We start from the raw sequence: 40,898 nt of genomic DNA on the forward strand, positions 1-40,898 counted from the left end.
CGCATGTCTGAGCCCGCAGGGCGAGTTTGCGAAGACCCCGCACGGCATCGCCGGAGGGAGGGAACCCCCGAAGGGGGCGCGGCAGCGGGGTACGTTTTCTTGCCTTCTTCTTTGTCGTACAACAAAGAAGAAGGTCGCCCGCCGGGGCGAGACCCGGCCGATGTAAGGTCATACACCGGAAAGCCGTCCAGTAAAGGCTCAACCCAGGAAGGTCTCAGGTTCGCGCCAGCAGGCCTGACCTTTCGCGGGGAAAACGCTTTCCACACTTAACGCGAACATAGCTTTTTCTGGCGGTGCGTTGCGCCTTTGTGGGAGCGACTTCAGTCGCCCTTGCCGCTCACAGATAGCGCAGCCGCCGGCTGCGCTCCAGGCGCTGCACGTATTTCGGATAGTCCAGCCCGGTGCGGGTGCGCAGGGCCTTGGCGGTGTTGCCGATCTCGCGCCAGCGGGGGTTGAAGGACGGGTTCCTGAAGGCCAGCACGATATCGTTGCCGTCGGACAGCATGATGCTGAGCACCCGGTCGTCGAACACTTCCGAGATCATCGCCAGGTGTTCGGTGCGATCGTCCTTTTCGCCGGCCAGGTTGGCGACCATGACGCCGCGGCCCGCCAGGGCGTCGTACACGCTCTGGTAAAAGGCGGTCGAACTCACCGAGCCCGACAGGCCGTGGCGGTCGAAGGCGTCCATCATGATCACATCGGGCTTCTCGTCCCATTCGCCGCTCTTGATCACCCAGTCGGCGCCATCGCCCTCGATCACGCTGAAGCGGGCGTCATCCCGCGGCACTTCGAATTCGTCGCGAAAGGCGATCACGCGGGGGTCGATCTCCACCACCGTGATGCGCGCCGAGCCCACGTGGCGATAGCAGAACTTGGCCAGCGACCCGCCGCCGAGGCCCAGCATCAGGATGTGCTGCGGGCGTTGCAAAAAGAGCTGGAAGCTCATCATCGCCTGGGTGTAGTCCAGCTCCAGCGCGAAGGGATCCTTGAGGCTCATGGTGCTCTGGATCAGCGACAGCGAGAAATGCAGCGTGCGCGTCGTGCCGTCGTCGATGACAAAGGGCTTGTCGTAGGCGCCCGACAGCACCTGGCGCAGCACCCACTGGGTGTCGCAATCCTCCGGCTCGAGGAGGCGGATGGTGTCGGTTTCGGTAAAGAAGGGGCTCGGCAGAACGAGGATGGAGGGGACTTCGGATCGGGACACGGGAATCGGTAGGCAGACGACAGGCCTCCATTGTACGGCGAGGCCGGGCAGGCTCCGCACCCGGCAGGCCATGCAGGTTGCCGGCACCTGCCGGCTAAAGTTTCCGTGGCACCTGCCGTTTCTGCTCGCACATCACACCCTGCCGCAGCCCACCTCTAACCCGCCTCAACCGAAACTGCCTGGTGAGCGGGTTGAAACCGCAAGAAGTCACTTTCAGGAAACGACCATGACAATCTCCCAACGCCTGATGCTCCTCGTCGGGGCTGCCATCACAAGCCTGCTGGCACTCACCGGCATCAATTACCAGCAGATGAACCGGGTTTACGATGCCACCAACTTCGCAAACATCAATGTCGTGCCAAGCATCGAGCTCCTCAACACGGTCGCCATAGAGTTTGGTCGGGCACGGGTCAGCGTACACCGGCACGTCCTTTCCACCGATCCGGCGGAAAAGGCCGATGCCGAAAAAGCGCTCGCGCAATCCCGGGTCATCATGAACAAGGCCTTCAAGGATTACGAAGAGTTCATCTCGGACCAGGAAGACAAGCGCCTGCTCGAGACCGAGATCAATTATCTGACCGACTACAAAAAATCGGTCGACAGCCTGCTTGAGCAGTCACGCGCCAACCGCACCGACGAGACGCGCACAGCCCTTACGCAACTTGGGCCACTTGCGGCAGGTTTTGTGGACCAGCTGAACGCGCACATGTCCTACAACAAGACCATGGGCAAAAAATCGGCCGACGAAGGCGTCTTGGCCAAGGGCCGTGCAACCTCGATCGCTCTTGCCGTACTCGGCATCGGCAGCGCTGTCATCGCCGTGCTGAGCTTCGCCATCATTCGCGGCATCACCTCGCGTATCGCCGAGGCCAATGCGGTGGCCACCCGCATCGCCTCCGGCGACCTGAGCCGGAACGCAGGCCAAAGCGCCAGTCACGACGAAATCGGCCAACTGCTCGGCTCCCTCGAAGCAATGCGGGCCGACCTTGCCAGCACCATCAGCGGCATCATCGCCAGCTCCGACAGCGTTGCCTACTCGGCCTCCCAGCTCTCCAGCACCGCCCAGCAGGTTTCGGTGAGCACCGCACAGCAATCCAGTTCAACCGCCTCTGCCGCCGCTGCTGTAGAGGAGTTGACGGTGAGCATCGACCACGTCGGCTCCAGCGCCGAGGACGCCAGCCACCGGGCCATCGAGGCCGGCCAACAGGCCATTGTCAGCGGCAAGGGCGTCGAGGCCGCCACCGACAAGATCGGCAAGGTGGCCGAGCAGGTCGAGAACACCGCCGGCCAGATCCAGACTCTCTCCGAGCAGGTCCAGCAGATCGACAAGATCACCGTGGTGATCCGCGAAGTGGCCGACCAGACCAACCTGCTGGCCCTCAACGCCGCCATCGAGGCAGCCCGCGCCGGCGAGCAGGGCCGCGGCTTCGCGGTGGTGGCCGACGAAGTGCGCAAGCTGGCCGAACGCACTACCAGCTCGGTGCGCGAGATCAGCAACGTCATCAACGTGATCCAGCAGGGCGCGGCCGGCGCCGTGACGAGCATGCAGTCCAGCCGCAACCTGGTGAGCGAAGTGGTTGAGGCGGCGAGCAAGGCCAGCGATTCGATGGGCGACATCCGCCACTCGGCCGGCACCGTGCAGGGCGCCATCGAGAGCATCAGCGACGCGCTCAGGGAGCAGCGCGGCGCCTCCACCGAACTGGCCCGCAACGTCGAGGCGATTGCCCAGATGTCGGAAGAAAACTCCGCCGCCGTCAGCTCGGTGGCCGACACCGCGCACCGCCTGGTGAGCGTATCCGACGAGCTCAAGGCCAGCGTTTCGCGCTTCCGCGTGTAATCGCGAAGCGCAGGGTGCGGGGGCTGCGCCCGCGCCCTGCGACACTATGACGCACCGTTTTGGTGCAAAACATTGCCTCACGTCATACCCGCGGCGATTCCCGTGTTTTAAGGTGCGCGCTCTTGCAAAACCGAGAGCACCACCATGAATCGCCCTACCCCGCTGCGCTACGCCCTGCTGCCCCTCGCCATCGCCTGCGCCTTTCCGGCCGCCGCCGAAGGCAGCACCACCCTGGGTCAGGTCGTTGTGACCGCCCCGGCCATGGAAGCCCCGCTCACCGTCACCACCGACCCGCGCGCGCCGCGCCAGCCGGTGCCCGCCCACGACGGCGCCGACTACCTGAAGAACATCACCGGTTTTTCGGTGATCAGGAAGGGCGGCACCGACGGCGATCCGGTGTTCCGCGGCATGGCCGCCTCGCGCCTGGGCATCCTGCTCGACGGCGAGATGATCCTCGGCGGCTGCGGCATGCGCATGGACCCGCCCACCGCCTACGTCTTCCCCGAAGCCTTCGACCGGATCACGGTGCTGAAGGGCCCGCAGACCGTCAAGTACGGCCCCGGCAACAGCGCCGGCGTGGTGCTCTTCGAGCGCGCACCCAAGGTGCGCACCGGCTTCTCGAGCTACCTGGACGCCAGCGCGCTCGTCGGCAACTTCGGCCGCAACGACCAGGTGCTGGAAGCCGGCGTCGGCAACGAGAAGTACTACGCCGAGATCACCGGCACCCACGCCCACGCCCAGGACTACCGCGACGGCTCGGGCCGCAAGGTGCACTCGGCCTACGACCGCTGGAGCACCAGCGGCGCCATCGGCCTGACCCCCGACAAGGACACCCGCCTCGAGCTCACGTTTGCCAAGAGCGACGGCCAGGCCGCCTACGCCGACCGCACGATGGACGGCGTCAAGTTCGACCGGAGCAACGTGGGCCTCAAGTTCGAGAAATCCCGCATCAGCCCGCTCATCGCCAAGCTGGAAGCGCAGGTCTACTACAACTACGTGGACCACGTGATGGACAACTACAGCCTGCGCCCTCAGCCGCCCACGAAGATGGTCAACAACCCCGACCGCGAGACCCGTGGCGGCCGCGTCGCCGCCACGCTCGATCTTTCGCCGCGCACCCGCCTCGAAACCGGCGTCGACTTCCAGACCAACGAACACACCCTGCGCAGCGCCAGCGGTGCCGCGGTCGCCAGCTATGACAGCAAGGCCCGGACGGCCGACATGCGCTTCTTCACCTGGGGCGTGTTCGGCGAGCTCAGCCACGAACTCGACGCCGCCAACCGCCTGATCGGCGGCCTGCGGGTCGACTTCACCAAGGCCCAGGACCAGCGCAGCGGCCGCACAACGTCTGGCGTCACCGACAACGACACCCTGAAGGCCGGCTTCCTGCGCTGGGAGAACGCCTTCGCGCCCACCACCACGCTCTACGCCGGCCTCGGCCACACCGAGCGCGCGCCCGATTACTGGGAGCGCGCCAAGTCGCCGGACACCTCAAGCCCGCTGGGCAGCACCTTCCTCATCAAACCCGAGAAGACCACCCAGCTCGACGCCGGGACGATCTACGCCGCCGGCCCGGTGCGCGCCTCGGCCTCGCTGTTCTACGCCAAACACAAGGATTTCATCCAGATCCACCAGCTCACCGCGACCACCGCCGAAGCCCTCAACGTCGACGCCACCACCTACGGCGCCGAAGCCGACCTGAGCTACGCCCTGGGCCGCTTCTGGAAGACCTACGGCACCCTGGCCTGGACCCACGGCGAGAACGACAGCACCAACAAACCGCTGTCGCAGATCGCCCCGCTGGAGGGCCGCCTCGGCGCCGGCTACGACGACAAGGTGTGGAGCGCCGGTGCCCTGCTGCGCCTCGTCCAGGGCCAGAAGCGCTTCGACAAGAACTACGGCAACATCGTCGGGCAGGATATCGGCGCATCCAGCGGCTTCGGCATCGTGTCGCTCAACGCCGCCTACAAGCCCGGCAAAGGCAGCCTGATCAGCGTCGGCGTGGATAACCTCTTCGACAAGACCTACGCCGAATTCATCAGCCGCGGCGGCGCCACCATCGGCGGCTTCACGCAAACCACCCGCGTGAACGAGCCGGGCCGCACCGTGTGGCTCAAGGCGAACATCGCGTTCAAGTAAACGTAACAGACCGCCCCGGGTGCGCAAGCGCCCGGGCAGCGTGCGGATTACGACGCCACCGGCCCCGCGCCCTTCAGCGGCAACCACAGCCGGAAAGTCGTGCCGCGGCCCGGCTCGCTGGTCACGTCGATGTGGCCGCCGTGCTTGCTGACGATGTCGTAGGAGATCGACAGCCCCAGCCCGGTGCCCTTGCCGGCCGGCTTGGTGGTGTAGAAGGGGTCGAAGATGCGCTTTTTAACCTCGGGCGACATGCCGCGACCGGTGTCCGCCACCTCGATCCAGGCCCAGCCTGCATCGTGGCCACTGCGCACGGTGATGATGCCCCGCTCGTCGATGGCGTGGGCGGCATTGACCAGCAGGTTCATCACCACCTGGTTGATCTGGGCCGGCAGGCACGGCACCCGCGGCAGTTCGGCGTCGTATTCGCGCACCACCTCGGCCTTGTACTTGATCTCGTTGCGCACCACGTTGAGGGTGCATTCGATGCCGGCGTTGAGGTCGGCCTCCTGCCACTCGGCCTGATCGAGCCGCGAAAAATCCTTGAGATCGGCAACGATCTTGCTCACCCGCTCCAGGCCGTCGCGGGATTCCCGGATCAGGTCGGAAATATCCGTCTTGAGGTAGTCGAAATCCGCCGCCACGAAATCGGCTTCGGTCGCCTTGCCTGCCCGGCAGGCGTCCAGCAAGGCCACCATCGTCTTGCTGTAATCCTTCAGCGCGCCCATGTTTGAACTCACGAAGCCCACCGGGTTGTTGATTTCGTGGGCCACGCCGGCCGCCAGCACACCAATCGAGGCCATCTTTTCGGACTGCAGCAACTGGCCGTGAGCCTCTTCCAGCTCGCCGATCTTTTCAGCCAGCTCCAGCCAGCGGCGGCGCAATATTTCCAGCAGCGCCCAGCCCAGCCCGAGCACCAGCACAAAGGCCGCCGCGTGGGCCAGGACGGTCTGCCGCACTCCGGCGCGGGTGGCCGCCTCGATGGGTGCGAGGCGCTGAGAAACACTGAGGCCACCCCGGATGTCGCCCACCTTGTAACCCTGCCTGGCGTGGCAGCTCATGCAGCTTTCCTGCACCTTCAGCGGCGCCATGTAGCGCAGCAGCTCGCCCTGCGGGCTGCTTTCGGTGCCCACCGTTTCGGTGGCGCCACGTTCAAAGGCTTCCAGCGAGCGGCTCTCCCACGCGTCCGCCAGATTGGCCGGACGGATCGGCTTGAGGCTGGTGAGGCGAAACACCACGCCCCCGTCCGACACCGCCATGCCGGCGATAAGACGAGTCATGTAGGCCGGGTTGACCATGGTCATGGCCACCCCGTCGCTGGTTTTCAAGTCCCGCCGGGGGTGATCCAGGTAAGGGTTGGGCTGGGTCTCCGGGGTGACCGGCACATAGACGCCGCCATGACTGGCGTTCCAGTTGCGGGTCAGCATCACCATGCGAAACATGTTGCGGGCGCCCTCGACGGCCACCAGCGTGGATTGCTCGCGGATCTTGTCGACCTGCAGCGTGAGGGACAAACCCACCGCTGCAGCCCACAGCACCAGCGGCAAAAGCCACCACACCCGCTCGCGGATGACCAGCGGTGTCGAACGGGCGTTGGCAGGCGTTTTCAGTGGATGGTCAGTCATGTCAGGCAAACGGGACGAACGGGGCAAACAAAACGTACCGGCGACACCGTGCCGCCCTGGCTGCGGTTAACGGCGTCGCCCGCCGCATCCTGAACGCCGGATGATGGAGCCCGTGCTCAGGCCACGCCGGGCGCCGACATGGCGGCCCGCAGGGCGCTGCGCCGCACATCGCGGAGATAGCCCGTGCTGCCCTCGGCCGGGTTGCGGACCAGCCGGGCCAGGCATTTCAGGTCGAGCACGCTCAGCATGCGCTCGGTCGGGCCCGAGCCGACCAGCGCCGGAGTCCAGTTGCTGGCTGCGCTGCCCGGCCCGCTGGCCTGCTCGTCGAGGGCCTTGAGCCGGTCGGTCGGCGCATCGTCGATGGCACGCAGACCCTGCACCGTGAAGCCCACATGGCTGTCGTCCGCAAGCTCGATAACGAGAATGCAGGCGGTTGGCGAACGCGGCCCTTCCGGCACGCCGATGAGCGCGGCGAGGCTGAATGTCGGGATGGCCCGCCCGCGGCTCATCACCAGCCCGGTGGCCCGCGCTTCGGTGGCAAAAATGGCCGTCTCGGGCACCCACGGCAGAATTTCGGCAATCTGCCCGATCGGCGTGGCCACCTCGAAACCCACGTCATAGGTGAGCACCCGGCAGCGCTCGGCATGGGCCGTTTCGATGCCGGGCAGGAGCGACGACGTGCTGAACGCATCACCGTCCACCGGGGTGTTCATCCGCGCCAGCCCTTCCAGCGCAGAAGCTCCCAGCAAGGCCTGCGGGTCGAGGACGAGGTAATAGCCGATGCCGCCCCGGCCAGACTGCTGCACCTCGCGCGGCATGGCATCGAGGGCCAGCACGCCGGCAAAAAACTCTTCGCGGGGTAGCGTATTGGCAGGGATGGGCACCGCCGCGCGGCTGTCGGCGCGCACCACGTCGATGATCTCCTCGACGATGAAGGCCACCAGCCCGCGGGCGTAGCGCACCAGGAAAGCCTGGGTCGCCCCTTCGTCGGGCAGGCTGCCCAGCCCGCACAGCGCGAGCAGATCCACCGCCGGCACCTTGGCGCCGGCAAATTCGATAACGCCGAGGCAATAGGCCGAGGTGAGCGGCGAGGCCAGGATTTCGGGATGCAAAACTGTGGTGTGCACCGCATCGGACGCCAGGGCCAGGGGCACCGGGCCGCTGCGCACGAGCATCAGGCAGGAGTCGGCTGCCACCGCGGCATTCCCGCCGTTGGCCTCGTGGGCGGCCAACACGCTCCGGCGGGCCGGCTCGGGGTCGGCCACCGTTGGCACGTCGGGCAGGCTGACCAGGCCGTCGGGAGACAGCACGCTGACCAGCGTGGCGTCGTCATTGCGTCTGAAGCTGGCGCCCAGCACCGGGGCTTCGGCATTGCGCGCGCCAATCTCGTTCCAGGCTCCGGGCGGACAGGCCAGAACACCGACCACCCCGCTGGCCAAAAGGCCCAGCAGGCGACCTTCATGGACCATGATGACGACGCTGCGGGGCACCTCCCCCGCGATCTCCAGCCCGAGGGCGCGGCGCAGATCCAGCACCGGCACCAACACCCCGCGCAGGTCGATGCCGCCGATCACGCTTGGCGCCGCGCAGGGCAGCGCGACCAGGCCTGTGCAGGGCAGCACCTCGCGCAGCGCATCCAGCGGCAGCGCCAGTTGCATGGAAGCCAGAAAGAAAACGCCGCACAGGTGCGGCTCGCCGGCCGTGCTCATCAGCGGCTCACGGTGCGCGCGAGTTCTTCGATCAGGTCGGAAACCTGGGCCGCCATGTCGCGCTGGGCCTCGGCCGCCGCGGCAATTTCGGCGGCGCTGCCGACGGTGCTCTCGACGCTGGACATGATGCCCTCGAAACTGCCCGCGGCCGACTTGCTCACTTCGGCCCCCTGGCGCACGTGCAGCGCCGATTCGTCGATGAGCTTGCCGATCTCCTGGGCCGCGGCCGAACTGCGCTCGGCGAGCTTGCGCACCTCGGCCGCCACCACCGAAAACCCCACCCCCTGCTGACCGGCCCGTGCCGCCTCGATGGCCGCGTTGAAGGCCAGCAGGTTGGTCTGGCTGGCGATCTCGCCGATCACCCGGACGATCTCAGAAACCCGCGTCGAACTCTCCTCGATGCGGTCGATGGCGGCGATGGATTTTTGCACCGCCTCGTGCCCCGTGTGGGCCGCCCGCGACGATTCATGGGCCATCTGGGAGGCCAGCCCCGAGTTGTCGGCAATCGCCTTGATGCTCGCCATCAGGCTGCGCACCCGCTCCGTCATCTCCACCGTCTTGGCGGAAATGCGCTTTTCGAGCATGACTTCCTTGGTCACGTCGTAGGCATACTTGACCACCTTGGCGACCTTGCCGTTGAGGTCGAAGATCGGGTTGTAGCTGGCCTGGATCCACACGTCGCGGTTGAATTTGCCGACCCGGTGAAAGCGCCCGCTGATGAATTCCCCTTCGCCCAGGCGCAACCAGAAATCCTGGTATTCGGGGCTCTGGGTGTAATCGGCCGAACAGAAGATGCTGTGATGCTCGCCCTGAACCTCCCGCAGCGTGTAGCCCATCGCCACCAGAAAATTGCGATTGGCACTGAGCACCTTGCCGTCCAGGTCGAACTCGATCACCGCCTGCCCGCGATCCATCGCGGCCACCTTGGCTTCGAACTCGGCGTTCTGCAGCCTGGCCGCCGTCACATCGGAGGCAAACTTGACGATGGCCGCAGGCTTGCCGTCAGCGTCGAGGATCGGGTTGTAGCTGGCATGAATCCACACCTCGCGCCCATCCTTGCCGACACGTTTGAATTCGCCCGTATTGAATTCGCCGCGGGTCAGGCGTTCCCAGAACAACTGGTATTCGGTGGAACCGGCATGGGCCGGCTCAACGAACATCCGGTGATGCTGCCCCTTGATTTCCTCCAGCCGGTAACCCATCAGGGCCAGAAAATTGGGGTTCGCGGCGACCACCCGCCCGGTAAGGTCGAACTCGACGATGGCCTGGCTGCGACTGATCGCCGCCACGTAGCCCGCCAGCTCATGGTCTTTGACCTCAAAGGGCAAATCCCCGACGCCCAGCGCCCCACCCACCGCGGGTATCCCGTTACCGCCCATGATTCACTCCCCTGACTGTTCGTAAAGACTGCAATAAAAGGCACGTGCTGCGGCCCCAGGGAAGTAACGGCCCGGAAGGGTGTTCTCTTGAATGCCGTCACTCAGTGGCCGGACACCCGGAACAAGACCCGGCAAAAATAGAAAACAACTATTAACTAAAGAACATCAATCAACTGGAAGGATAAAGGCCTGTCGTCGATACTCCTTTCAACGGGCGCCTTTCACTCAAGCGAGGTCGCCGCGGGAGCCCGCCCCACGCAACAGGAGAAACATCATGCACGCCCACACCGGCCACGACGCCACCGCCCGCAGCCTGGCCGCCCCGGCACCCGGCCTGCTGGCCAGCGCCGGGCGCCACGGTTTGTTCCTGCTCGGCGGCCTCGCCTTTGCAACCGGCGCGGTGGGGCTGATCGTGCCGGTGTTGCCCACCACGGTTTTCTGGATCATTGCCGCGTGGGCCTGGAGCAAGAGTTGCCCGCGCCTTCAGCAGCGCCTCTACGCGCTGCCCGGCGCCGGGCCCCACGTGCGCGCCTGGATGGAAGCCGGCACGATCAGCCGGCGCGGCAAGCACTTCGCCCTTGGCGGGCTGTGCGTGGGGCTCGCCGGCTGCGTCGCCCTCCTCCACGCCTCGCCGCTCATCCTCGCGCTGGCCGGCCTGCCGCAGGTAGCGGCCGGCCTGTACATCGCCAGCCGGCCGGAATAGCCCGCTGAATTCCCGCGGATCTCCCGCCTATTTGCCGCGGGCGTCCAGCCACACGTCCAGGCCCTGGGCGTTGAGTTCCACATCCAGCGCCAGCAGCGCGCGCCATTCGGTTTCGGGCAGCGTCCAGCCCTGGCGCTGCGCTTCCTCGCCCACCAGCGCCCACACGTCGCGCTCGATCAGCGCCGTGCGCACATCGCCCGCCGCGGCATGGCGTTCGGCAATGGCCACGTGGGCGTCGATGAGGCGGTGCAGATCGGCGGCCAGACGCGGCACATCGGTCACCTGGGCGTAGTGCGTGAGATACATGGCCGCCGGCTGTTCGGCTTCCATGCGGGCGATGGACGCGTGCATCGCATCGGGCTCGAACTGCACCGGCGTGGTGGTCGGGAAAATGCTCGGCCGGCCATCCACGTCGAGCTGACGGTAGGACAGGCCAAAGGTGTCGCCGGTAAAGAAGCTGCGGCTGACGGTGTCGAAATAACAGACGTGATGACGGGCATGGCCCGGCGTGTCGAAAACACGGATCACCCGCCCTGCCAGCGACAGCTCAAGCCCTTCGGTGGCCTCGATCACGCGATCCGCCGGCACCGGGATCAGTTCGCCGTAAAGCGCCTTGGCCCGCTCCGGGCCATACACGGCCGACACGCCGGCAAACAGCTTGGACGGCTCGACCATGTGGCGGGCGCCGCGGGGATGCACCACCAGCTTCGCATTCGGAAAAGCCTGCATGAAGGCCCCGGCCCCGCCCGCGTGATCCAGGTGAATGTGGGTCAGCAGCACGTAATCCACCGCCTCGGGCGCCAGCCCGGTTTCCTTCAAGGCCTGCTCCACGTGGTGCAGCGCCGCGTTGTTGCCGGTATCCACCAGCGCCGCCCGGCCGCCGTGTTCGATCAGGTGGATCGCCGCCACACCCGGCCCCGTGTAAGCCGAATCAACGGCATAAATTCCGTGCCCGAAAGCCCTCACCCCCTGCATCGCCATCCCCTTGAAAAAAAGCATGATTCTATCCACTCGCAGCCCCCGGAAGGCGGTTGCGAAAAATCAATATTGCGCTGCGCAAAAAAGCGCCTAATGTCAAGACAAAGACACATCACAACAACGACACAACAAAAGGAGGAAACATCATGCTGACGATACAAGACTGCATCGAACTGTCCGAGCTGAACGAAGACGAAATCCTCGCCATTGCCGAACACGAGCACATCCCTGAAATGGCTGCGGTCGAGATGGGCAATTATCTGTGCCACACCCCGAGCGGCGAAAAACGCATCCGCAAGATGATCATCGAAGATATCCAGCACGCCCGCGAACGCGGTGACACCCCGCATGCGGCCATGCTCAAGACCATCCTCAAGCACTACATCGCCGAGCACCACCTGGCCACGCCCCACGGCAAGGCCTGAATACAGCGCGGTCGCCAAGCGCAAAACGGGTTGGCATAATCGGCCAACCCGTTTTTCATTGAGACCCTGATGGCGATTCTCCGCTGCAACAAATGCTTCCATGTGGCCGAAGTGGCCGGCGAACTCGTCGGCAAGACCGTCGCCTGCCCCGCCTGCGGCACCGAGGTGCCCGCCTACGACACGGTTCTCTTCGTGAACAAGGTGCTTCAGCAATACTTCGCCCAGCGGGACGAACTCCAGCAGCTACGCGCCGCCCGGCCCGACGCCGCGGTAGCGCCGGCCCCCGCCGCGCCGCGCGCCGACATCGACCTCCACAACACCGACCAGTTTGCCAGCGCCGCCCAGCACGCGGCCATCGCCGACTGGTTCCAGCGCCGCCAGATCCAGGTGCGCCCGCGGCCCGACGCGGTGAACACCACCGGTTTCTTCGACGAGATCGCGGTGGAAATCGGCGACAACTACCCGCTCTTCGGTGAAGTGGTGGACAAGATCCGCTGGGGCCAGCAAAAAGACGTGCCCAACTTCAGCCTCAAGCTCGCCGACCGCAGCCAGAAAGACGGCCAGGCCATCAACGCCTTCTGCAAGCAGCTCTACGACCACACCTTCCTGGCCAAGTATTTCTACCAGAAGCAGGAAAAAATCGGCCGCGGCACCCTCCAGTCGGCACCGGCGATCCGCAGCTTCTTTGCCGGCGAATGGCTTGAATGGTATGCCCTGATGAAGCTGCTCGGTCTCTTCCACGAAAAGGGCCGCGAGGTGTCGTGCACCCGCAGCCTGGAGGTGATATTTCCCAACGAAGACCTGCACGAACTCGACGTGTTCTTCCTCGTCGATGGCAGCACGCCGGTGTGTGTCGAATGCAAGACCGGCGAATTCCGCCCCGAGATCGACAAATACCTGCGCCTGAGAAAGCGCCTCGGCATCGACCGCAGCCAGTTCATCCTGTGCGCAAGCAACCTCACCGACGAACAGGCGGCCGGATTGTCGGGCATGTATGAGCTGACTTTCGTCAGCCCGACCGGCCTCGCCCCCCATCTGGCCAAGCTGTTCTGACCGCAGGCTCCGGGCAGGGTAAAATCCTGCCCCTATGAGCCGCGCCCGCGAAACCCTATTCCACGTCTTCGGCTACACGCAGTTCCGCGGCCCGCAAGAAGACATCGTCGAACACGTAGCCGCCGGCGGCGACGCCCTGGTGCTGATGCCCACCGGCGGCGGCAAATCGCTGTGCTACCAGATCCCTGCGCTGCTGCGCCCCGGCGTGGCGATCGTCGTGTCGCCCCTCATCGCGCTGATGCAGGATCAGGTCAGTGCGCTCAAGGAAGTCGGCGCCGCGGCAGATTTTCTGAACTCCAGCCTCAGCTTCGATCGCGCGATGGAAATCGAGCGCTCGATGATCGCCGGCGCGCTCGACATGCTCTACGTGGCCCCCGAGCGCCTCGTCACACCGCGCTTCCTCGACCTGCTGGATCACCTCCACGAAGCCGGCCAGCTGGCGCTTTTTGCCATCGACGAAGCCCACTGCGTATCGCAATGGGGGCATGATTTCCGCCCCGAATACCTGCAGCTGTCGATCCTGCAGCAGCGCTACCCGCAGATTCCGCGCATCGCGCTGACAGCCACCGCCGACGCCCAGACCCGCCGCGAGATCGCCGAGCGCCTGTGCCTGGTGGACGCCCGCGAGTTCGTCTCCAGTTTCGACCGGCCCAACATCCGCTACACCATCGTCCCCAAGGACAATCCCCGCAGCCAGCTCCTCGCCTTCCTGCGCGATCACACCGGCGAGGCCGGCATCATCTACTGCAGCTCGCGCAAGAAAGTGGACGAAACCGCCGCTGCGCTGGCCGAAAAGGGCATCTCGGCGCTGGCCTACCACGCCGGCATGGGCGCCGAAGAGCGCTCGATCAACCAGGACCGCTTCCTGCGCGAAGACGGCATCGTGATGGTCGCCACCATCGCCTTCGGCATGGGCATCGACAAGCCCGACGTGCGCTTCGTCGCCCACCTGGATCTGCCCCGCTCCATCGAAGGCTATTACCAGGAAACCGGCCGCGCCGGCCGCGACGGCCTCCCCGCCGAAGCCTGGATGGCCTACAGCGTGGCCGACCTGGTGCAGCAGCGCCGCTTCATCGACCAGGGCGAAGCCAGCGACGAAGTCAAACGCGTCGCCACCGCCAAGCTCGACGCACTGCTCGGCCTGTGCGAAACCACCGGCTGCCGGCGCCAGCGCCTGCTCGGCTACTTCGACGAAGACTCCGAACCCTGCGGCAACTGCGACACCTGCCTGCACCCGCCCGAGGTTCGCGACGCCACCGACTCGGCGCGCAAGGCACTGTCCTGCGTGTTCCGCACCGGCAGCCGCTTCGGCGCCGCCCACGTGGTGGACGTGCTCATCGGCAAGGCCACCGACAACGTCAAGAAGTGGCAGCACGACCAGGTGAGCACCTTCGGCATCGGCACCGAACTCGACGACAAGGGCTGGCGCACCCTGATCCGCCAGCTCGTCGCCTACGGCGCGCTGGCCGTGGACCACGAACGCTACGGCGCCCTGACCCTCACCGAATCCGCCCGCCCCATCCTGCGCGGCGAAGCCGGCTTCACGATGCGCGTGGACACCACCCCGGCCAAAAAGGGCCGCAACATCGGCACCGGCCGCAAGACCGACAACTGGCCCGAAGCCACCGGCGAAGAAGCCGCCCTGCTCAACCGCCTGCGCGCCTGGCGCTTCACCACTGCCAAAGCGCGCAACGTGCCGGCCTATGTCATCTTCCACGACGCCACCCTGCGCGACATCGCCCGCCAGCAACCCGACAGCATCGAGGGGCTGGGCACCATATCCGGCGTGGGCGACCGCAAGCTTGAAGCCTACGGCGAAGAAATCCTGGCTTTGCTGGCCGACCCCGGCTAAGGCTGCGGCCCGATCGCAAAGCGCGCCTCCCAGCCTGACTCACTGAACCACAACACCTATCCCACGCATGTCAGATCGCAGACTCCAGGTATTCCACGCCGTTGCGAAGCACGGCTCATTCACGCGTGCGGCGGAACACCTTCACATGACCCAGCCCGCGGTCACGTTTCAGATCAAGCAGCTGGAAGATCACCTGAACGTCCGCCTGCTCGATCGCGGCCACGGCAAGATCACCCTGACAAGCGCCGGCGAGCTGGTGCTGGCCTACGCCGAACAAATCCTCGACCTGTCGGACGAACTGAACGCACGCGTGTCCGAACTGGCTGGCGAACTCGCCGGGCAACTCAATATCGGCTGTATCCCGACCATCGCAGGCTACTGGCTGCCGCCGATCCTGGAACGCTTCAAGCGCCGCTACCCGCGCGTGCTGCCGCGGGTCGTCATGGGCAACTCCCGGATCATCGAAGAAGGCATCATCGCCAGGGAAGTGGACATCGGCTTTATCGAAGTCCCCACCGAACACCCCGGAATCGAACCCCGCATCGCCACGCAGGAAGAGCTGGTGGTGATCTGCAGCCCGAACCACCCTCTTGCCGGACACACCCGCCTGACCGCCCGGGAACTCGTCGACCACCCCTTCATCGATCGCGACCCCGGCAGCGGCATGCGCCAGGCCGCACGCGACTTCTTTGCCGCAGCGGGTATCGCCGAGAGCGAAATCAACCTGTGTGCGGAGCTTGGCAGCCTCACCGCGGTCAAGCAGTTCGTCGCCGCCGGCCTCGGCTTCGCGATCACCTCGAAGCGCGCGAGTCGCATCGACGTGCAGGAAGGACGAATGGCGGTCGTTCCGCTCGAACCACGCACCTTCACCACGCTCCAGATGATCCTGCCGCGGGACAAGTTCCGCTCCCGCCTGATCACGACCTTCGCCGACTTCGTGTGCGACGAGATCGCGCGCATCGCCAAGGAAGAGGAAGGCGTGAAGTAAAGCCATTGGCATACGCCCGGAAGCGGAATTTCGGGCCCAGCAATTCACCTCACCATTCAAGCGGCTGATTTATAAATACATTTTTCAAATAGGTAAGCCTTTGTAAGAGTTGCTGCAATGCAGCAAAATGCATTGACACCACCTCTGACGGCGTTAAGATGAACCTTATGCTGCAGCGCACAAGGCGGATTTTTCTTCTGCCAGTGCCCTGCGATTTGCAACCTATCGAGGAGAAACATCATGGACGTCGTGAAATATCTGCGAGAGGTCGCCAGGAAATGCCACCTTTCAGACACCGCGGACGATGAACTCGCCCGCCTCCGCACCGAAAACGAATTTCTGCGCGCCACGCTCGACAGCGCCGACCAGGCCATGGCAGCAGCGCCCATCTGGCACACCCAGCACCGGGTGCTCAGCGAGATCCTGATTGGCGGGCGCAGGAAGCTCGCCGAACTCGACACGGCCCGCGCCGAGGCCGCTGCACCCCACGCCCAGCCGGCCGAGAAGGCCCTGAGCCGCCACTGAGCGGCCACCGAGCGCCGGGGCGTTTTCGACTCCCCAAACAAAACGGGCGCCCCTTGGAGCGCCCGTTTTTCATGCACAGCTGGTGCTGGAAATCACTTCACCGCCAGCAGCTCCACTTCGAACACCAGCGTGGCGTTCGGGGGGATGACGCCGCCGGCGCCGCGGGCACCGTAGCCAAGGCTGGCGGGGATGGTCAGCTTGCGCTTGCCGCCCACCTTCATGCCCTGAACGCCTTCGTCCCAGCCGGCGATCACCTGGCGGGCGCCGAGGCCGAACACGAACGGATCATTACGATCCTTGCTGGAATCGAACTTCTTGCCGTCGGTGAGCCAGCCGGTGTAATGCACCTGGACCTGCTGCCCGGCCGTCGCTTCGGCGCCGGTGCCAACTTCCAATTCTTCGATGACGAGGCCGCTCGCCGTGGTGGTTTGGGTCATGGAATGCTCCTGATTAAAGACCGGCGGATTCTATTTCAATTCCCCTTCCGGCGCCCGGCGAAAGCACTCCGAAACTTGGCCACCTTGGGCCCGACGACCATCCGGCAGTAGGGCTGGGCGCCGTTTCGGGCGAAGTAGTTGGCGTGGTAGGCCTCGGCCGGCCAGAAGGTCGTGGCAGGCTCGACCTCGGTGACGATGGGCTCGTCGAAGGCGCCCTCGTTGGCCAGCGCGGTGATCTTCGCGCGGGCCGCGGTGTCCTGCTCCGGGGTGGTGGTGAAAATGGCCGAGCGGTACTGGGTACCTACGTCGTTGCCCTGGCGGTTGAGGGTGCAGGGGTCGTGGGTGGCGAAGAAGATCTCGAGCAGATCGTCAAAGCCCACCTGCACCGGGTCGAACTCGATGCGGACGGCCTCGGCGTGGCCGGTGTCGCCGTCGCAGATGCGCTCGTAGGTGGGCGCGTCCAGATGGCCGCCGATGTAGCCGGACTGCACCGCGCGCACGCCCTTCACCTCCAGAAAAACCGCCTCGGTGCACCAGAAGCAGCCGCCGGCAAAAATCGCGGTTTCGGTTTTTTGGTCTGTCATGTCATCTCTCTTGAGTCGGGGGGGTATCCGGCAGACCGCCTTGCGGCGGAAAGATTTCAAGATAAAGCAGATCACTGGCGAAGGCGAGACAGGGCAGCACGACAATCAGGAGCGGCGGAATGTGGATGGTGGCGATTACCGCCACCCCGAGCACCAGCGCCCAGGCCAGCATGGCCGCCGGATTGGTGAATACCGCCCGCACGCTGGCGGTGACCGCGCCCACCAGCAAGGCCCGGCGATCGAACAGCAGCGGCACCGCAAAGGCCGTGACGTTGAAGACGATGAAGGCCAGCACGGCGCCCATCACGCTGGTCCAGAGATGAAAACGCAGCACCTGGCCGATTTCGGGCGTGGTACCGCCGATCATGAAACTGAACACCGTGGCCGCGTCGGTGAGCCAGATCAGAAAGAGCAGGCAGCACACCCCGGACAGCACCCACAGCCCCCGCGGTGCCTGCCCGAAGCCACGCAGCACATCCGTAAAACCCGGCTGACGCCCCGCAGCAAAGGCGCGCCGCAGCGCAAAAAAGCCCGCCAGCACCGCCGGCCCCACCAGCAGGAAGCCACCGGCCAAAGGCAGCATCAGCGGCGCCAGACCAAAATGCAGCAGCAGGCCGAAGATCGCCACGCCGATGAGGGCAAACACCGCCGCAAAACCGGCCGCCGGCACAAGACAGCCACGAAAGGCGCGCCAGCCGCCCACTATCGCGGCAGGAACGGCGGCAAAAGGAATGCGGCGGGGATTGAGCATTTCGGCCACGGCAGGACTCCGGATGAAGAGCCTTCCATATGGCGGATGACGCCGGGCGGCGTCCATGACCTGCATCAAGCCCGGCGCCGCAGCTATCTGAAAGACAACGAGAACAGCATGTCCAGCGCGTTCTCGCTGCCGGCACGGCCGATCACGGCGATGCGGCGCGTGAGCTGGTAGGTGAGCTTCACGATGCTGGAGGTGCCGGCAATGCTCTGCTCGAAGGACAGCATGGCCCGCGACGAGAGGCGCTTGCCGATGGTGATGACCTGGCCCGGCACGCTGCCGCCGGTGCCCGCCGAGGCGCGGGAGGCCGTGCCGGTGACGCTGCCGGTGGCGACGCTGCTGGTTTGCACCCGGCTCCGGCTGTCGATGCCCGTTCCAAACGAAATCTCGTCGAAACCGAGCGCCTTGGCGAGGCTGGCCGACATGCCGCCACCACTGCCGCCGAGCAGGGCCTGGGCGGCGGGCAGCAGCAGCGCCATTTCGCCGCCGGAGCCCTGATCGGGCGGGCGCCCGAGCACGATCCAGCCGAGCTTTTCGGGGTCGGGCACGTTGGGTTCGGACACCAGCCGCACAACCGGCCGGCGCGCCGTGCCGCTGATGCCGACGCCCGCTTCCACCGACAGGCCCTTGCGCAGGGCGACCACGTTGAGGCCGGGATTGGCGAGCGGACCACTGAAGGTGACGATGCCGCGCTCGATGCTCAGCATCTGCCCGTAGCCCTCGAAAACCCCGCCCACGGTGGTGATGGTGCCGGTCGCCGCCAGCGGACGGCCGTCGCCGGAATTGAGGCGCAGGTTGCCGGCGAGCCGGGTGTCGAGGCCGAGGGCCTTGACGTAGAGCGCATCGCCAAGGCCGATGGCCAGATCGACCGACATCTTGAACGGGCTGGCCTGGGGCCTGCCTTTGCCGGCCGGATCGAGCACCACCACGTCGTCGCCCAGGCTGGGCGCCGGCGTGCGCGACAGCTCGACAAAACCGGCATCGGCAGCCAGGCGGCCCTTGAGGTGGGCGGAGTTCCAGCCGGTGATCACCTCGCCTTCGCCGCTCAGGACCAGCCATTGGTCCTCCCGCTGCAAAAGCGGCAGGCGCTCGGCGGTGAAGTCGAAGTGCCCTGCCCCGCTGGCCAGGTTCACTTCGCCCCGCGCCTTGAGGGTGCCCGGCGTGCGGGTGAGCCGGGCCATGTCGATGCGCCCTTCGTTGGGCCGCACCCGGTTGGGCGAGACAAAGCTGAATTCTTCAAGATTCAGGCGATCGCGGTTGAAATCGGCCTGCAGGGTGCCGCCGGACAGGTGCAGGCCCTGGTCCGCCATCACGAAGGAAAGTTGCTCGCCGCGGATTCGCCCGGCGGCTTCGGGCCGGGCCGGGGTGCCGGCCAGCGTGAATTCGCCCTTCAGGCTGCCGTCGGTCTTGAGGTTCTGGTCGGCCAGCGGGCCGGCCCAGGCGATGGACGGAATGTCGAGGCGCGCCGCGCCCAGCAGCGGCGCACCGGGCACCAGGCGCACGCTGCCGTCGGCGGCACGTTCGGCCAGCGCGGTGCCGGCGCCGGAGGCGCTGCCGAGCCGGCTGCCGTGGGCGCTGAAGCCGAAAGCCAGGCGGTTGGCGACGGCGTTGAGGGTGAGCTGCAAATCGTCGAGACCAAGCCGCACCGGCGAGTCGCCCTGCAGTTCGAGATCGCCTTTTTCGCGGTAGATGCGCACCAGGCCATTCACCTGCTCGGCAATGTCCACGTCCCACTCGCCGCCGATCTGCAGGGAATCGCCGCGGGATTTGACCGCCCGGGTGGACGGATCGAGGATCACCCCGACCTGGACGCCGCCCATGCTGCCGCGGGCCACGAGATGACGCGCCTGCCAGCGGGTTTCGTCGAGGCGGTAACGCCCGCCGGAGCCCCCGCGCAGTTCGGCCGTGCCAAGACGCATCAGGTCGCGCGACAGCAGCAGCGGTGCCGGCGCAAGCAGCACCGCCGGGTAATCGCCGCGCACTTCGAGGCTGTCGAGCCGGCCTTCCCAGCGCGGGCCGTCGCCCAGCTGGCCGGTCAGGCTGAGCACGCCCGACTGGGCGCCTCGGCCAATCACTTCGAGCCGGGCGGTATTGGCGGCGCGGCTGCCATCGAAGACGAAGCTGGCGCGGTGCACCAGCGCCTCCTTCTCGGCAATCCGGCCCAGTCCGGTAAGGCCCAGCGTGAGCGCGATGGCGCCGCTGCGCCCTTCGGCCAGGCGACCGCGGCCGTTGACGGTGTCGACGCGCAGGGCGCCAAAACCGAGTTTTTCGCCAAGCAGTTCAAACTCGCCGGCTGGGTGGTCGACACTGCCGCGCAGCACGCCGTCGAGCTTGAGCCGCCCGCCCAGGCCGTGGCCCAGCGCAGCGAGGCTCGGGGCATCGAGGTGCACGGCCAGCGCATCGCCGGGCTTGCCGTAGCGCCCTTTGGCCGACAGGCGGTTGCCGGCAATCTCCAGCGCCAGATCGGCATGGGCGAGGCGCGAGCCGTCGAGGCTCAGCTCGCCCTTGCCGGCCAGCGGCTTGCCCTCGAAGGTGCTGGAGGCGAGTTCAAAATCGAGCTGGCCGGCCAGTTGCGGCAGGCGTTGGCCCTTCAGGCTGAAGCGGGTGTTGAGTTCGGCCGCCGGCGCGCTCGAAACGAAGGCGCGGGGATCGAAATTTTTCAGCTGGCCACGGGCTTCGAAAGCCCCCGGCCCGGCCAGCCGCAGGGTGCCGGCGGCGTCGAGCCGGGCGGCCCTGGCGCTGGCCACAAGCCGGTCGATGGTCACGAGGCCGGCGCGGTGACGGGCATCGACGCGCAGCGCGAGTTGCGGGTCGCGCAGATCGGCGCTCACGGTTTGCGAGTCGGCGTCGGCCCTGGCCTCGATGCTGCCGGCAATCCGCGTGGCCACGGCCCGCGTGTCGAGCCGGCGCGCATCGAGCCCGGTGATGCGCAGTTCGGCATCCACGGCACCGAAACCGTTTTTCTCGTCGCCCCTGGGCGCCTGCCAGCGGGCGGAACCCTCGCCGCGGCCCTTGCCGGGCAGGCGCAGGTCGAGCCCGGAAAACGCCAGCTCGCCACCGGCCCAGCGCACGCTGGCGGCCAGGGATTCGAGGGGCAGCGCGCCGCTGTCGTAGCTGCCGGGCTGGTGATTGACGATGCGCACCGGGCCGCTGACGATCCAGTCGGCGGCCGCGGGCTTGCCGGCACCGGGGGCCACGGAGGGTTCGAGCGTGGCGTCGATGTCGAGCGCGGCCCTCGGGGCGGCGGCGCTGAAGCGGCTCGGATCGAGGCCGACGAGCTTGAGCACGGCCGACTTCAGCGGCAGCGGCGCAAAGGGCGTTGCCACTATGGCGGCCGTGCCGTCCATCCCGGCGCCGCTCGCCGTGGCGTCGAGCGTGAGGTTTTCGAGGTCGCCGCTGGCGCTGGCCTGCACCGCCCACGCCTGGTCCGCCTGGCGGGTGGCGAGGCGGGCAGTGGCCTTGAGCGGAAAAGGCCGGCGCCCGTCGAGTTCGAGGTCGGCGCCAAGCTGGCCGAAGGGCGCGGTGAGGCTGAGGCCGGTGAGCCTGTGTTGACGGCCGTCCGAGGCCAGCGCACCGGCAAGGGCGGTGAATTCGAGATCGGGCGGCGCGGGCTGGCCGTCGACCAGTTTGCCGATCGACAAACGGTCGATCTGGAAGCGGCCGATGTGCAGCGCCCTGGGCGATTCGAGGCTGGCCGGAAGCGTCGCGGCCTCGTCACTGGGGCTGCTGGCGACCGAAACCTCGGCGGCCGACAGCGTGCTCATGTCGAGCCCGCCGCGCGCCAGCGCAGCCGGACGCCAGTCGATGACGAGCTGGCGGACATCCACCTGCAGCGTGGGCGTGCGCACATGCAGCGCGCCCACCTTGAGCTGGCCGAACAGATAGCCCTCGGGCGCCTCGACGCTCACCACGCCGCCGCTGAGCCGGGCCGCCAGGTCGACCACTGCCTGCAGGCCGGATTGCGTGCCGCCGAGCCAACCGGTCACCAGCACAACAACCAGCACCAGCCCGAGCGCCGCGGCCAGCAGCCCGCGCATGACGCGCGCCAGCCGGCCCTCGCGGCGGCGCGGAGCCGCTGCGGGAGCCTCGGGGCCCGGGTCGTGGGGTGCGGGCGCCTCGTTCATCCCTTAGCCGAACAGGCTGGCCAGACCGGCACCGGGATCGTCGGCGCGCATGAAGGCTTCGCCAACGAGGAAGGCATTGACCTTGTTCTCGCGCATCACGGCCACGTCGCCGGGCGTGAGGATGCCCGATTCGGTTACCACGATGCGATCCGGCGGAATGCGCGGCAGCAGGTCGAGGGTATTTTGCAGACTGACTTCGAAGGTGCGCAGGTTGCGGTTGTTGATGCCGAGAAGCGGCGTGCGCAGCTGCAGCGCCAGATCAAGCTCGGCGCCGTCGTGCACTTCGACCAGCACGCCCAGGCCGAGGCTTTCGGCGATGCTTTCCATCTCCTGCATTTCGGCCAGGCTCAGGGCCGAGACAATCAGCAGGATCGCGTCGGCGCCCATCGCGCGGGCTTCGAACACCTGATAAGGATCGACCAGGAAATCCTTGCGCAGGGCCGGCAGGCTGCAGGCGGCGCGGGCGGCCTGGAGGTATTCCGGCGCGCCCTGGAAGAACTGCTTGTCGGTGAGCACCGACAGGCAGGCGGCGCCGGCCTTTTCGTAACTGGCGGCAATGTCGGCCGGACGGAAGTCGGCACGGATCACGCCCTTCGAGGGGCTGGCCTTCTTGATCTCGGAAATCACCGCGGGCTGGCCGGCCGCAATTTTCGCGCGGATCGCGGCGACGAAACCTCGCGCCGGAGCTTCTGCCGCGGCGCGTTCGCGCACGGCGGAATCGGAAACCAGCGCACGGGCGGCGGCCACTTCCTCACGCTTCACGGCGAGGATTTTATTGAGGATGTCGGACATGCGATCTCTCATTTAGGGGCGACCGAAGTCGCCCTACAGAAGGGGTCAGGCGAACTTTCTGGTGCAGGCGATGAAGGCTTCCATCTTGGCGCGCGCGGCGCCCGAAGCCAGCACTTCACGCGCCCTGGCGATGCCGGCGCCGATGGAATCGACCACGTTGGCGGTGTAGAGCGCCGTGCCGGCGTTGAGGGTGACGATCTCGCGGGGGGCACCCGGATGGTTGTCGAGCACGCCGAGCAGCACGCTCTTCGACTCTTCGGCATCGGCCACCTTGAGGTTGCGGCTGGACATCATGGTCATGCCGAAATCCTCGGGGTGGATTTCATACTCGAGAATCTTGCCGTCCTTGAGTTCGCCGACCATCGTGGCGGCGCCCAGCGACACTTCGTCCATGCTGTCGTGGCCGTACACCACCATCACGTGCTTGGCGCCGAGGCGCTCCATCACGCGCACGCAAATGCCCACGAGATCGGGGTGGAACACGCCGAGCAGGGTGTTGGGCGCGCCGGCCGGATTGGTGAGCGGGCCAAGGATGTTGAACAGCGTGCGCACGCCCATTTCGCGGCGCACCGGGGCCACGTTCTTCATGGCGCTGTGGTGGTTGGGCGCAAACATGAAACCGATGCCGGTTTCGGCGATGCACTCGGCCACCTGCTCCGGCTTGAGATTGAGATTGACGCCCAGCGCTTCGAGCACATCGGCGCTGCCCGACTTGCTGGAAACGCTGCGCCCGCCGTGCTTGGCCACGCGGGCGCCGGCCGCGGCGGCCACGAAGATCGTCGCGGTGGAAATGTTGAAGGTGTGGGAGCCGTCGCCGCCGGTGCCGACCACATCGAGGAAGTGGTCGTTGGGCGGCGGCACCACCACCTTGGTGGACAGCTCGCGCATCACGGTGGCGGCGGCGGCGATCTCGCCGATGGTTTCCTTCTTGACGCGCAGGCCGGTGAGGATGGCGGCGGTCATCACCGGCGAGATGTCGCCGGCCATGATCTGGCGCATCAGCGAGAGCATTTCGTCGTAGAAGATCTCGCGGTGGTCAATGGTGCGCTGCAGGGCTTCCTGGGCAGTAAAGGTCATGAGCGGGCTCCGGTCAGGCGTTCTTGGATTGTTCGAGGAAGTTGCGCAGCAGGTCGTGGCCGCGCTCGGTCAGGATGGATTCCGGATGAAACTGGACGCCTTCCACCGCGAGGGTCTTATGGCGCACGCCCATGATTTCGCCGTCATCGGTCCAGGCCGTCACTTCAAGACAGTCGGGCAGGCTTTCGCGCTCGATGGCCAGCGAGTGGTAGCGCGTGCAGGTGAGCGGGTTGGGCAGCCCCTTGAAGACCCCGCTGTCGAGGTGATGCACCGGCGACACCTTGCCGTGCATCAGCTTCTTGGCGTGCACGATCCTGCCGCCGAAGGCCGCGCCGATGCTCTGGTGGCCAAGGCACACGCCTAGCAGCGGAATCTTGCCGGCGAAGGCCTGGATGGCCGCCACCGAAATGCCGGCCTCGGCGGGTGAACACGGCCCCGGCGAAACGACGATCTGGTCGGGCTTGAGATTGGCGATCTGTTCGACGGTGATTTCGTCGTTGCGGAACACCTTCACTTCAGCGCCAAGCTCGCCAAAATACTGGACGAGGTTGTAAGTGAAGCTGTCGTAGTTGTCGATCATCAGCAGCATGGCTGGAAATCCTTTCCGGAAATGCGGCCGGCCTCGCGGGTCAGGCCCGGGGCGGCGGACGCAATTGCATAATTTGTATTGAACTCGGCCGGGCGCCGCAAGGCACGCAAAGGCCGGCAAAACTTTGTAACCATGGTTACCGACAGGCGGCCGCCGGCTGTGGAATCATTCGCCCGCTTTCCATATAACAACGAGGACACATCATGAAAACCGCCCGCATCCTGCTTGCCGCCGCTGCCCTGACTGCCGCCGCCGCTCCGGCCCTGGCCGGCGACTGGAAATTTCTGCCCGTCACCGAAAAGGGCTACGCCCCGGCCTTCGTGGCCTCCGTTACCGGCGGCGTGATGGACCCACAACACGTCAAGAGCGGCGACGCCTGGGGCCTCGAACTGGCCATGAACTGCGGCCTTCTGCAGACGCCCACCGGCGTGATCCGCACCAAGCTGTCGGTCACCAAGTTCGACAAGGGCGGCCTTGACCTGACCACCGTCGAACTCAACCCCCGCTGGACCACGCCGATCGCCAAGGATCTGACCCTCGGCGTCGGCCCCGGCATCGGCTGGGTGAAGGCCGACGGCGGCAGCCGCAACGTGGACATGTTCGCCTGGCAGGTTGGCGCCGATCTCGACTACCGGATCGGCCAGCTCAACCTGGGCCTCGGCGCCCGCTGGCAGGACACGGTGAACAAGACCGTCGCCACCGGCCAGGCCGGTGCGGACAACTGGCTGGTCCAGGCCAAGGTCGGCGTCGCGTTTTAACGCGCGCGCGTTCGGCAAGCCCGTGCAAGGCCGCCTCCGGGCGGCCTTTTTCATGGCTGTCACAGCCGCGTGTCGAGTCCGGCTTCGGCGATCTCGGCGGCGCGCAGCATCGCGCGGGCCTTGCTCTGGGTTTCCTGCCATTCGGATTGCGGGTCGGAATCGGCAACGATGCCGGCGCCGGCCTGGACGTGAATCTTGCCGTCCTTGACCACCGCGGTGCGGATCGCGATGGCGAGATCCATGTCGCCATGAAAGCCGATGTAGCCCACCGAACCGGCATAGATGCCGCGCTTGGTGGGTTCGAGTTCGTCGATGATTTCCATCGCCCGCAGCTTGGGCGCGCCGGACACGGTGCCGGCCGGGAAGGTGGCGCGCAGCACGGCCAGCGCGTTGAGATCGTCCTTCAGCTTGCCTTCGACGTTGGAGACGATGTGCATCACGTGGGAATAGCGCTCGACGGTGAAGCGCTCGGTCACGCGCACGCTGCCGGTCTTGGCAACACGGCCGCAGTCGTTGCGGCCCAGATCAAGCAGCTGGGTGTGCTCGGCGCGCTCCTTTTCGTCGGCCAGCAGTTCCTGCTCCAGCGCGAGATCTTCTTCGTGGGTGGCGCCGCGCTTGCGGGTGCCGGCGATGGGCCGCACGGTCACGTCGCCGTCTTCGAGGCGAACCAGGATTTCTGGCGAGGCGCCGACCACCTGGAACTCTTCGAAATTGAAATAAAACATGTACGGCGAGGGGTTCAGGCTGCGGATCGAGCGGTACAGCGCCAGCGGGCTGGCGCCGAAGGGCTTGCTCATGCGCTGGCTGAGCACCACCTGCATGATGTCGCCCTCGACGATGTAATCCTTGGCCTTTTGCACGGCGGCCTTGAAGGCTTCCTCGCCAAAGCTGGACACGGCCTCGGCGGGCGCGGCGCGCTGGTCGGCGGGCACCGGCACCGGCTCGCGCAGGCGGACGAGGAGTTCCTTGAGCCGCTTGACGGCGCGCTTGTAGGCGTTGGGGACTTCCGGCTCGGCATAGACGACCAGCGTGAGCTTGCCGGAGAGGTTGTCGACGATGGCGATTTCTTCGGACAGCAGCAGCAGGATGTCCGGCGTGCCGAGTTCGTCCGGCTTTTCGGTCTTGGCCAGGCGCGGCTCGATGTAGCGCACCGTGTCGTAGCCGAAGCAACCCACCAGGCCGCCGGCAAAGCGCGGCAGGTGGGCGCGCGGCGGCACCTTGATGCGGTCCATGAACTCGGCGACGTAGCTGAGCGGATCTCCGTAATCGCGACGTTCGACGAGGCGGTCGTTGGTCAGCAGCAACACCGAGCGGCCGCGCACCTCGATGCGCGTCGGGGCGGCCAGGCCGATGATCGAATAGCGCCCGAAACGCTCGCCGCCCTGCACGGATTCGAGCAGGTAGGTGTTGGGCACATTGGCCAGTTTCAGGTAAACAGAAAGAGGGGTGTCGAGATCCGCAAAGGTTTCGACGGTAACCGGAATGCGGTTATAGCCCTGGTCGGCCAGGGCGTTGAATTCGGCTTCTGTCATGGAGACTCCGGAAGGACATGATGCTTTTTCGCGAGGGTATCACGGGGCGGGCCCGTGACTGTTCGGGGCGGCTCAGGCGAGCAGCCATGACCGGCCGCCGCATCCGCCAGAGCGGGGGATACGAACGGCAGGGAACTCCTCGAGGGCAATCATGTACTTGCGGGTCACGACGGGATGGATGTCCGGTATTGGCGCTGGATGTGCGGGAGCGCATCCAGGAGGCTGGATATTAGCCCGTCGCATTCGATGCTGTCCACCGCCACGCCTTCGCTGTAGCCGTAGGTGACGAGCAGCACCGGCATGCCGGCGGCGCGGGCGGCGTCGGCGTCGTTGGCCGAGTCGCCGATCATCAGCGCGTCCCCCGCATCCGCCCCCAGCAGGCGGCAGGCGTGGAGCAGCGGCGCCGGATGGGGCTTCTTTTCGGCCAGGGTGTCGCCGCTCACCGTCGCGCTGAAAAAGCCCGCGAGGCCCATGCGTTCGAGCAGCGGCCCGGTGAAGGCGGCCGGCTTGTTGGTCACGCAGGCCATCGGGATGCCCTGCTCGCGCAGCGCTTCCAGGGCCGGCAGCACGCCGTCGTAGATCAGCGTGGAGGCGCCGTTTACCTCGGCGTAATGGCGACGGAAGGCATCGACCGCGGCCTCCACCTCGGCCTCTCCCGCCGAGCCGCTCTCGACGAGGCAGCGCCGCACCAGGTTGAGCATGCCCTTGCCGACGAACGTACGGATCACGTCGATGGCGTGCGGCGGCCGGCCGAGTTCGACCATCATGCGGTGGCAGGCCTCGGAGAGATCGGGAATGGAATCGAGCAGGGTGCCGTCAAGATCGAACAGCACGGCGCGCACCGGCCGGATCGTTTTTGAATGGGCTTGCTGGACCATGACTTTCCTTCAGACTTGAGGCTTCGACACATCGGGGAGGCGTGGAGGATACGGGAGATCAGGCGGCCGGCGCCAGCCCCGCCCGACGCCGCCACAGGGCGCGCAGCAGGCCGGCCATCAGCAGCGCCACCGGCACCACGACAAGCAGGTTGACCGTGGCCCAGCCGAGCCTGTCCACCAGAGGCCCGGCGCCCAGGGTCGCGAGGGTGACGGAGAGAAACACGATGCTGTCGTTGAAGGCCTGCACCGCGGGCTTCTCTTCGTCGCGGCAGGTTTGGGTGAGCAGCGTCGTGGCGCCCACGTAGAGAAAATTCCAGCCGACGCCCACCAGCACCAGCGCGCCGCTGAAATGGGCGATCGCGTCGCCCGCCAGCGCAACACCGATGCCGGCCAGCACCAGCGCCCCGCCCAGCGACATCACCTGCAGCACCCCAAAACGGCCGATCAGTAGGCCGGTGACGAAGGACGGCGCGAACATCGCCACGAGATGCCACTGGATGACCGTCACGGTGGAATCGAAATCGTGGCGGACGCACAGCATGGCCAGCGGTGTGGCGGTCATCAGCAGGCCCATGGCCGCGTAGCCCACCGCGGCACCGGCCACCGCCAGCCGGAAATCGCCCTGGCGCGCGATCTGGCCAAGGGGCCGCGGCGCCCGCCCCGCCTCCGGCCTGGGCGGCACGGGCAGGCGCAGGAACAGGCCCAGCCCGGCCGCCAGCAGCGCCACGCCGACCAGCACCGCGAAGCTGGCCAGAAAGGGCGTGCCGGCAAGCTCGCGGGTCGTGCGGACGATGAAGGGCCCGAGGAAGGCGGCCAGCACGCCGCCGGCGAGAGTCAGCGAAATCGCCTGGCTGCGCTGCTCCGCCGGCACCGCCTCGGCCGCGGCAAAACGGTAGAACTGGCTGACCGCGCCCAGCACCCCGACGCACAGGCCCGACAGCACGAACACCGCGAAGCTGCCACGCAGCAGCCCCGCCACCGCAAGCGCCAGCCCGGCCGCGCCGACCAGCGCAGCGCCGACGAACACCGGCCGCCGCCCCCGGCGGGCCATGAGCCGGGCCAGCGGATGGAGCGCCAGCATCGTCGCCAGATACTGGACGGCCAGCGGCAGCGTGGCCCAGCCGGGCGCGGCAAGCAGCCCGACGCTCACCAGCGCCGAGGCGGACAACATCAGGCTGACGACAGTCATCGCCAGCGCCTGGCTCAGTGCCAGCAGGACAACATTGCGGTTCATGGCTGCACGCCCGGAAAGTTTTGACACGCTTATCGTCGCCCGCTACCGTCTTGGCGTAAATGACAGACAACCCACTTTTCATGCCATGACACGACGGATCGTGCTTCTCGTCTATCCCGGCTTCCAGGTGCTCGACGCCGCCGGGCCGCTGGCCGCCTTCGAAGCCGCCAACGCCTTCGTGCCCAACGCCTACCTGCTGGAGCTGATCGCCCGGGACGGCGGCCTGGTTGCCAGTTCGGGCGGCACGCGCCTCGCCGCGACGGCCTTCAGCAACAGGGCCGGGGATGACACGCTGATCGTCACGGGCGGCGACGGCGTCTTCGCGGCCGCCGAATGCGCCACCACCGTCGGCTTCGTGAGCAACAGCGGCGCGGCGCTAAGGAGGATCGCCAGCGTCTGCTCGGGCGCCTACCTGCTGGCCACCGCGGGCCTGCTGCACGGCCGGCGCGCCACCACCCACTGGCGGCGCTCGCAGGATTTCGCACGCCGTTTTCCGGACGTGCAGGTGGACGCCGACCGGATTTTCACGCGGGATGGAAAGGTGTGGACCTCGGCCGGCATCAGCGCCGGCATCGACCTGGCGCTGGCCCTGATCGCCGACGATCTGGGCGAGACCGTGGCGCGGCAGGTCGCCCGCCAGCTGGTGGTGTATTACCGGCGCCCGGGCGGGCAGTCCCAGTTTTCAGAGATGGCCGAACTGCAGCCGGCCGGCGGGCGTTTTGCCGCGCTGCTCGACCACGTGCGCAGCCACCTGCGGGACAGGCTGGACGTGGATGAGCTGGCCGGGCTGGCGCGCATGAGCCCGCGCAATTTTTCGCGCTGCTTTGCCGCCGAAGTGGGCGTCACGCCGGCGCGGGCAGTGGAACGCCTGCGCGTGGAGGCGGCGCTCGCGGCGCTGGAAAGCGGCGCCCGCTCGGTTCAGGAGGCGGCCCGGGAGTTCGGCTTTGCCGACCCGGAACGCATGCGCCGGGCCTTCATGCGTACGCTCGGTGTGCCGCCTTCAAGCCGGCGCCGGGCGCCGGGCTGAAACGCGCTCAGACACCGGCCAGCGCGCTGCGCAGGCTGGCCATCACGCTGTTGTAGCGCTGGGGGTCGGAATCCTTTCCGGCCCCGAACACGGCCGAACCGGCCACGAAGGTGTCGGCCCCGGCGCGGGCAATCTCGGCGATGTTGTCCACCTTCACGCCGCCATCCACCTCCAGCAGGATCCGGCGCCCGGTCTTCTGTGCGTAGGCGTCGATCTTGGCGCGGGCCTCGCGCAGCTTGTCGAGGGTGCCCGGAATGAAGGACTGGCCGCCGTAGCCGGGGTTGACGCTCATCAGCAGCACCACGTCGAGCTTGTCCATCACGTGATCCATCCAGGTGAGGGGCGTGGCCGGGTTGAAGACCAGGCCGGCCTGGCAGCCGCTGTCGCGGATCAGGCCGAGGGTGCGATCGACGTGCTCGGAGCCTTCGGGGTGAAAGGTGATGATGTTGGCGCCGGCCTTGGCAAAGTCCGGCACGATGCGATCGACCGGCTTGACCATCAGGTGCACGTCGATGGGCGCGGTGGTGCAGGGGCGGATCGCCTCGCAGACCAGCGGGCCGATGGTGAGGTTGGGCACGTAATGGTTGTCCATCACGTCAAAATGGATCCAGTCGGCGCCGGAGGCGATCACGTGGGCGACTTCCTCGCCAAGCTTCGCAAAATCGGCGGACAGCAGGCTGGGGGCGATGCGGTAGGTCATGGGGCAATCCTGGACAAAAGCCTGACGGAAAAACGCGGCAAGTCGGGCAGTCTACCCGCCCGAAACCGTCTTCGCCAACGCCGCGCAGCGGTTGCAGCGGGGCGGCGATTCCGCTTCAATAAGCGTCCCCAACCGAATCCGCCACAAAAAATGACCACCCACCCCGAACGGGACAGCATCGAGATCAAGACGGCTTGCCGATTCATCCCCGAACAATCCGACGTGGAAGCCGAGCGCTATGTGTTCGCCTACCACATCACCATCCGCAACACCGGCCGCGTCAGCGCCCAGCTGATGAGCCGCCACTGGATCATCACCGACGCCGAGGGCGCCGTGCAGGAAGTGAAGGGCGCCGGCGTGGTGGGCCAGCAGCCGGTGCTGCAACCGGGCGAGCAGTTCGAATACACCAGCGGCTGCACCATCGCCAGCCCGGTGGGCACGATGAAGGGCAGCTACCAGATGGTGACCGAAGACGGCACCCACTTCGACGCGCCGATTGCCGAATTCACGCTGGCCATGCCCCGCACGCTGCATTAAGAGCTTGTCCGTGAATAAGAGGCCGAGGCCTGGGAGGTGAATCGCCGCCAATGCTAGGCGCGCTTTTGCAGCTTGGGTGGTGCCCAAGCCAGAAAGCGCAACAACGCAGTGGCGGTGATTCGGCCCCGGGCCGACGCCGGCCTATTCACGGACATGCTCTAAAACGGCCGGCGCAGGCCGCCGCCGATGCGGGCCAGCTGCCGGTCGTGCCAGCGGCCCAGCGCCCACTGGGCACAAACCGCGCCGACGAGCGCCATCGCCATGTCGCTCTGGGTATCCCAGGGGTCGCCCTGAGTGCCGAGAAAAGCCTCGGCGCCCTGCCCCAGCGCCACCGCGGCGCCCCATTCAACAAGTTCATAAACAGCCGAAATCGCCAGGCAGATGCAGCTGACGATGAACAACAGCCAGCCTCGCCCGCGCACCACCGCGCGGCGCAGCAGGATTTCCCGCGCCGCAAGGGCCGGCACAAAGCCCTGCATGAAGTGGCCGATCCGGTCGTAGGGGTTGCGCTCAAACCCCATGACATCCTGCAGCCAGAAGCCGAAAGGCACCCGCGCGTAGGTCCATGCCCCGCCCACGATCAGCACCAGCGCGTGCGCCGCAATGAGCACCTGCAGCAGCCTGGTCAGGGGAAACCGCCGGTGGCTGGCCACCAGCAGCGGGGCAAGGATGATCACCGGCGCCACTTCCATCCACCAGGTCGCCCGGTCGAAGGGCGCCACCCCGGAGGCCACCAGGGCCACGCCGACAAGGCCGAGAAGCAGCACGGGAAGCCGGTCGGCAAAATTTTGCATGGACATCGAAAACCCTGAAAAAGAAACAGAAAGTCACATCGCCCCTGTGCGAAAGACACAAGTATCAAAGGCGAATGCCGTAAACAGGTTGTAACAAGCCCCAGGTTGCCTGTCGACTCAGCCAGGCACGCCCCCCCCCGGAGCACCAATCAGCCCCAGTCGAGAGCGAGCAAGCTTATGTGGATCAACAAAAAAAAATTCGAGCAACTCGAAGCGGACCTCCATGCTGCCACCGAACGTGAAACCACGCTCCAGGCCGAAATCTCGGCGCTGCAGGCCGAAATCAGCATGCTGCACCAAGGCAATTTCGAGCGCCAACACCGCACCGAAAGAAATCTGGCCATCGTCGAGCGCATGAGCGCCTTTGGCGGATCCCTCACCAACGCCCAGGGCAGCCTGGCCGAAATGGCCGGCATCCTGCGCAACGAAAAGGACAAGGCCATCGAGGCCGCCCACGTGTCGCTGGCCAGTGGCCAGGCCACCACCGAGATCGCCGAAAACCTGCGCCGCCTCGCCACCGAATCCCAGGATTCGGCCCACGAGGTGGAAACCCTCGCCCAGCGGGCCGACGAGATCAGCGCCATCGTCAAGCTGATTCACGACGTGGCCGACCAGACCAACCTGCTGGCCCTCAACGCCGCCATCGAAGCCGCCCGTGCCGGCGAGGCCGGCCGCGGTTTTGCCGTGGTCGCCGACGAGGTGCGCAAGCTCGCCGAACGCACCTCCACCGCCACCCGCGACATCTCCACCCTGGTCACCCGCATCCGCGAAGATTCGACCCGCGCCCGCAACAGCATGGAAACCCTGGCCCACTCGGCCGGGCAGTTCAGCGACCGGGGGCAACTGGCCACCGAGGACATGAAGCGCCTGATGGACCTCTCCGGCAACATGGAAGGCGTCATCGCCGGCAGCGCCATGAAGAGCTTTGTCGAAGTGGCCAAGATCGACCATATCGTCTTCAAGTTCCGCATCTACCTGGCGCTGTTCGACCTCATCGACCTCAAGTCCGGCGACCTGGCCACCCACACCAGCTGCCGGCTCGGCAAGTGGTACTACGAGGGCGAAGGCCACGACTGTTTCAGCAAACTCTCCGGCTACCGGGAAATCGAACCACCCCACGTCGAAGTGCACAAAGCCGCGGCCCTGGCCCTCGATGCCTACGCCAACGACGACACCAACGCCCTTCTCACCCATCTGGACAGCATGGAGCGCGCGTCGATGCGGGTGCTCGACAACCTCCAGAAGATGGGCGAAGCCGCCACCGCAGATCCTTCCATCCTGTGCCAGCCCGGCGAAGACCATCGCCACTGACCGCCCTCCGTGGCGGCTCCGGGGCAGAAAACATCCCCCACGGAACCGCCACGCAAGACCCCGGTGACAGGTCTCCGGCACGCGCGCCGGGCTCACCCTGACGCCGGGGCTGCAAGCTGAACACACAGCCACGCATTGACGCCCCCGCCGGCGCCGCCCAGAATCGGGCGCCATGCCCAGCCTCGACACCCTTCTCGCCTTTCTCGGCATTTCCGTCCTGATCACCCTCGCGCCCGGCCCCGACAACCTGATGGTGATCGGCCAGAGCCTCGCGCGCGGACGTCGCGCCGGGCTGGCCTTCGGCCTGGGCTGCGCCAGCGGCTGCCTCACCCACATCGCCTGGGCCACCCTCGGCATTGCCGCGCTGGTGCGCGCCTCGCCCGGGCTCTTTTTCGCCTTCAAGCTGGCCGGCGCGGCCTGGCTGCTATGGCTCGGCATCCAGGCCCTGAGAGGCGGCGGCACGCTCACCCCGGCCGCCGGCACGCCGCCCCGGCCGTGGCCGCGCGACCTTGCCCGCGGCTTTGTCGCCAACGCGCTGAACCCCAAGGTCGGCCTGTTCTTTCTCGCCTTCCTGCCCCAGTTCACCGATCCGGCCCAGGGCAGCCTGACGCTGCAGATGCTCGTCCTCGGCCTGGTCTTCATTGCCCAGACGGTGGTGATCTTCAGCACCATGGCCTTCGCCGCCGGCAGCATCGGCCACCTGCTGGCCCGCAGCCCCCACCTTGGCCCCTGGCTGGACCGCCTGTGCGGCGTGCTGTTCATCGGGCTGGCCGCAAGGCTGGTGAGCGGTGAGACCTAAGGGTCGAGGGCGCCCGCCCCCCACCCATCGCCGAACCTGAATCCCCCCTCCCCTCACCCATACCCCTCATCGACCATGCGACGCTCTCCCTCCGGCGCCCAGCCGCTTCCCGCCTCCGGCGAACGCCACGACTGGCAGACCATCAAGAAGCTGCTGCCCTACCTGTGGGCCTACAAGTGGCGCGTGCTGTTCGCCCTTGGCTGCCTGCTCTCGGCCAAGTTTGCCAACGTCGCCGTGCCGCTGGTCTTCAAGCAGGTGGTCGATGGCCTCGACATTTCCCGCGAGCAGGCCTTCATCGTGGTGCCCGCCGCGCTGCTGGTGGCCTACGGCGCGCTGCGTTTTTCCACCTCGCTGTTCACCGAACTGCGCGAGCTGATCTTTGCGCGGGTCACCCAGGAATCCGTGCGCGAGATTTCGCTCCAGGTATTCGGCCACCTGCACGCCCTGTCGCTGCGCTTTCACCTTGAACGCCAGACCGGCGGCCTCACCCGCGACATCGAACGCGGCACCCGCTCCATCGGTTCCCTGATCAGCTACACGCTGTATTCGATCCTGCCGACCTTCATCGAAATCGGCATGGTGCTCGGCATCCTGCTGGTGAAATACGAACCCAGCTTCGCGATCATCACCGTCGTCACGCTGAGCCTCTACATCACCTTCACCTTCAAGGTCACCAACTGGCGCACCGCGCTGCGCCGCCAGGCCAACGAACTCGATTCCGCCGCCAACGCCCGCGCCATCGACAGCCTGATCAACTTTGAAACGGTTAAATACTTCAACAACGAAGCCTTCGAGGCCCGCCGCTACGACACCGAGCTGGCCAAATGGACGGCCGCCCAGATCAAGAACCAGAAGTCGCTGTCGCTGCTCAACATCGGCCAGGCCGCCATCATCGCGGTGGGCGTCACCGCCATGATGTGGCGCGCCGCGCTGGGCGTGGCCAACGGCAGCATGACCCTCGGCGATCTGGTGCTGGTCAATGCCTTCCTGATCCAGCTCTACATTCCGCTCAACTTCCTCGGCGTGCTGTACCGCGAAATCCGCCAGGCGCTCACCGACATCGAACGCATGTTCGGCCTGATGGCCACCCACCGCGAAGTGGCCGACGCACCCGGCGCCCGCGCGCTTGCCCGCGGCCCGGCCGACGTGCGTTTCGATCACGTGGGCTTTGCCTACGAGCCGACCCGCAAAATCCTCCACGACGTGGACTTTGCGATTCCGGCCGGCAAGACCGTGGCCGTGGTCGGGCACTCCGGCTCCGGCAAATCCACGCTGGCCCGGCTGCTGTTCCGCTTCTACGACGTGCAAGGCGGCGCCGTGTGCATCAACGGCCAGGACATCCGCCAGCTCACCCAGGACAGCCTGCGCGCCGCCATCGGCATCGTTCCGCAGGACACCGTGCTCTTCAACGACACCCTGTTCTACAACATCCAGTACGGCCGCCCCGAAGCCAGCCGCGAAGAAGTCGAAGCCGCCGCCCGCGCCGCCCAGCTCGAAGACTTCGTCGCCCGCCTGCCCGAAGGCTGGCAGACCCGCGTCGGCGAGCGTGGCCTCAAGCTCTCCGGCGGCGAAAAGCAGCGCGTCGCCATCGCCCGCACCCTGCTCAAGAACCCCGACATCCTGATCTTCGACGAAGCCACCTCGGCCCTCGACTCCAAGACCGAAAAAGCCATCCAGGCCCAGCTCGACGCCGCCGCCCGCGGCCGCACCACCCTCGTCATCGCCCACCGGCTTTCAACCGTAATGAACGCCGACGAGATCATCGTGCTCGACCAGGGCCGCATCATCGAACGCGGCAGCCACGCCGAACTCCTCGCCCAGGGCACGGCCTACGCGCAAATGTGGAAACTCCAGCTCGAAGAGCGCGAAACCGAAGACGAGGCCGCGTGATATTGCAACGGGCATGGGGCTCATGCAGATGAGCCCTGCCGCTAAGGGACTGCAGCCCACGACAAAAATGAACGCGACAAGACCTTGAACAGGCCATCAGCGGTCGTTAGATCCGTCAGAAATCTTTACGACATTTTTACGGCACACCCACGAGAATCGACAGCGTTTTTATACCGGCGAGCATAGGCTGCAGCTATTCCGCCTCAAGAAACGCGACATGAAATCCACGGTCAGGAACAATCAGCCATCGGCCATCAAGTGTTTTGGTCTGACGGCCCTCGCTTGCATCGGCACCACGGTCGTCGCAACACCCTTGGCTGGACACCTCGACCTGGCAAACATCGTGATGCTTTTCCTGCTGACCGTTCTGGTCATTGCGGTCAAGCTTGGCAGGCGTGCTGCAGTGCTGGCCTCGATTCTGAGTGTGCTGCTGTTTGACGTTTTCTTTGTTGCACCGCGCTTCTCGCTGGCAGTCAGCAACATTCAGTACCTCGTGACCTTTGCCGTGATGCTGGTCACCGGCTTGACCACCGCGCACTTCACTTCAGCGCTCCGGCAAAAGGCGAAAGAAGCCGAGCAGCGTGAGCAGCGCACCGAGGGCTTGTACCAGTTGGCCCGCCAACTGGCGGGAACGCTGACGCAGAAACAGGTTGTCGAAATAACCGAAGCCTTCATCGGAGAACTGCTCGACGCCCAGTCCTGCATTCTTGTGCCGGATGAGACCCGACAAGTATTGCTGAGTGCCAGCGCCGCCAACTCGCTACCCATTGAAAGCCACTTGGCGAAAGTTGCACTGGAGAGCGGACAACGGGTCCGCAGCGATGAAGTCGGCAGCATGGGCTATGCCCCGCTTTATCTGCCGCTCGGCGCCTCGATGCGCATTCGCGGGGTTTTGGCCGTGCGCTTTGCCGACAACCCCGAAGAGCCTTCACCCGAAACAACAGCACTGCTCGAAGCCGTGGCCTCGCTGGCGGGCGTTGCACTGGAGCGGCTGCATTACGTCGAGGTTGCCCAAGCCACCGAGGTCAAGATGCTGACCGAGCGCTTGCGCAGCTCCATCCTGTCGGCGCTGTCCCATGACTTGCGTACGCCACTGACGGCGATGGTCGGGCTGGCCGACTCGCTTTTCCTTATCAAGCCGCCCCTCGTTCCAACGGCTCTGGAAACAGCGCAGGCCCTGCACGAACAGTCGGCACGGCTGGCGGGCATGGTCGGCAACCTTCTGGATATGGCCCGGCTCAATGCCGGCGAAGTGACGCTGCGCCGCGAGTGGCAGCCACTGGAAGAAGTGATTGGTGCGGGCATCAAGCTGCTCGGCAATGCCCTGGCTGAGCACCCGGTCAAAGTCGAATTGCCTGCCGATTTGCCGCTGCTGGAGTTTGACGCAGTGTTGGTCGAGCGCGTGCTTTGCAACCTGCTGGAGAACGCCGCCAAATATGCGCCAGCCCACACGCCGATTGAGCTGACGGCCCGACGTGCCGGAAATATCGTCGAGGTCATGGTCAAGGATCGCGGCCCCGGATTCCCGGAGCATCGCCGTGACGAACTCTTCAATATGTTCGTCCGTGGCCAGACCGAATCGGGCAAACCGGGGGCCGGACTGGGGCTGGCCATCTGCAAGGCCATCGTGGAGGCCCATGGCGGCAGCATTCGTGCCGAGAACCGACCCGAAGGCGGTGCCTGCGTCACTTTCACGCTTCCCGTCGGCAATCCGCCAATCGTCGAGGAGGAACCGGCATGACTACGCCCGCCAAAGTTCTGATCATCGAGGATGAAAAGCAAATTCGACGTTTTGTCCGGGCCGCCCTGGAAGAGGACGGCTGCCAGATCGCCGAGGCGGAAACCATGGCACAAGGGCTGATCGAGGCGGGTTCGCGCAAACCGGATTTGCTGATCCTCGACCTCGGGCTGCCGGATGGAAACGGCATCGACCTGATCCGTGACCTGCGCGGCTGGTCAGATGTCCCGGTGCTCATCCTGTCTGCCCGCTCCCAGGAAAACGACAAGATCGATGCGCTGGACGCCGGCGCGGACGACTATCTGACCAAGCCATTCAGCGTCGGTGAATTGCGGGCAAGGGTTCGTGCGCTCCTGCGGCGGCGCAGCCGCAGTGGCGAAACGGCTTCTCCCGTCATTGAATTCGGCACCACGGTCGTCGACCTGTCGCGCCGCATGGTGAGCCGTGCCGGCGAGCCGGTCCACCTCACGCCCATCGAATATCGCTTGCTGTCGTGCTTGCTGGCACAGCCCGGCAAGGTGCTCACACAACGCAATCTGCTCCGGGAAATCTGGGGGCCGTCGTATATCGAGAGCAGCCATTACTTGCGGGTCTATGTCGGTCATTTGCGCCAGAAGCTCGAAGACGACCCGACTCAACCCAAACACTTTCTGACAGAAACCGGCGTCGGCTATCGCTTTCAGCCGTAGAGAAAAATCATGCAACAAGAACCCGACAAAAAGCGTCTCGCGACGCTGACCCTGGCCGCGCTCGGCATTGTCTATGGCGACATCGGAACCAGTCCGCTGTATTCCATCAAGGAGGTTTTTGGCGGAGCGCACCACCCCGTGCCGATCACCCCGGAAAACGTGCTGGGCATCCTGTCGCTCTTCTTCTGGTCGCTCATCATCGTGGTGACGCTGAAGTACGTTTCCTTCATCCTGCGTGCCGACAACAAGGGCGAAGGCGGCATCATCGCCCTGATGACCCTGGCCCTGCACAAGGGAACACCCGGCACCTGGCAGCAGAAGCTGCTGGTCACACTCGGTCTGTTCGGGGCCGCGCTCTTTTACGGCGACGGTGTCATCACCCCGGCGATTTCCGTCTTGTCAGCCGTCGAGGGACTGGAAATCATCACCCCGGCTTTCAAGCCTTACATCCTGCCGATCACACTGTTCGTGCTGGTCGTATTGTTCATGTTTCAGCGCCGCGGAACCGCCAGCGTCGGTGCGCTGTTCGGCCCGGTCATGGTGGTGTGGTTCGCCGTTCTGGCCTTGCTCGGGGCACGTTCCATCATCGACAACCCCGACGTGCTGGCCGCGATCAATCCGCTGCATGCCTTTCAATTCCTCACCGGCAATTCGCTGCTCGGCTTCTTTGCCCTGGGGGCGGTGGTTCTGTGCATCACCGGCGCCGAAGCACTGTATGCCGACATGGGACATTTCGGCGCCAAGCCGATTCAATACGCCTGGCTGGGCTATGTCATGCCGGCCTTGCTGATCAACTATTTCGGGCAGGGTGCGCTGCTGCTGGCCAATCCGGGCGCGGTGGAAAACCCGTTCTAGCTGCTGGCGCCAGAATGGGCGCTGTACCCCCTGGTGATTCTGTCCACGCTCGCCACCATCATCGCCTCACAAGCCGTCATTTCCGGCGCCTTCTCCATCACTCAGCAGGCCATTCAGCTGGGCTACACGCCGCGACTGGAAATCGAGCACACCTCGGACAGGGAAATCGGTCAAATTTACCTGCCTGGCATCAATTGGCTGCTGCTGGTGGCAATCATTGCCCTGGTCATTGAATTCGGTTCATCGTCAAAGCTGGCAGCGGCCTACGGCATTGCGGTGACGGGCACGATGCTGATTACCAACTTTCTGGCAATTGCCGTGGCCATCCGCCTCTGGGACTGGAGCCCGGCGCGGGCGATTCTCGGTGCCCTGCCCTTCATCTGCATCGACCTCGGCTTCTTCCTGGCGAACTCCGTGAAAATCCCGGATGGTGGCTGGTTTCCACTGGTATTCGGTCTGGCCATCTTCATTCTGCTGACGACCTGGAAGCGCGGACGTGAGCTTCTCGGAGAACGCCTGGCAACAGATGCAATGGAATTGAAGCCATTCATCGAGAACATTACCGAGAGCGGTGTCGAGCGGGTTTCGGGGACCGCGGTGTTTCTAACCCCGAATCTCAAATTAGTGCCTCATGCGATGCTGCACAGCCTCAAGCATTACAAGGCATTGCACGAACAGGTCATCGTCCTCAGCGTCGAAGTATTTGATGTGCCTTTTGTGCCTGATATTGACCGGGTCGAAGTACACCGTTTAAACGGGAACTTCAGTCAGGTCATCGTCCAATATGGCTTCAAGGATGAACCGGATATTCCGGCAGCGCTGGCACAGTGTGCAGAGGCCGGCCTGGACATTGACATGATGGACACCTCATTCTTCCTCGGCCGGGAAACATTGATACCGAAACTGGGCTCCGAGATGGCTTACTGGCGCGAGCTGCTTTTTGTGGTGATGTTCCGGAATGCAGGGAGCGCGACCGCGTTCTTCAAGATTCCATCCAACCGGGTCGTGGAGCTGGGTTCGCAGGTGGTGCTGTAGCGGCGACGACGCACCCGCCACGCTGACGCCGGCCGTCTCTCGCCTCCCCAGGCAATCACACCCCGCAACAGACCCGTCTAAACCTTCGTCTAATATCCCGCTACAGCGTTTCCTTATAACTTTCGGCCATACGGTTTTGTCGATGAGCATCGGCCCGCCGTGTGATCCGGGCGACACAGATCGCCCTGCCGAAAGGGGGCGGCAGGATTTCCGCATCCCGCCACAAAGGAGACATAAATGGCTGTACTCAATCGGATGGACTGGTACGACCTTGCCAGAACCACAAACTGGACGCCCGGGTATGTAACGGAAGACGAGCTGTTTCCACCCCCGCTCGCGGGCGCCTT

At 65.8% G+C, this 40,898-nt stretch carries 33 protein-coding genes and 1 pseudogene; 17 read left to right on the forward strand and 17 right to left on the reverse strand.

The features are described 5' to 3' along the window. Window positions 1–337: 337 nt before the first annotated feature. Window positions 338–1,204: a spermidine synthase-like protein gene (locus Q1W26_RS14350; protein ID WP_300441511.1), complete on the reverse strand. Its 867-nt coding sequence runs from the start codon at window positions 1,202–1,204 to the stop codon at window positions 338–340. A 226-nt stretch (window positions 1,205–1,430) separates the two neighbouring features. On the opposite strand from Q1W26_RS14350, the gene Q1W26_RS14355 reads away from it, so the two are divergent. Both Q1W26_RS14355 and Q1W26_RS14360 read left to right on the forward strand, forming a co-directional pair. Then, window positions 1,431–3,041 (forward strand): methyl-accepting chemotaxis protein, encoded by a 1,611-nt coding sequence (locus tag Q1W26_RS14355; RefSeq protein ID WP_300441514.1) that lies wholly within the window; start codon window positions 1,431–1,433, stop codon window positions 3,039–3,041. A gap of 144 nt (window positions 3,042–3,185) precedes the next feature. Next, window positions 3,186–5,180 (forward strand): TonB-dependent copper receptor, encoded by a 1,995-nt coding sequence (locus Q1W26_RS14360; protein WP_300441517.1) that lies wholly within the window; start codon window positions 3,186–3,188, stop codon window positions 5,178–5,180. Window positions 5,181–5,227: 47 nt separating this feature from the next. Here the strand turns inward: Q1W26_RS14360 and Q1W26_RS14365 are convergent, their stop codons facing one another. The 3 genes from Q1W26_RS14365 to Q1W26_RS14375 all read right to left on the reverse strand — a co-directional run bounded on the left by Q1W26_RS14365 (window position 5,228) and on the right by Q1W26_RS14375 (window position 9,890). Then, complete coding sequence (locus tag Q1W26_RS14365; protein WP_300441520.1) at window positions 5,228–6,802, reverse strand: ATP-binding protein; 1,575 nt, start codon at window positions 6,800–6,802, stop codon at window positions 5,228–5,230. Between the two features lie 116 nt (window positions 6,803–6,918). Beyond that, on the reverse strand, window positions 6,919–8,511 hold the full coding sequence (locus Q1W26_RS14370) for a chemotaxis protein CheW (protein ID WP_300441523.1): 1,593 nt from the start codon (window positions 8,509–8,511) through the stop codon (window positions 6,919–6,921). Beyond that, window positions 8,511–9,890, reverse strand: a complete 1,380-nt coding sequence (locus tag Q1W26_RS14375) for a PAS domain-containing methyl-accepting chemotaxis protein (protein ID WP_300441526.1) — start codon at window positions 9,888–9,890, stop codon at window positions 8,511–8,513. The genes Q1W26_RS14370 and Q1W26_RS14375 overlap by 1 nt, the downstream gene beginning before the upstream one ends. A gap of 274 nt (window positions 9,891–10,164) precedes the next feature. Here Q1W26_RS14375 and Q1W26_RS14380 point away from each other — a divergent pair, with 274 nt between their 5' ends. After that, window positions 10,165–10,593: a YbaN family protein gene (locus tag Q1W26_RS14380; protein ID WP_300441528.1), complete on the forward strand. Its 429-nt coding sequence runs from the start codon at window positions 10,165–10,167 to the stop codon at window positions 10,591–10,593. A gap of 27 nt (window positions 10,594–10,620) precedes the next feature. Here Q1W26_RS14380 and Q1W26_RS14385 read toward each other — a convergent pair whose 3' ends face one another. Then, window positions 10,621–11,568 carry an MBL fold metallo-hydrolase gene (locus Q1W26_RS14385; RefSeq protein WP_300441596.1) on the reverse strand — a complete coding sequence of 316 codons (948 nt, stop codon included), beginning with the start codon at window positions 11,566–11,568 and terminating at the stop codon, window positions 10,621–10,623. Between the two features lie 149 nt (window positions 11,569–11,717). Between Q1W26_RS14385 and Q1W26_RS14390 the strand changes: the two genes are divergently transcribed. From Q1W26_RS14390 to Q1W26_RS14410, 5 genes are all read left to right on the forward strand, one after another. Continuing rightward, window positions 11,718–11,996: a hypothetical protein gene (locus tag Q1W26_RS14390; protein ID WP_300441531.1), complete on the forward strand. Its 279-nt coding sequence runs from the start codon at window positions 11,718–11,720 to the stop codon at window positions 11,994–11,996. Between the two features lie 69 nt (window positions 11,997–12,065). Then, window positions 12,066–13,049 (forward strand): hypothetical protein, encoded by a 984-nt coding sequence (locus tag Q1W26_RS14395; protein WP_300441534.1) that lies wholly within the window; start codon window positions 12,066–12,068, stop codon window positions 13,047–13,049. A gap of 34 nt (window positions 13,050–13,083) precedes the next feature. Beyond that, window positions 13,084–14,901, forward strand: coding sequence for a DNA helicase RecQ (gene recQ / locus Q1W26_RS14400; protein WP_300441536.1), 1,818 nt, complete (start codon window positions 13,084–13,086; stop codon window positions 14,899–14,901). Between the two features lie 67 nt (window positions 14,902–14,968). Further along, window positions 14,969–15,889, forward strand: a complete 921-nt coding sequence (locus tag Q1W26_RS14405) for a LysR substrate-binding domain-containing protein (protein WP_300441538.1) — start codon at window positions 14,969–14,971, stop codon at window positions 15,887–15,889. 240 nt (window positions 15,890–16,129) lie between these two features. Then, entirely contained in the window at window positions 16,130–16,414 is a 285-nt protein-coding gene (locus Q1W26_RS14410) for a hypothetical protein (RefSeq protein ID WP_300441541.1), read from the forward strand. Between the two features lie 92 nt (window positions 16,415–16,506). Here Q1W26_RS14410 and Q1W26_RS14415 read toward each other — a convergent pair whose 3' ends face one another. From Q1W26_RS14415 to Q1W26_RS14445, 7 genes are all read right to left on the reverse strand, one after another. Then, a complete protein-coding gene (locus tag Q1W26_RS14415) occupies window positions 16,507–16,851 on the reverse strand; it encodes an FKBP-type peptidyl-prolyl cis-trans isomerase (protein ID WP_300441544.1) in 345 nt (114 codons plus the stop codon). A gap of 35 nt (window positions 16,852–16,886) precedes the next feature. After that, complete coding sequence (msrA, locus tag Q1W26_RS14420) at window positions 16,887–17,435, reverse strand: peptide-methionine (S)-S-oxide reductase MsrA (protein WP_300441547.1); 549 nt, start codon at window positions 17,433–17,435, stop codon at window positions 16,887–16,889. 1 nt (window position 17,436) lies between these two features. After that, window positions 17,437–18,186, reverse strand: coding sequence for a DUF2189 domain-containing protein (locus Q1W26_RS14425; protein WP_300441599.1), 750 nt, complete (start codon window positions 18,184–18,186; stop codon window positions 17,437–17,439). A 92-nt stretch (window positions 18,187–18,278) separates the two neighbouring features. Continuing rightward, window positions 18,279–22,316 (reverse strand): translocation/assembly module TamB domain-containing protein, encoded by a 4,038-nt coding sequence (locus Q1W26_RS14430; protein ID WP_300441550.1) that lies wholly within the window; start codon window positions 22,314–22,316, stop codon window positions 18,279–18,281. A gap of 3 nt (window positions 22,317–22,319) precedes the next feature. Continuing rightward, window positions 22,320–23,108 carry an indole-3-glycerol phosphate synthase TrpC gene (trpC, locus tag Q1W26_RS14435; RefSeq protein WP_300441552.1) on the reverse strand — a complete coding sequence of 263 codons (789 nt, stop codon included), beginning with the start codon at window positions 23,106–23,108 and terminating at the stop codon, window positions 22,320–22,322. A gap of 45 nt (window positions 23,109–23,153) precedes the next feature. Then, window positions 23,154–24,185: an anthranilate phosphoribosyltransferase gene (trpD, locus tag Q1W26_RS14440; protein ID WP_300441556.1), complete on the reverse strand. Its 1,032-nt coding sequence runs from the start codon at window positions 24,183–24,185 to the stop codon at window positions 23,154–23,156. A 13-nt stretch (window positions 24,186–24,198) separates the two neighbouring features. Then, on the reverse strand, window positions 24,199–24,774 hold the full coding sequence (locus Q1W26_RS14445; protein WP_300441559.1) for an aminodeoxychorismate/anthranilate synthase component II: 576 nt from the start codon (window positions 24,772–24,774) through the stop codon (window positions 24,199–24,201). A 203-nt stretch (window positions 24,775–24,977) separates the two neighbouring features. Here Q1W26_RS14445 and Q1W26_RS14450 point away from each other — a divergent pair, with 203 nt between their 5' ends. Beyond that, window positions 24,978–25,532: an outer membrane beta-barrel protein gene (locus tag Q1W26_RS14450; protein WP_300441562.1), complete on the forward strand. Its 555-nt coding sequence runs from the start codon at window positions 24,978–24,980 to the stop codon at window positions 25,530–25,532. Between the two features lie 59 nt (window positions 25,533–25,591). Here Q1W26_RS14450 and trpE read toward each other — a convergent pair whose 3' ends face one another. The 3 genes from trpE to Q1W26_RS14465 form a co-directional block, all read right to left on the reverse strand. Next, window positions 25,592–27,064 carry an anthranilate synthase component I gene (gene trpE / locus Q1W26_RS14455; RefSeq protein ID WP_300441565.1) on the reverse strand — a complete coding sequence of 491 codons (1,473 nt, stop codon included), beginning with the start codon at window positions 27,062–27,064 and terminating at the stop codon, window positions 25,592–25,594. A gap of 164 nt (window positions 27,065–27,228) precedes the next feature. Then, window positions 27,229–27,942 (reverse strand): phosphoglycolate phosphatase, encoded by a 714-nt coding sequence (locus Q1W26_RS14460; RefSeq protein WP_300441568.1) that lies wholly within the window; start codon window positions 27,940–27,942, stop codon window positions 27,229–27,231. Window positions 27,943–28,000: 58 nt separating this feature from the next. Then, window positions 28,001–29,176 (reverse strand): MFS transporter, encoded by a 1,176-nt coding sequence (locus tag Q1W26_RS14465; protein ID WP_300441570.1) that lies wholly within the window; start codon window positions 29,174–29,176, stop codon window positions 28,001–28,003. An 85-nt stretch (window positions 29,177–29,261) separates the two neighbouring features. Here Q1W26_RS14465 and Q1W26_RS14470 point away from each other — a divergent pair, with 85 nt between their 5' ends. Further along, on the forward strand, window positions 29,262–30,203 hold the full coding sequence (locus Q1W26_RS14470) for a GlxA family transcriptional regulator (protein WP_300441573.1): 942 nt from the start codon (window positions 29,262–29,264) through the stop codon (window positions 30,201–30,203). A 7-nt stretch (window positions 30,204–30,210) separates the two neighbouring features. On the opposite strand, the gene rpe is transcribed toward Q1W26_RS14470, so the two are convergent. After that, entirely contained in the window at window positions 30,211–30,903 is a 693-nt protein-coding gene (gene rpe, locus Q1W26_RS14475) for a ribulose-phosphate 3-epimerase (RefSeq protein ID WP_300441575.1), read from the reverse strand. 150 nt (window positions 30,904–31,053) lie between these two features. On the opposite strand from rpe, the gene apaG reads away from it, so the two are divergent. Then, the gene (gene apaG / locus Q1W26_RS14480) at window positions 31,054–31,440 is read left to right on the forward strand and encodes a Co2+/Mg2+ efflux protein ApaG (protein ID WP_300441577.1); all 387 of its coding nucleotides are present in this window, start codon (window positions 31,054–31,056) and stop codon (window positions 31,438–31,440) included. A gap of 158 nt (window positions 31,441–31,598) precedes the next feature. Here apaG and Q1W26_RS14485 read toward each other — a convergent pair whose 3' ends face one another. Further along, complete coding sequence (locus Q1W26_RS14485) at window positions 31,599–32,240, reverse strand: DUF2238 domain-containing protein (protein WP_300441579.1); 642 nt, start codon at window positions 32,238–32,240, stop codon at window positions 31,599–31,601. Between the two features lie 171 nt (window positions 32,241–32,411). On the opposite strand from Q1W26_RS14485, the gene Q1W26_RS14490 reads away from it, so the two are divergent. The 6 genes and pseudogenes from Q1W26_RS14490 (at window position 32,412) to Q1W26_RS14515 (ending at window position 40,551) form a co-directional block, all read left to right on the forward strand. Next, on the forward strand, window positions 32,412–33,545 hold the full coding sequence (locus Q1W26_RS14490) for a methyl-accepting chemotaxis protein (RefSeq protein WP_300441582.1): 1,134 nt from the start codon (window positions 32,412–32,414) through the stop codon (window positions 33,543–33,545). 172 nt (window positions 33,546–33,717) lie between these two features. Then, complete coding sequence (locus tag Q1W26_RS14495) at window positions 33,718–34,344, forward strand: LysE family translocator (protein ID WP_300441585.1); 627 nt, start codon at window positions 33,718–33,720, stop codon at window positions 34,342–34,344. A 75-nt stretch (window positions 34,345–34,419) separates the two neighbouring features. Beyond that, complete coding sequence (locus Q1W26_RS14500) at window positions 34,420–36,234, forward strand: ABC transporter ATP-binding protein/permease (RefSeq protein WP_300441587.1); 1,815 nt, start codon at window positions 34,420–34,422, stop codon at window positions 36,232–36,234. A gap of 217 nt (window positions 36,235–36,451) precedes the next feature. Then, a complete protein-coding gene (locus Q1W26_RS14505) occupies window positions 36,452–37,975 on the forward strand; it encodes a DUF4118 domain-containing protein (protein WP_300441590.1) in 1,524 nt (507 codons plus the stop codon). Then, complete coding sequence (kdpE, locus tag Q1W26_RS14510) at window positions 37,972–38,661, forward strand: two-component system response regulator KdpE (RefSeq protein WP_300441593.1); 690 nt, start codon at window positions 37,972–37,974, stop codon at window positions 38,659–38,661. Before Q1W26_RS14505 ends, kdpE begins: the two co-directional genes overlap by 4 nt. Before the next feature lie 9 nt (window positions 38,662–38,670). Continuing rightward, a pseudogene (locus Q1W26_RS14515) lies at window positions 38,671–40,551 on the forward strand (potassium transporter Kup). Window positions 40,552–40,898 lie beyond the last annotated feature (347 nt).

It is taken from the genome of Zoogloea sp., from assembly GCF_030157465.1.
Lineage (GTDB): Bacteria > Pseudomonadota > Gammaproteobacteria > Burkholderiales > Rhodocyclaceae > Zoogloea.

Bases quoted from the DNA above. Each gene is read 5' to 3' on its own strand.
- Q1W26_RS14470 (WP_300441573.1), top strand. From the start codon at position 29,262: ATGACACGACGGATCGTGCTTCTCGTCTATCCCGGCTTCCAGGTGCTC.
- Q1W26_RS14365 (WP_300441520.1), bottom strand. From the start codon at position 6,802: ATGACTGACCATCCACTGAAAACGCCTGCCAACGCCCGTTCGACACCG.
- Q1W26_RS14425 (WP_300441599.1), bottom strand. From the start codon at position 18,186: ATGCTCAATCCCCGCCGCATTCCTTTTGCCGCCGTTCCTGCCGCGATA.
- Q1W26_RS14410 (WP_300441541.1), top strand. From the start codon at position 16,130: ATGGACGTCGTGAAATATCTGCGAGAGGTCGCCAGGAAATGCCACCTT.
- Q1W26_RS14450 (WP_300441562.1), top strand. From the start codon at position 24,978: ATGAAAACCGCCCGCATCCTGCTTGCCGCCGCTGCCCTGACTGCCGCC.
- Q1W26_RS14485 (WP_300441579.1), bottom strand. From the start codon at position 32,240: ATGTCCATGCAAAATTTTGCCGACCGGCTTCCCGTGCTGCTTCTCGGC.
- Q1W26_RS14495 (WP_300441585.1), top strand. From the start codon at position 33,718: ATGCCCAGCCTCGACACCCTTCTCGCCTTTCTCGGCATTTCCGTCCTG.
- rpe (WP_300441575.1), bottom strand. From the start codon at position 30,903: ATGACCTACCGCATCGCCCCCAGCCTGCTGTCCGCCGATTTTGCGAAG.
- Q1W26_RS14505 (WP_300441590.1), top strand. From the start codon at position 36,452: ATGAAATCCACGGTCAGGAACAATCAGCCATCGGCCATCAAGTGTTTT.
- trpC (WP_300441552.1), bottom strand. From the start codon at position 23,108: ATGTCCGACATCCTCAATAAAATCCTCGCCGTGAAGCGTGAGGAAGTG.
- Q1W26_RS14375 (WP_300441526.1), bottom strand. From the start codon at position 9,890: ATGGGCGGTAACGGGATACCCGCGGTGGGTGGGGCGCTGGGCGTCGGG.
- msrA (WP_300441547.1), bottom strand. From the start codon at position 17,435: ATGACAGACCAAAAAACCGAAACCGCGATTTTTGCCGGCGGCTGCTTC.
- Q1W26_RS14445 (WP_300441559.1), bottom strand. From the start codon at position 24,774: ATGCTGCTGATGATCGACAACTACGACAGCTTCACTTACAACCTCGTC.
- Q1W26_RS14405 (WP_300441538.1), top strand. From the start codon at position 14,969: ATGTCAGATCGCAGACTCCAGGTATTCCACGCCGTTGCGAAGCACGGC.
- trpE (WP_300441565.1), bottom strand. From the start codon at position 27,064: ATGACAGAAGCCGAATTCAACGCCCTGGCCGACCAGGGCTATAACCGC.
- Q1W26_RS14390 (WP_300441531.1), top strand. From the start codon at position 11,718: ATGCTGACGATACAAGACTGCATCGAACTGTCCGAGCTGAACGAAGAC.
- Q1W26_RS14370 (WP_300441523.1), bottom strand. From the start codon at position 8,511: ATGAGCACGGCCGGCGAGCCGCACCTGTGCGGCGTTTTCTTTCTGGCT.
- Q1W26_RS14430 (WP_300441550.1), bottom strand. From the start codon at position 22,316: ATGAACGAGGCGCCCGCACCCCACGACCCGGGCCCCGAGGCTCCCGCA.
- Q1W26_RS14395 (WP_300441534.1), top strand. From the start codon at position 12,066: ATGGCGATTCTCCGCTGCAACAAATGCTTCCATGTGGCCGAAGTGGCC.
- trpD (WP_300441556.1), bottom strand. From the start codon at position 24,185: ATGACCTTTACTGCCCAGGAAGCCCTGCAGCGCACCATTGACCACCGC.
- Q1W26_RS14380 (WP_300441528.1), top strand. From the start codon at position 10,165: ATGCACGCCCACACCGGCCACGACGCCACCGCCCGCAGCCTGGCCGCC.
- Q1W26_RS14460 (WP_300441568.1), bottom strand. From the start codon at position 27,942: ATGGTCCAGCAAGCCCATTCAAAAACGATCCGGCCGGTGCGCGCCGTG.
- recQ (WP_300441536.1), top strand. From the start codon at position 13,084: ATGAGCCGCGCCCGCGAAACCCTATTCCACGTCTTCGGCTACACGCAG.
- Q1W26_RS14465 (WP_300441570.1), bottom strand. From the start codon at position 29,176: ATGAACCGCAATGTTGTCCTGCTGGCACTGAGCCAGGCGCTGGCGATG.
- Q1W26_RS14385 (WP_300441596.1), bottom strand. From the start codon at position 11,568: ATGCAGGGGGTGAGGGCTTTCGGGCACGGAATTTATGCCGTTGATTCG.
- apaG (WP_300441577.1), top strand. From the start codon at position 31,054: ATGACCACCCACCCCGAACGGGACAGCATCGAGATCAAGACGGCTTGC.
- Q1W26_RS14490 (WP_300441582.1), top strand. From the start codon at position 32,412: ATGTGGATCAACAAAAAAAAATTCGAGCAACTCGAAGCGGACCTCCAT.
- Q1W26_RS14500 (WP_300441587.1), top strand. From the start codon at position 34,420: ATGCGACGCTCTCCCTCCGGCGCCCAGCCGCTTCCCGCCTCCGGCGAA.
- Q1W26_RS14360 (WP_300441517.1), top strand. From the start codon at position 3,186: ATGAATCGCCCTACCCCGCTGCGCTACGCCCTGCTGCCCCTCGCCATC.
- Q1W26_RS14415 (WP_300441544.1), bottom strand. From the start codon at position 16,851: ATGACCCAAACCACCACGGCGAGCGGCCTCGTCATCGAAGAATTGGAA.
- Q1W26_RS14355 (WP_300441514.1), top strand. From the start codon at position 1,431: ATGACAATCTCCCAACGCCTGATGCTCCTCGTCGGGGCTGCCATCACA.
- kdpE (WP_300441593.1), top strand. From the start codon at position 37,972: ATGACTACGCCCGCCAAAGTTCTGATCATCGAGGATGAAAAGCAAATT.